Origin of the sequence: Streptomyces sp. NPDC058257 (assembly GCF_042881845.1) — a bacterium.
Taxonomy (GTDB): Bacteria; Actinomycetota; Actinomycetes; order Streptomycetales; family Streptomycetaceae; genus Streptomyces.
Genome location: NZ_JBHVXJ010000002.1, coordinates 166,302 through 219,644 on the forward strand (window position 1 = coordinate 166,302; position 53,343 = coordinate 219,644).

Here is a 53,343-nt window from a genome sequence, read left to right on the forward strand (position 1 = left end):
AACCACTCCACGGCCACCGCCAGCCTCAAGGCGTCCATGGAGAAGACGGTCGCCGGCCGCAAGGCCGCCGCCCAGGCCGACGTCCAGGTCCAGGAGGACGAGCGCGCCCACGTGGACGCCCAGAGCCTGTGCGACGCCCTGGACATGGTCCACAAGAACGCCGAGGCGCGCGCCAGCTTCTGCTCACGCGACCTCACCCGCCGGCAGAACTCCCGCGACACCGAGTCCCGCTCCCACCGATGGGGCGTGTGATGCCGCGCACCTACATCGGCATCGACCAGTCGTACTCCGGCTGCGCGATCGTCTCCTACTGCCCGGCCACCGGCTCCGCCGAAGAGCACACCTACGACTTCTCCCCGGCCAAGGCCGGCTCCGGACCGCAGCGCCTGGGCTACGTCCACAACATCCTGCGCGAGCACTTCATGCACCTGCGCCATGAGGGCACGGTGCGCCAGGTCTGTTTCGAGGGATACGCCTACGGCTCGAAGTTCCGCCGCGAGGAGCTGGGGGAGTTGGGCGGCGTCATGCGCCTGGCCCTCGTCCAGACCTTCCCGCCGCACCTGCTGCACGCCGTCGCCCCGACCACCGTGAAGAAGTACGTGACGGGCTCCGGCCGCGCGGACAAGGACAAGATGATGCTCGCCGTGTACATGCGCTGGAAGCACGAGTCCTCCAGCCACGACGCGGCCGACGCCTACGTCCTGGCCCGCATCGCGGCCGGCCTGGAGACCCAACAGCCCCTGGAGCTGAAGTTCCAGCAGGAAGTCATCGACTCCATCCTCAACCCCAAGCCCCCGCGCACAAAAAGGACGGCATAACCGAAAACAATTCCGCGCGCATACGCTCCCTGCATCGGCTCTAATGCAGGGAGCAATCATCGTGCAGACTCAGTCGGACGCGGTCTCCGAAAAGGAATTCCGCGTCAAGTCGACAACGCCGCCGCCTGAACTCGGTTCCGCCATCGCGCACGCCATCAAGGCCGGCAATCAAGTCGTGCTGAAGGCCGTGGGCGCCGGCGCAATCAACCAGTCGGTCAAGGCCATCCCCATCGCCCAATCCTTCGTCTCCTCCTTCGGCACGAGCCTCACCGAGGAGATCACCTTCTTCCGCAGCCAGTCCCCGGAAGGGGAACTCCTCGGAATCGCGATCCGCGTCATGGGCTCATGAAATATCACGCAAAAACTAGCGAGCCCTAAACTCCCCGGAGCAGGCCCTCTCGCTTCACAACTCAGACAGCACTCATGTTCAGCAATCTCTCCGGGCCACCCACGCGCCGCGCGGAGGAGAACATGAGCCACTGGACACCGCCCAACCGAGGCAAGACGAACGTCGTCACCAGCCTGAACACCGGCGAATTCCCCACCATGGGCGCCGAGTCGCACCAGGTCACCTGGGCCCGCCCCACCAACGGCACCTCCCGGCCCCGCACCGGCCTGTCCAAGGGCCAGGACCCGACGCTGAAGAACGCCGCACACCGCAGCCACCGCACCACCAGCGCGGCAGAGACCTACGGCCCCACCGGCGTCGTCACCGTCTCCCGCTCCTACCACGGGCCCGGCTGCCCCTGCTGCGCCACCACCAGCTCCCGGCAGGTCCGCTCCGCTTTCGGCGAGCAGGACAACTTCAGCTCCGGACGCTCCACCGGCTACCAGGGGGGCTGACCCATGTGGCCTCTGCTCGCACGGCTCGCCGCCTCCGGCCTCGCCCGAGGTGCCGCCTCCACCGCCTCCCGCTCGGCCGTCACCTCGGCCGCCGAGTCCGGAGCCATCCGCGCAGGCACAGCCGGTGCCGGAAACGGCGGCCGGGTGCTGTCGGCCATGCAGTTCGGAAATGCGGCGGCCAACGCCATGCCCAGCGGCAACGGCTCCCCGGCCCCAGCACCGGCGGTACCCGACCCGGCGGACGACCTCGGGTGGGCCCGCTCATGAGTACTGACGCCACCTCGCCCAGCAGCCCGCGCACCGCATCCCTGCCCCTGACCGGCTCGGCCGCCGACGGCTCCCTCGCCGTCGCCCCCGCCCAGCCCGACATGGACCAGCAGGCCGACAGCAGCTTCGCCTTCAACGCCGGCCTCGACCGGGCCCCGGCGCTCAACGAATTCACGCATGGAGCCAACTCCACCTGGAGGTGACATGGCTGACCTCAACTCGCGCCAGTTCCGCCAGCCCGCCTTTCGCGGGTTTGGCGACCAGGCCATGCGCTCCCACCGCGTCACCCCCACGCCGGCCTCCGACCCGGCGTCGGCACCGGCTGCGCGCCCCCAGGGGCAGCAGGCGTCTCTCTTCTCGGCCGACGAAGTCCGCAACCCGCAGGGACCGCCGGCTCCGACGTTCAACGCCTCCCAGTTCCGCATCTCGCGCCCGGCGCTGCCGGGGATGTCCACGCGCTCCATGGCCAGCCAGCGCGTCACCCCGCCGCCCGAGCCCGCCGAGTCCACGCAGGCTCCCGCGTCGAGCAACTGGACCCAGCCCGAACTCACCATGCTCGGGCCCACCCCCTCCAGCCCGTCCTCGCCCGGTGCGGCCGGCCCCAGCCCGACCCACTGGCCCGCGCCCACGGACAGCACCGCACCCGCCCCGGCCGCGCGCACGCGCCAGCCCGTGACGATCAATGGCGCCGCCTATGCCGCTGCCGGCCAGCGCTTCGGCCCGGAGCCCGTAGCCGACCAGAACATCTCGATGCCGGGCCGCCCGGCCCCGCCCCCGCCTGCAACGCCGGCCGCACCCCCGGCCACCCCCGCGACGGGGTCCTCCTCGGCTCCGGCCTGGGTCGGACGCACCGCACGCTACGGCGGCCTGGCCGTGGGGCTGGGCGCCAAGGCGTTCACGTCCATCAACAACATCGCCACCGACCCCAAGCGGTCCGGCAACCCGCTCTACAAGTCGACTGGAGGGTGGGCCAAGTCGTGAGCTACCCCCAGCGCGCAGGCGCCAACGCGAACCTGTCCTACAACCCGCCCTACCAGGGCGGACCCGTCTCCGGCGGCACCACGTACACCGGCGGCAGCGGCGGCTACCTGATGACCGGTGCCCGCGACATCCTCGACGCACGGCGCCTGATGGAGACCGGACACGTCCCGAGCGCGGAGTACCCCGACGGGTACCTCGGCACGATCGGCGCCGGCACCCGCCGCCAGGATCGGCTCCTGGAGAACATCGGCAACCGCGCCACCCAGCGCTCGTACCAGCGCGGTGTGCACAAGGGGGAGAGAATCGACCCCGCCGATTACTACTGGACCGACGACGTCAACCCGACCGCCGGCCTCGAAGCCCAGGCACGCGGCGAGAAGTGGACCCAGCGTGGGTCCTTCATCGGCTCGCCCCTGGTCAACGACGGCAAGAGCGAATCCCTGGTCGCCACCCAGGCCCGGTTCGCCACCGCGCAGCGCGTGTACACCCAGGAAGTCACCCCGCCGTTCACGGCCGTCAACGAGGCCCGGCGCGCTCAGTTGCAGCGCTTCAAGCCGGCCTGGAGGTGACGGAATGCGCTCCCAGGACTCCATGTATGCGCGCCGGCCGTGGTCGACGCTCCAGGAACAGCAGGTCACGAATTACCTGCGGGAGTGGACGGACCTGCCGCCGGATGCCGCCCGCAGGATCAAGCCGCCCATTCCGAACATCGGCAGGACGCCCCCGCGATTTGGATACCGGCAACACGTCCCCGGGATTTCCGACATCGCGCGCCTGGACGAGGTCTATCCCGGAAGCCGAGTCGACTACAGCCAGCGCCAGTCCGGATATTCCGCGACCTCGTACCCCGCTCTGGGAGTGATGTGAAATGCCCAAGGCCACCCGTACCACCGACCGCCGCCGCACCGGCCGGGGCGACAACGTCACCGGTGTCACCCACGGAAAGTCCAACCTCCAGGACCAGCGCACCAAGGGCGCGTACGGGCCCAAGGCGCCGTCTGCGTCCTCGGAGTTCAGCGCGGGCGTTTCCGTCGGCCGCACGATGGGCGCCGGTGTCACCTCGGGCTCCTCGAAGAAGCGTGCTGCTCCCGCTGTCCGAAAGCTCGGTGAGAAGTGATGCGCCTGCCCCGGATCAATCTCGCCTGGCTGCGCCGGCGCAAGGCCAAGGCGCAGCGCACCGCGACGAAGACGGTCAAGAAGGCCGTGAAGAAGAAGGGTGGTGACCCGAAGTGAGCTACGCGAACCCGCGCTCCCTCACCGGCGATCTCAACGAAGGCGTCACCGACGGCGCGTACAAGAAGGTCGTCACCGACCGGGGCGGCGTCGTCGAGGCCACCACCTACGCCGTGCGCAGCGACCTGGACGACCGCTGGTACGGCATCCACGAGGACCCGGTAAAGCACCGCCCGGACGGCGGCGCCGTGTCCACGCCGAACTTCGTGGCGACGCCCACACCCCACTACGTCGGGATCTGATGTGAAGCGTGAGTGCAGCGGGTATTACTACCCGCCGGCCGTGACCAAGAAGCTGCTGGGTGTCGGGCTCAGCGTCTTCACGGCCGGCGCCGCGCTGCAAAAGGCGCTCGGTTCCACGCCGTTCAGCGTCGTGGACGCGTCGACCGACAGTGCCGCGTACTGCATCGCGCTGGCGTACACGACGCTCGGCATTGTGCTCGGCGTGGCCTCGACGGTGTACTCCCTCAAGACCTCCAGCCTGCGTCTGATGGGCTACCTCGGCGCGTATCTCCTCGCGTTCGCGTCCGTGTCGCTCATCAATTCCCCGGCAACCGTGTGGATGCAGTTCGCCAACGTCGCCGCCTTTCTCGGGATTTCCGTGGCCTCTTTCTCCGCGTGGCTGAGGCATCTCCGGGAGCGGCCGTGACCATGAGCGATGTTGCAGCCCAGGCAGTCTCCATATTTGTCAGCGCAATTGGTCTCGTTATCTTCAGGCTGATTGCGAAATACCTGCCCGAAGACCCTCCACCTGTCCCGCGACGCACTCGGCGCAGCTCCGGCACTGAAAGCGACGAAGACAATGGCAACTAGTGCTCTTTCCCGCCCGGTCTCCTATTCCCCGCCCGTCATGGTCGGGCTGGGGATTTCGCTATACACGGTCGCGCTGGCGATCGGGCGGGGACTCGGCCGCGACGGGGCGTTCTCCGCCATACACACCGACGGCGCTTCGGAATTCATCGCCGTCTGCTACGTCGTCATCGGCGTCGCCCTGGGCGCCGGCTCCTGCGTCTACGTGTGGCTGAGACACGACCTGGCCCCGATGCGCTACATCGCCGCATACCTGCTGGCGTTCGCCTCCCTGGCGTGGTTCCGCGAGGAGCCCTCGATCGTCACGAACGTGGCGAACTGCCTGCGGTACCTGTCGATCTCCGTCGTGGCATCGGGTGCCTGGTTGTACCAGCTCCGAGGAGTGCGTCGCCGTGCATACCAGTGACCTCACCGCCCAGATCGTCTCCATCGTCATCAGCGCGCTCGGAATGACAGTCGCCTGGGCCATCGCCCGCCACCTCCCCGAACCGCCCGTGACGGACCCCGAGTCCGGCGACGAGACCAGAGAAAGGCCAGCCTGATGGCGAACGAAAAGTGGAACCTGGAGACCAACTCCGAGCTGACGTCCGAGTCCGGCAGCCCCGTCGCGCTCGTCGAGAAGCCGCTGAGTGCCGAGGAGCGGGTGGATGCCCGGCCGGCCGACTACGGCGACAAGATCGTCCCCCCGAAGCCGACCTGGTACAAGACGGCCGACGGCGAGGACACCGGCGCCGGCCGCGTCCAGCCGCGCGAAATCCAGATCTACTGGCACTCCAACATCGGCGAGATCACCGCGCACGCGAAGATGCCGCCGATGCCCCCGCTGCCCGACGCCGGCGGCTACAACCTCGGCAGCCGGGGCCTGGACCACATCTACATCGCCGGGCACCGCGTCACGGTCGTCGGCGAGGGCGACGTCATCGTCCCCGGCGGAGAAACCGACGCGCTGATCACCGGCTACTGGGACCGCACCGACCCCGCCCGCCCGCAGTGGACACGCATCGAGCCGGAGACCGAGTACACCGTCACGGTCGAGGCGTACAACCACGACAACGTCTACGGCCCGGCCTCCGACCCGCTGACCGTGACCACCCCCGCCGTCGGCTACGACCAGCAGCACACGACCCTGCCGCCCGGCCCCGTCAACGACGTCCAGTTCGACGGCCCCCTGCCGGTCATCACCAGCTCCGGCGGCGGCCCCGTCAAGCTGCGCTGGCAGAAGCAGCTCAACGTCACCAAGTACGAGGTGTGGGACAACTCCAGCCGCGAGACGGACGTCCCGATGGACGACGACCGCATCGGCCTCAACGTCGGCGACGTCAAACTCGGCGAGGTCAACCAGCCCACCGGCTCCGGCCCGGTCACGTTCACCACCCCGAACTACACCGTCCCCGAGCAGCGCCTGGCCCTCAAGGTCCGCGCGGTGCGCACCGACGCCAACGGCACCGCGATCGGCTCGTTCTCGCCCGTGCTGCGCAGCCAGATTCCCCCGGCCACCGCCTCCCCGGGCAAGGCCGGCACACCCGCGCTCACCGAGTCCCCGATCGTCGGTGGCCAGGTCAAGCTCACCCTCACCGCCCCGTCGATCGGCAGCGTGAACGGCGCCCCCAGCTACTACGCGGTCTACGACGGCACCCGCAAGGTCGCCACCGTGCCCGCCCCGCTCGGCACGGCCCCGCACGTCACGCTCTCCTACAAGGCCGGCACCGCGTACTCCTTCACCGTCGTCGCCGGCAACTCCCTCGGCGTCGGCCCCGCCTCCACCGCGCTGACCGGCACGGTGCCCACCCCCGCCGCGCCCACCGCGCCGGGCGGCCTCGCGCTCAACGGCGCCGTGTCCACCACCAGCGTCCCCGTGAAGTGGAACGCGATCACCATGGACCCGCCGGTCACCAAGTACACGCTCTACCAGGGCACCACCAACAAGGGCGACGTCGCCGCCCCCAACACCTCCGGCACGGTCACCGGCTACACCGCCGGCCAGAACTACTCGATCACCGTCACCGCCACCAACTCCGTTGGCGAGTCGGCGAAGTCGACGGCACTGACCGGCAAGACGAACGCCGCGCCCACCGCCCCCACCGCCGTGGCCGTGAACTCCGTGACCACCACCGGCATGAACGTCACCTGGACCGCGCCCACCGGCGCCCAGCCCGCCGTCACCTCCTACAAGGTGTACGACGGCTCCACCCTCAAGGCGACCATCCCGGCCGGCACCACCACCGCCGCCATCACCGGCTACACGGCCTCCACCGCCTACTCGATCACCGTCGCCGCCGTGAACACCGTCGGCGAGAGCGCCAAGTCGAGCCCGGCCGTGACCGGCACTACCCCCGCCTCGTAAGGAGAACCAAGACAGTGCCCACCCCCACCCTCGGCCGCACCGTCCACTTCCGGGCCAGCGCCGACGACGCCGCACAGATCAACAAGCGCCGCAAGGACGCCGTCCAATCCCGCATCGCCAGCCAGGAGAGCGGTGCCGTCGTACACGTCGGCAACGAAGTCGCTGAAGGCCAGGTGTTCCCGGGCGTCATGGTCCGCATCTGGCAGGCCGGCTCCGTCAACCTCCAGGTCCACCTCGACGGCACCGACGTCTTCTGGGCCACCAGCCGCTCCGAGGGCGACGCGCCCGGACAGTGGACGTGGCCGGAGGTGACAACCTGATGGCGCCCCCACTGTCCGCCACCGCGTTCGCCAACGCCCTGCGCGCCGAAGGCTGCACCGTCGTCACCGTCGGCTCCTGGACCACGCACAACCGCAACCACAAGGGCTCGTGGGGCCCCGTCCACGGCGTGATGGTCCACCACACCGTCACCTCCGGCACAGCCAGGACGGTGACCATCTGCAAGGACGGCTACCCCACCCTGCCCGGCCCCCTGTGCCACGGCGTGATCGGCAAGGACGGCGTCGTCTACCTCGTCGGCTACGGCCGCGCCAATCACGCCGGCGGCGGCGACCTGGACGTCCTCAACGCCGTCATCGCGGAGTCCTACGCCACGAACCCGCCGGCCACCAACAAGGGCGAGGGCGACTCGGGCGCCATCGACGGCAACGCGAGGTTCTACGGCTTCGAATGCGAGAACCTCGGCACCGGCAACGACCCCTGGCCCGCCAAGCAGATCGAGGCCATCGTCCGGGCCACCGCCGCCGTCTGCCGCGCCCACGAGTGGGGCGCCAAGAGCGTCATCGGACACCTCGAATGGTCGGATCAGAAGGTCGACCCCAAGGGCTTCACGATGGCCTCGATGCGCACCCGCATCGCCGAACGCCTCAAGCACGCCGCGAGCTGGTCACCCGGCACCACGACCACCTACACGGTCAAGAAGGGCGACACCCTCTCCTCGATCGCGCGCGCCAAGCTCGGCGACGCCGACCGCTACAAGGAGATCGCCACCCTCAACAAGGACAAGCTGCCCGATCCCAACAAGCTCCAGGTCGGCCAGGTACTCAAGCTCCCCAAGAAGTAGTCCAGTTCGGATAGCGCACTGTGCAGCGCTGGAAAAGAAAGCAGCCCCACCATGAGCGTCTACGACTGGGCCGTCTCCCTGTGGCGCACGGCCGTCCCCATCATCGTCGGCTGGGTCGCCGCACTCCTCGTACAGATCAACGTCGACATCGACGAAACGGCCCTCTCCAACGGCCTCGTGGCCGCCTTCGCCGCCGTCTACTACGGCCTCTTCCGCCTCCTGGAAACCAAGGCCAGCCCCGGGTTCGGCTGGTTCCTCGGCCTCGCCCGCCCGCCGACCTATCCGCAGAAGCCCGCCAAGAACCCCAACCCTGTGTACGGGACGCCGCCCGTATAGCGGATACCAGCCTCATTTTCTGAGGCTCTACGGTGACAGCGCCGGAACGCCTTCGGGATGGCCGGGGCCCTGTCCCCGTAGAAAGGACACCCGGTGTCCCGGCCGAAAATCCCCGACGTCTCCTGGCGCCAGTGCCGCATCGCCGCCGCACTCTTCCTCGCCGGTCTCCTTACGACCGCCGCCCTCACCCCCCAGGCAGACGCCGACGACGACCGCTCCACCCGCGAGCACACGGTGCTCACCCCCACGATGACGCCACTGCGCGACATCCTGAACGGCGATCCCGCCGGCCTCGCCGCCTCCCTGCACCTCCAGGCCCAGGCACAGGCCGAAGCCCACCGCCAGGCCGTCGCCGAAGCCGCAGCCAAGCGCCGCGCCCAGCAGGCCAAGGCCGCCGCACAGCACCGCGCCGAGCAGCGAGCCGCAGCCAAGCGCCGCGCCGCCGAACAGGCCGCCGCCAAGACCGAGCACACCGCGCCCGAGCGCAGCTCCCGCACACAGCGCCGCTCCTCGCCGCCCGCGCAGGCCGCGACCGTCTCGGGCGCACGCGCAGTGGCGCGCTCCCAGCTCTCTTCCGCCCAGTACCAGTGCCTGAGCAACCTGGTGAGCCGTGAGAGCGGCTGGAATCATCGGGCGTCCAACCCCTCGTCCGGCGCCTACGGCCTCTTCCAGGCCCTGCCCGGGTCGAAGATGGCATCTGCCGGCAGCGACTGGCAGTCCAACCCCCTCACGCAAATGCGGTGGGGGCTTTCTTACGTCAAGTCGCGCTACGGAACTCCGTGCGGAGCCTGGAATTTCTGGCAGAAAAATGGGTGGTATTAGCGTCAACGCATGACGCAGATCCGCCTACTCCTTTGCAAGGATTGCCACTCCACGGAAGTACTTCCGGAGTACAAGGGTGACCCGCGCGGAGACACGGTCCTCGAATACGCCGTAGCCAAGCATCAGTACCCCAACGGGGAAAGGCATTTCGGCCGGCTCTACCCGGTCGACGGCGTAGACGAGGACCGTTGGAATTCCGACTCCTCCGCCCGCGATGAAATCCTCAAGCGGGTCTGGCAGGAAGAGGGCGCCACCGGCATGGAGCCCTGGGTCTACCAGGCCGTCGACACCCTCAAGGCCGACGCCATGCAGTGCTGGCGCGGCCGGGGTCGGCCCGAGACCTGCTCCGACTTCCACAGCGACAAGAAGCGCCTCGTGCCGCCCACCGCCGGTGACCGCAAGTCCGAGGGCCTGCCCAAGTGGGACAAGCACAACCCCTCCCAGCAGCGCTACCTCTGCGACTACTGCCCCATCCGCAGCGTCAACGAGCAGAAGATGCGAGCCAGGCTCGGGCAGTACAAATGAGCCCCACCAACCGCCGCCACCCCCCGGGCGGCTGGGAGCGACGCTTCTTCGACAAGGTCGACAAGGGCACTGAGTTCGACGACTGCCACATATGGCTCGGCGCCAAGGATGAGTACGGCTACGGCAAATTCAGATTGCCCAACGGCCGCGTCAAGGGCAGCCACATCATCGCCTGGGAACTGGCCAATGAACGCACCGTCCCCCCGGGCTGGCACGTCGACCATCTCTGCCGCATTCGCGCCTGCTGCAACGCGGACCACCTGGAACCCGTACCGGCGGCCGAGAACGTAGAACGCGGCGAGTCTTTCTCCGCCAAGAACGCGCGGAAAACAAACTGCCCCAAGGGCCATGAATACAGCGAAGAAAATACTCGCTGGCATTCCGGACGCCGTGAGTGCATCACCTGCATTCGCGCCCGGGACAAGGAACGACGCCGCGCTAAGCGCGCAGCCCAGGCCGACCAGCACGACGGCGAATTCGACTACAGCACCTACTACTACGAGATCTGAACCGGAGACTTCCATGCCCGAGGACACCGCCCTGAACGTGCGCACCGCCTTCCTCGTCGTCCAGCACGACAACGGGGAATGGGAGGCCGTCAGCGACATCGACAAGCCCGTCAAGCCCGAACACGCCCCCAGCGTCATCGAGATGAAGTTCGGCTGCTCCGAGGTCGTCTCCGACATCGAAGCCTCCAAGCTCGCCGCCATCACCGCCCACCAGCTCATGGCCATGACGGCACAGATGCAGCAGGCCGCCCAGAACAAGTCCCTCGCCGACCAGCTCAAGCTCTGAAAGCCCGCCGTGCTCGCCGCCGTGATGGTCGTCGAAGGCGTCCTGCGCCTACCCGACAGCGAAGGCCATATCGACACCGGCTGGGGCCTCTACCAGTCCCTCGCCAAGAACTGCCGCCTCCACCTGCTCTCCCACACGTGGACCGAGCAGGACATCGCCATCTGGCTGCACAAGCGGCAGATCACCGGCCACCAGTCCTACCTCCACGCGCCCGAGCCCGGACCCGCCGGCCGCCTCGAAGCACTCCACCGCGTCCGCGCCTGGCGCATCGGCGCCCTCGTCATCGAGTCCGACCCCGCCTGCGCCACCGCCGAGCTGGCCGCCGGCTGGAACACCGCCCTGATCACCTCCGCACTCCAGGGCCCCCGGCCCCCGAGCACCGAACCGCAGGCCATCCGCCCCTGGGACGACCTCGCCGAGGACGTCGAGCGCCAGCACGACCTCCGCCTCACCCCCCACACACCGGAGCACCGATGATCATCCCCGCACACCTCGCCCCCCGCCGGTTCAAGCTCATCCGCACCGACGACGTCACCGGCGTCTCCGGCGAAGGCCACGTCGCCGACGGCATCGAGTGGCCCGACGGCACCTGCGCCCTGCGCTGGCGCACCCAGATCGCCACCCACGCCCTCTACGACGCCATCGAGCACGTCGAGCACATCCACGGCCACGACGGCGCCACGCGTGTGGAGTTCATCGACCCCCGCCAGGACTAGCCGATGGCTATGTCCCGCAAGCACTACCGCGCCATCGCCCGCGCCCTGCGCCAGGCCCGCGAGTACTACCCCGACGACACAAACGGCATCGACTACGTCATGCGCGAACTGGCCGGCATCTGCGCGGAAGACAACCACCACTTCAGGCGCCAGACGTTCTACGACGCCGCCACCTCGGAGACCCCCGCATGATCATGTACTTCGCGGGTGCGGAAATCCCTTCCCACCGCAACCTGCTCGCCGCCGAAGACGTCCCGCACGTCGGCATGTCCTACATGGGGCTCCGCAGGCGCGTGAAGTTCAGCAAGCCGTGGTCCATCGCCGAGCACTACACCCCCCAGCAGTCGGTGTTCCTGGACAGTGGCTGCCACACGCTCAACCGCGCCGGCGTCGAGGTCACCCCCGAGGAAATCCAGGACATCGCCGACCACTACGACACCTTCGTGGAACAGAACCTGGACCGCGTCCAGGCATACGTCGAATTCGACGCCCTCCCCATGGGCCGCGACTGGATCGAGCAGCGCCGCCAGCACCTCGACCCGGAACGGTCGATCGTCGTTTGGCACGAGGAATGGGGCCTGGACGTCCTCAAGCGCATGGCCGACACCTACCCCTACATCGCGGTGGGACAGGGCACCTGCGGCGACCGGGACATCATCCCCACCCTCCGCTCCATGAGCCGCACCATCCGCCTGCACGGCATGGGCTTCTCCAGCCCCCCGCTCATGCTCGCCGCCGACTGGCACTCCGTCTCCTCCACCACATGGCTATCGGCCGCCCAGCACGGCGAATCGTTCATCTGGACCGGCACCGAGATGAAGCGCTACCCCGCCCGGTACAAGGCCCAGGCCCGCAAGCGTCACAGGACGTTGATCGCAGGTGCCGGATTCGACACCGACCTCATCGACGCCGACGACGCCACCGAGAACCTTCGCCTCAGCCTGTGGTCCTGGCGCCGACAGATCGACCACATTTCGCAGCGCCACGGCAAGGGAGTAACTGACACCGCCCTACCCCCCACACCCGAAGCCGGGGAAAGCAGTGCCCCCGCAGTTACGGCGACCTCTTCAGAAGAGCAGCACGAAGGGGCAACTCAACCCTCCGCCGGACGGGGCACGAAACTGCTCCCCGGCATCGAGACCGAGGCATTCGTCCACCGCTACACCGACCCCGACACCGGGGAACGCCAGAGCCGCACCGAGCACCGCATCAACGCCGTCGACCCCCGCGTCCGCGTGTGCGACGGGTGCTTCCTGGCCAACAAATGTCCCGAGTACCAGCCCGGGGAATCCTGCGCGTACGAGATGCCCGTGCGCGTGCGCACCAAGGAGCAGTACCTCGCGTTGCTCGACTCGATGATCAGCATGCAGGCCATGAGGGTCTTCTCGATGCGCATGTCAGAGGAGGTAGAAGGCGGGTACGCCGATCCGAACCTCTCCTCCGAGATGGACCGCCTCGCCAAGTTCGTGAAGTTGAAGAGCGACATCGAAGAAGCAGGGTTCAGCTTCTCGATGAAGATGCAGACGAAGGACAACGCGGAGGTGGGCCTGATCAGCCGTCTCTTCGGCCCGAAGTCGGACGGGCCCCCCGCGCTGTCCCCCGCCGGGACAGTGTCAACCGAGAGCGCCCTGTCCCAGATGGGAATCATGGACGCCGAGATCGTGGAAGAACCTCAGCCGAGGTCGGAGTAACTCGGTCTTCCCCCTCTGACAGGGGAAACTCCTCCTCGTAGAAGGGCCGCAGGAACAACACGTCCTGCGGGTCCGGCAGCCGGTCCAAGAACTCGTGCAGCTCCCGCGCCGCGTCCCTAGGGTGGTGCTCAACCGCGTAGTGGAACGACTGGCTGTCCACGTACCTGGCAAACGCTGCCGCCTGCCGAGCCAGCGCCTGCCAGTCGTACTTCTCGCTGACGTCGCGTAGCCGCTGTTGAACGTCCTTGTGCGCAATATCCACGCCCGCTCCCTCACTCATTGCCGCGTGCCCCTCACTGTCCCCCAGCGCCAGCGCGAGCGTCAGCGAAACGGCAGCGCTTGTCAGAGCCTCGCCCAACCCGTCCTTCGCGGCCACGTTCAGCACGAATGCCTGCTCGGCTTCGGACAGCGCGTCCCAGGGGCACGGCAAGCACGCCAGCACCTCGTGAGGAACCTGCAATTCGGCCATGCTGAGCCTCCTCCCTCGGCCACACCCTGCCATGGTGCGTACGCAGTTGCGTGCGCACGTGCAGGATCTCGCGCAAAAAAATAGGGCCCTGCGTCCCACGACGCAGAGCCCCGCCCCTCAGCCGCTACGGCTTCCCGATCACCTCGTCCACCGGCTTCAGGCCCGCCAGATCCTGCATCTCCTGGTCCACCGGCTCGCCGAGCTGCACCATCCCCTCGATCAGGAGCGAGAACGCCTCCGCGTCCACGCCGTGCAGCGCCCGAAGGCTGTCGGGCATCTCGCCCTCACACGCCTCCTCCAGCCGCTCCCACGCCTGCGCGAGTTGCTTCTGCACGTCCTCTTTCGTCCGCATGATGACCATCCGCTGCTCGTGCCTCATCCCCGCTCTCCTTCCGCTCCGAGCCCGTCGCGCAGGATCTCCTCCAGCGCACCGAACTCCTCGAAATCGACTTCGAGGTTGACGCGTCCCAGGACGCCCACCTCCGGGTGCTCTTTCGCCCAGACGCGAACGCCGCCCGAAAGCCCGCCCGGGACGGTGACTCGCTCGTGGAGTCGCGCCAGCAATGCCGCCAACGACGGGTAGGTCTTCGCGAAGAGAGCACGCTCCTCCGCCTCTTGTGCCGCCTGTTTGGCTCGACGGTCCTCGGCCTCGCGCTCCTTCTTCGCGGCCTTCGCCTTCTCCGCGTCAAGAGCGCCGTCCATGCGCGCCTTCAACCGCTCCGGCGTCATCACGAACCGGATCTTCGCCATGGTCGGCCCCGGCTCACGGAACTCGGTCACACGGAAGGTGCCCCGCTTGACCTCACCCGTCACCCACACATCTGGCGGACTCTGCGTACCGTCCGGCCAGGGGAGCAACAGCCGCCGGCCGGCATGACCGACCTCGACGAGAAGCCCCGCCGCGATGGTCTCCCTCAGGTACCGGAGAGCAGTCGTCTCCGTCACCTCCAGGTGATCTACCAGCCGCCGGCTCGTAGTGCCGACCGACAGCAACGCAGCCTGCGGCGCCGCTGCCTCCATTTCGCGAACCGCCGCGACAACCGCCTCGTGCCGCCCGTTCAAGCTCTGCTCCATTCGGATTGTCTATCACTCGATTCCAGCCGCCCGGGAACTTTCAGGTCCCTTACTCCTTCGGGCACCCCTCGTGCGGCGTCAGACATGCGTGGACGCCCAGGTGCGTGATCCCGCCCTCCTGGCGCGCGCCCAGCGCTATCGCGGCGGCCAGCGCCGACAAGACGCCCGTGGGCTTCTGGCCCTCCTTCTGGTGCTGGAAGACGTCGGCCTTGTGCGCGATCACGTCCTCCGACTTCTCCGCGACCTCTCTCAGCCGCGCCTCGGACGCACCGGCCAGCTCCGCGCTCCAGAACGGCACCAGACCCAGCAGGCCCAGGCGCACGTTGTCCCAGAAGTAGTCGTCGTCGACCACGGGGTCAGGCACACACGTGACGTACACGCGCACTGCCGCCTTCTTCAGCTCGTCACTCACAAGTTCCTCCTCGTTGATTTCGGGCATGCAAAAGCCCCCCGCTCCCGAAGGACCGAGGGGCTCAGCAAGACTGCGGGGAACTACTCCCAGAGCACGTGCGTCGGCGCCTCAGGATTCGCGACCGCCAGACACAGGTATTTGCCGTACTCATCCACCACCACCTGACCGGACTCGTCGTACATCAGCCCGTGGTGGCACTGCCGACACATGCCGGCCGACGCACCAGGAACTCCGGTCTGTACAACTGGGATGGGGAAGAGGCCGGCCGCGTCCTCCTCATCCAGCGGACGCCAGCCGTTCGCGTACAGCTCCGAGACCATCACCAAGACCTGCGCATCAAATTCCCCGGCCTCAGCGTCGTCCAGCTCGATGCGGACACCTTCGCTCTCCACCTCGACCACGGTGAAGCCGCTCGTGTAGCCCGCCTCCGCCAGAACACGCACGCACTGGCGCTCCAGCTCGGTGCCGGCCGCAGTCAGCGCCTCCGGCTGCTCAGCGCCGACGACGTCGCGGCCGGCACGCGTGATGAAGGAACTGATGGGGCCGTGCCGGTGCCCCGGTCCAACTCGGTGACCGCAGGCATCGCGCCCGATAGCCAGACCGGCATCCCGCAGAGAGTTGGTCGTGGCGACGCCCGTTTCGGACGGGAAACGGCCCAACCGGTCCGCCGCAGCGGCCCGCAAGCCCCGCATCTTCGCGGCCGAGAGACGAGGGCCGGCGCCCTGCTTAGCCACGGCAGTCCTGCCTCACGGACTCCAGGTACCGGTCCTCGATCTGGAACGGCATCTCGCCGGACATCACCCACAGCGAGTCCGGGCGAACCGACTGCGCGTGGTCCTCGGCGTTCTTCGGGTTCGGGCGTACGTCCCCGACTGCCCACACCGCGAAGATATCCCCGTTCCAGGCCCCGATCCGGTTCACCGCTTCCTCGATCTTCACGGAAACCTTGACCTCGTCGGTGACCACCAGGTCGTCACCGCCGGCCTCCTTGTTCACCTTCGCCACGACATAGAAATCGTCAGCCATAACGTCTCTCCCCACCTTGTCTCGACGGTCACTCGTTGTCCCAGCGCCGTCATCGTGATTGTCCCGCAGCACCTCCGGCTGCGAGCCATAACGCCCCACGCCTCAGTGCTGCGCCCTTGCCTCAGCGTTAGCGGCCTCGTGCGCCTTGAACTCCGGGTCGGTCTCGTAGTCGTAGTCGGTGAGGACCAACCACCCGATCTCCATTCCGTTGTCCCAGGTGTACATGTCATAGATCAGCTCGTACGCGACGCCCTTCGCCTCCAGAAATGCGAGACCCAGCATGAGGTTCACGCGCTCAGTCCCGAAGGTGTACTCGCGCTTCCACTGCCGGCCGGGCAGAGCGCCAGGGGTGGACTCGTTCTTGTACCGGTCCCGCAGTTCCTCGTCCGAGAACCGCGTGACAGCGTCACTCCAATACGAACCGTTCTGCCTCAGGTACATGAAGTCGACGGCCGTGACCTTCAACCTGATTTCCACCTAGCTACTCCCTAGAACCGTGAGTCTTTGTTCTGCGCCACGTCGGCACAGCCCTCCACCCAGTCACTGCGCACCACGTTCTGCTTACCGGAAGCCTGGACCCAGGAGCGGAAAAGGTCGTCGCAGCTTGCCCTTATCGCATCGCGGCTACGGGTGTCCGTCGGCATGTAGGCGCCTCCGAAAGCCTCCTTGTACCCGAGCGTGTAGCTGCGCTTGTCGAGACCGCCGTCTTCGCCTCCGCCCCCAATTACTTGAGCCGCGACTATCGCGCCGATCGCGACAGCTAGGCCGATGGCAATTCCGATGATGATCTGGCGGGACCGGTGGTTCATGTGCCCTCCTCGTTGTCGCAGATTAGTGGCCCCCACTGACAGCGGGGCGAGTTCGGCTGACTGGTTTCGCCTGCCCGAGCACTCGCGCGTCAACTGCGCGATCCGGTGCAGGAGTTGCGTGAACTTCGTACGTCCTAGCCGGGCCACTCCGGCTTGCTGACGGCTAAGATCTCGGTGCGTACGCAACTACGTACGCAACCGTCGGTCAGGGGAGGGCCCATGCGGCGCGAGAGCGCGGACGAGATGTTTCTTCGAAGGCAGGAAGAGATCCTGCGGGACTACAACGTCTCGACCGCGAGCGTGACCGCTACCGGGGTGGAGGTCCGCCTCACGCCGCGCCTCGCGGAGTACGTCCTGGGGCTCCTGGAGGGCCGCACGGACGAGGACGCGGACGCCCTGCGGGAGCTGATCCAGGGGCCTGGGAGTGACGCCGAGGAGGGCTCTCCTGAGCCCCCTGCGGCACCTCAGCCGGGCGACGAACTGGCCGCCAGACGGGCAACGAAGGAAGAACCCGCAGGTCAGAGCAGGGATGTCACGACATACGAGTATTGGTATTCTTCGTCAACACCGAGTACATCCAGTTCTTCCTCACCGACGTGCACGTCGGTGTCGCCGGTGACACCGCCCTGGTGACCTGCACCGAGAACATCCTCAGCGGCGGCCCGCCCCCGGAGGGCGGCGGCGAACTCGGGCCGCTCGTCGGCCAGCTCGTCGTCGCCACCAATGTGTTCCGCCGCACAGTCGACGGATGGAAGCTCTGGTCACACCACGCCTCACCCGTACTCGCCGAAACCGACGACGAAGAGGGCGAGGAGTCACCCTCCTGAGTGGGTAGGGGCGGTTCCAAGAGCCCCCGCGGGCAAGGACTGCCAGTGCGCGCAGGTAGATTCGATCGAGGCTGGTGTGCCGACCGCACTCGGTGCAGGCCTGCCGATACCGACGATTGCAGGAGTGATTCGCGTGGATCGTGTCGCGCTGCGCGGCCTGAAGGCCCGTGGGCACCACGGTGTCTTTCCGCGGGAACGCGAAGAGGGCCAGACCTTCATCGTGGACCTGGTTCTTGGCCTGGACACCCGTGCGGCCGCCGCCGACGACGACCTGGCGAAGACCGTGCACTACGGCGTCGTGGCGGAGGAGGTCGTGGCCGCCGTCGAGGGTGATCCCGTCGACCTCATCGAGACGCTCGCCGAGCGCATCGCCCAGACGTGTCTCAAGCACGACGGAGTCCTGGAGGTCGAGGTGTGCGTCCACAAACCGGACGCCCCGATCACCGTCCCCTTCGACGATGTGACCGTCACCATCACCCGGAGCCGAGTATGACCGCGTTTTCCACGCAAGGGCAGAGCGACCCGACCGTCCAGCCGGTGCCCACCGCCGTGGTGGAACAGGTCGACGCCGCCGACACCACCCTCTCCAACCCCAAACGAGCCGTGATCTCCCTCGGCAGCAATCTCGGCAACCGCCTGGAGACGCTGCAGGGCGCGATCGACGCCCTGGAGGACACCCCAGGCCTGCGCGTCAAGGCGGTCTCTCCGGTGTACGAGACGGAGCCCTGGGGCGTCGATCCGGACACCCAGCCGTCGTACTTCAACGCGGTCGTCGTGGTGAAGACCACCCTGCCGCCCTCCTCGCTCCTGGAGCGGGCCCACGCGATCGAGGAAGCCTTCCATCGCGTACGGGACGAGCGCTGGGCCGCCCGCACGATCGACGTCGACATCGTGTCGTACGCCGACATCGTCTCGGACGACCCGATCCTCACGCTCCCCCACCCGCGTGCGCACGAGCGCGCCTTCGTCCTCGCTCCCTGGCACGATGTGGAGCCCGAGGCGCAGCTCGCAGGACGCGGCGCGGTAGCCGACCTGCTCGCGAAGGTCACCCGCGACGGCGTCACGCCCCGTGTCGACCTGGAACTCAGGCTGCCCGAATAGTCGTTAGGGTCTATCGGACCCGCACGACGAGAAGCGGGTCCGTACGACGACGAACGCGACGAGGGGTCATCCGTGGAGCACCTGCGCATCAGGACACTGGCCGGCCTCTTCGTGGTGGCCGGAGTGCTGTCCTGGGCGGGCGCCAGGCTGTGGGACTCCGTCGGCACACTGCCGCGGGTCCCGCTGGCCGCGCCCATCGTGCTCGCGGTGATCGCCGCGGTACTGCTCGCCACGGCACTCTCGCTGCGCTCCCGGCTGCGCGCGCAGCGCGAGCGGCGCCCCGGGGCGAAGGGCGTCGAGCCGATGATGGCCGCACGCGCCGTCGTCTTCGGCCAGGCGAGCGCCCTGGTCGCCGCCCTGGTCGCCGGGATGTACGGCGGCACGGGCGCCTTCCTCCTGGAGTACCTGGACGTCCCGGCCCGCCGCGACCAGGCAATCTACGCCGGCCTCTCGCTCGTGGCGGGCATCGCGGTGATAGCGGCGGCCTTCTTCCTCGAGCGGGTCTGCAGCCTCCCGGAGGACGACGACGAGAACGGCGGGACGGCCACAGCCGCCTGAAGCGACCCGGCGGGAAACGCCCTGAAGGGGCGCGGGGAGCCGCTCGACCAGCCACCACGCCCCCGCCCGCAGACGGCCCCGCACGTCCCGCGGAGCGAGCGCCTGGCGCGCCCGACTAGCGCGCCACGACTAGCGCGCCATGATGAGGCTCATCGCCTCATTGCGCGTCGCGGGGTCACGGAGCTGACCCCGCACCGCCGACGTGATCGTCTTGGCGCCCGGCTTCCGCACCCCGCGCATGGTCATGCACATGTGCTCGCACTCGACGACCACGATGACGCCGCGCGGCTCCAGGATCTCCATCAGGGAGTCCGCGACCTGCGTGGTCAGCCGCTCCTGGACCTGCGGACGGCGCGCGTACACGTCCACGAGACGGGCGAGCTTGGACAGGCCGGTGATCTTCCCGTCGGACGACGGGATGTAGCCGACGTGCGCGACGCCGTGGAACGGGACCAGGTGGTGTTCACATGAGCTCTGCACCTCGATGTCCTTCACCAGGACCATCTCGTCGTGGCCGAGGTCGAACGTCGTCGTCAGGACATCCTCGGCCTTGAGCCACAGGCCACCGAAGATCTCCTTGTACGCCCGCGCCACGCGCCCCGGGGTCTCCCGCAGGCCCTCGCGGTTCGGGTCCTCGCCGACCGCGATCAGCAGCTCGCGCACGGCATTCTCGGCTCGCTTCTCGTCGAACTCGCCGATCGTGCCCTCGCCGTCCAGCGTCACGGGGTCGGTCATGTGTGCCTCGTTCCTAGCGTTCCACGCGTCAATGCGTCAGTAGTACGAAAAACTGCGCCCCCCAGGCTAGAACCAAGGGGGGCGCAGCTTCCATTCCGGGCCTGCTGAGACGCCGGGGATCAGCTCTCGGAGCGATCCTCCTTGGTCACATCGACGGGCGTATCCGTCGGGCCCGCTGTCACCGCGGGAGTGGCGCCGTTCGCACCGTTCGTCAGTGACAGCTCCCGGGGGGAGAGCACCGGCGGGCGGGTCGAGGGCGTGCGCCGCGAGGAACCGGTCCACGCCGGGCGGGCCGGGCGCTTCACGATGCCGGAGAAGACCTCGGCGATCTGCTCCTTGTTGAGGGTTTCCTTCTCGAGGAGCTGGAGGACCAGGTTGTCGAGAACGTCGCGGTTCTCGACGAGGATCTCCCAGGCCTCGTTGTGCGCGGTCTCGATGAGCTTCTTGACCTCTTCGTCGACCAGCGCCGCGACCTCTTCGGAGTAGTCGCGCGGGTGACCCATCTCGCGGCCGAGGAACGGCTCGGAGTTGTCGCCACCGAACTTGATCGCGCCGAGCCGCTCGGTCATGCCGTACTGCGTGACCATGGCCCGTGCGGTCGCGGTGGCCTTCTCGATGTCGTTCGCCGCGCCTGTCGTCGGGTCGTGGAAGACGAGCTCCTCCGCCGCGCGCCCGCCCAGCATGTACGCGAGCTGGTCGAGCATTTCGTTGCGCGTCGTCGAGTACTTGTCCTCGTCCGGCAGGACCATCGTGTAACCGAGGGCCCGGCCGCGCGACAGGATCGTGATCTTGTGCACCGGGTCCGAGTTCGGAGACGCCGCCGCGACCAGGGCGTGTCCGCCCTCGTGGTACGCGGTGATCTTCTTCTCCTTGTCGGACATGATCCGAGTCCGCTTCTGCGGACCGGCCACGACACGGTCGATCGCCTCGTCGAGCGCGTGGTTGTCGACCAGCTTCTTGTCGCCGCGCGCCGTCAGGAGCGCCGCTTCGTTCAGCACGTTCGCCAGGTCGGCACCCGTGAAGCCCGGCGTACGCCGTGCCACCGCGGCGAGGTCGACGTCCGTGGCGACCGGCTTGCCCTTCTGGTGAACCTTGAGGATCTCCAGACGGCCCAGCATGTCCGGACGGTCGACCGCGATCTGGCGGTCGAAACGGCCGGGGCGAAGGAGCGCCGGGTCGAGGATGTCGGGGCGGTTCGTGGCGGCGATCAGAATGACGCCGCCCTTCACGTCGAAGCCGTCCATCTCGACGAGCAGCTGATTCAGCGTCTGCTCGCGCTCGTCGTGACCGCCACCCATACCGGCACCGCGGTGCCGGCCGACGGCGTCGATCTCGTCGACGAAGACGATCGCCGGGGCGTTCGCCTTGGCCTGCTCGAAGAGGTCACGCACACGCGAGGCGCCGACACCGACGAACATCTCGACGAAGTCGGAACCGGAGATCGAGTAGAAGGGGACGCCGGCCTCACCCGCGACAGCGCGCGCGAGGAGCGTCTTACCCGTACCGGGCGGGCCGTACAGGAGCACGCCCTTGGGGATCTTGGCTCCGACGGCCTGGAACTTCGCCGGCTCCTGGAGGAACTCCTTGATCTCGTGGAGTTCCTCGACGGCCTCGTCCGATCCGGCCACATCCGAGAACGTCGTCTTCGGAGTGTCCTTGGTGATCAGCTTGGCCTTGGACTTCCCGAACTGCATGACCCGGGAGCCGCCGCCCTGCATCTGATTCATCAGGAACAGGAATACGACGACGATGAGTACGAAGGGGAGCAGGGAAAGCAGGATGCCGACGAACGGGTTCTGCTTCGACGGCGAGACGGTGTAACCGTCCGGGATCTTCTTGTCCTGGTACTTGTCCTGCAAGGTCTTGGCGATGGCAACACCCTGGTTGCCGATGTAGCTCGCCTGGATCTTGCTGCTGTCCTTGACCTTCTGGCCGTCCTTGAGCTCGACCTTGATGGTCGACTCGTCACCGGTGGTGAGCTTGGCTGATTCGACCTTGTCGTCGTTGATCGCCTGCACAACCTGGCCGGTGTCCACTGTTTTGTAGCCGCCGGACGAACCGACGACCTGCATCAACACGACCACGGCAAGGACGGCCAGCACGATCCACATGACTGGCCCACGGAAGTATCGCTTCACGTCCATCCATACGGAGCGATGACGCCCCGTCCCTCCTGCCATAGTGAGTTTGATAAAGACTGTTCTTCGGACGGTACCCCAGCATTGCCACCCGAAGCCGCACGGGAGGGCTGACAAACCCGTCTTCGCATGCTCCAACGCCGGGAAACGGGTGAGGGTTCCCGGCCGCCTCCGTGGAGTTGGCCGGGGAGCCTTCGGGGAGCAGGGTGTCAGCCGCCGTAGACGTGCGGAGCGAGCGTGCCGACGAACGGCAGATTGCGGTACTTCTCCGCGTAGTCCAGGCCGTACCCGATGACGAACTCGTTCGGGATGTCGAAGCCGACCCACTCCACGTCGATCGCGACCTTGGCCGCCTCCGGCTTGCGCAGCAGCGTGCACACCTTCAGCGACGCGGGCTCGCGCGAGCCGAGGTTGGAGAGCAGCCAGGACAGCGTCAGACCGGAGTCGATGATGTCCTCGACGATCAGGACGTGCCTGCCCTTGATGTCGGTGTCCAGGTCCTTGAGGATCCGCACGACACCGGAGGACTGGGTGCCCGCGCCGTACGACGACACGGCCATCCAGTCCATGGTGAGCGGGGTGGACAGCGCACGCGCCAGGTCCGCCATGACCATCACTGCGCCCTTGAGCACTCCGACGATCAGCAGGTCCTTGCCCGCGTACTCCGCGTCGATCTTCGCGGCCAGCTCAGCCAGCTTGGCGTCGATCTCTTCCTTGGTGATGAGCACCGACTGAAGGTCGGTGCCCATGTCTTTCGCGTCCACCCGCATCACTTTCGGTCGTCCGTCCCACCGGCTGCGCGGGGACCAGGGGCCCCTCGGTCAACAGCCTTGCCGGATGACCAGTCTGCCACCCTGGCGCTGGGCGACGACTTTGCCCGGGAGATTGATGGCTCCCTGGCCGCGCCAGCCCGTGATCAGCCGGTCGACCTCTTCCAGATGCCGGGCGAACAGCGCACCGGCCGGGGCGCCCGCGTCGATGGCGGCGCGGCGCACGATGCGGCGGCGCACGGCGGGCGGCAGGGCGTAGAGCTTGGCGCACTCCAGGAGGCCCGCGGCATCGCGCACGGAGGCTTCCGCCTGTGCGGCCCAGTGGTCCAGGGCGTCGGCGTCGTCCCGGGACAACTGGGCCGTACGGGCGAGTGCCTCCACGACGCCTTTGCCAAGCGCCTTCTCCAGGGCGGGCAGACCTTCGTGCCGCAGCCGCGAGCGTGTGTAGGCGGGGTCGGTGTTGTGCGGGTCGTCCCAGACGGGCAGCGACTGGACCATGCAGGCCTTGCGGGCCGTCTGTCGGTCGATGTGCAGGAAGGGGCGGCGGTAGCGGCGGTCGGCACCCGGTCCGCCGGACACCGCCGCCATCCCGGACAGCGAACGGATGCCGGACCCGCGGGCGAGGCCGAGCAGGACGGTCTCCGCCTGGTCGTCACGGGTGTGGCCCAGCAGGATCGCCGCGGCGCCGTGGCGTTCGGCGACGGCGTCGAGCGCGCCGTACCTCGCGTCGCGGGCCGCGGCCTCGGGGCCGCCGTCCCGGCCGACGTCGACGGCGACGGACTCGATCGGTTCGAGGCCGAGGGCGGTGAGCCGCGAGACGACCTCGGCGGCGCGCAGATCGGACCCGTCCTGCAGTCCGTGGTCGACGGTGACGCCGCCGGCGCGGATGCCGAGCTTGGGGGCCTCGAAGGCGAGGGCGGAGGCGAGCGCCATGGAGTCGGCGCCGCCGGAGCACGCGACAAGGACGAGTGGCGCCGGGGCCTGCTCGCATGGAGGGTGGGCGTGAGCGGGGCGTGCGGGAACGTGCTCGGGGGTGCGCTGCGCTTCGGGGCGCCTTGGATCGGCGCGATGGGCTTCGGTGCGCTGTACGTCGGTCAGTACGTCGTGGAGTACGCGGCGGACCGCCAGGCGTATCGCCGCGACCGCAGGATGGGGACCCATGTCCGGTTCCCTTCATGAAGTTCGGGGGTGAGCCTCGGACCTGTCACTCAGGACCACATTCGGGAGATCAGGCCTCAGGCAGATCCCATGAGGTTAGTCACTCAGAGTGTGTCGATGGTGACAGAGCCGAGCCGTTCCCCGAGCATTGCACGCCTACCCATGGCTCACGGTCCCTCGGACGGGTGATTGCGGAGGCGTTCTCCTGCCATCGGCCGCAACTCGCTCCCTTGCCGCCCTCACTCTCCCTTACGGTGCACCCGCGCGACCCAATCCGCCGGTTTGGCGATCTCCGACTTGGTGGGCAGCGTGTTCGGCGAGGTCCACACCCGGTTGAAGCCGTCCATTCCGACCTCGCCCACGACCGCTCGTACGAAACGCTCGCCGTCGCGGTATTGGCGCAATTTCGCGTCGAGGCCGAGCAGCTTGCGCAGGGCCTGGTCGAGGCGGCTCGCGCCGCGCGCCCTGCGCTGTTGGAACTTCTCCCGGATCTCCCCGACGGAGGGCACCACGTCGGGGCCGACTCCGTCCATCACGAAGTCCGCGTGCCCTTCGAGCAGCGACATGACGGCTGTCAGGCGGGCGAGGATCTCGCGCTGGGCGGGGGTCTGCACGAGCTCCACGATGGAGCGGCCCCCGTCGTCGTCCTCGCCCTCGGGGCGACCGCCGACGAGCGACTGGGCCGTCTCCCTGATGCGCTCGATGACCGTCATCGGGTCGACTTCGGTCTCCGAGAGGAATGACTGGATCTCACCTTCGAGGTGGTCCCGCAGCCAGGGCACGGCCGAGAACTGCGTGCGGTGCGTCTCCTCGTGCAGGCAGACCCAGAGCCTGAAGTCATGGGGGTCCACGTCGAGTTCGCGCTCGACGTGCACGATGTTCGGTGCCACGAGGAGGAGCCTGCCGCCGCCGCTCTGCCCTGCCGGGAGGTCGCGGGCGGCGGGGGCGAAGGTCTCGTACTGCCCGAGGACGCGTGAGGCGAGGAAGGAGAGCAGCATCCCCAGCTCGACGCCCGTCACCTTGCCGCCGACCGCACCGAGCACGGCGCCGCCGGGGCCGCTACGCCGGTCCTGCATCTTGTCCAGGAGCGGCTTGAGGATCTCCCGGAAACCGGCGACGTTCGCCCGGATCCACCCGGCACGGTCGACGACGAGCACCGGGGTGTCGTGGGTGTCCTCCGTGCCCATCCGGGTGAAGGCCCGGACGTGCTCCTCCGAGGACTTCGCGTGCTTCCGGAGCTCGGCGACGATGGCCCGCGCCTCGTCCCGGCTCACTTCTGGACCCGGCCGGACGAGCCGGGTCGCGGTCGCCACCGCGAGATTCCAGTCGACCATCTCCGCACCACCGATGCTCGTCATGCGTCAACGGTACGTGGTCGGCTCCGCCCGCGGAGGGGGTTGAGCCCCGAGATTGCCCTACTCCAGCCCCGTAGGGGTCAGCGGGACTCGACGGAGAGGCGCCGGGTCCGGTGGGACTCGGCCCAAAGGCACCACGGCCCCCATGGCGGCCCAGTGGGACTCACCGGCGTTTCACCCGCCCTCACCGGCACCCGCACTTCGCCACCGCCGACGCCATATGGTCGAGTGCCGCCTGGGCCGCCATGGGGTCCGTGGTGCCTGTCGTCATGAAAGCGAAGACCAGGAGGCGGCCGTCCGTGTCGACGACCGTGCCCGCGAGGGTGTTCACGCCCGTCAAGGTGCCGGTCTTGGCGCGTACGACGCCGGTGCCCGGTGAGCCCTTGGGGTAGCGGTCGACCAGCGTGCCCGTGAAGCCGGCCACGGGCAGGCCCGTCACCACCGAGCGCAGTTCGGGGTGGGCGGGGTCCGCGGCGCGGGCCAGGAGCGCGGCGAGCAGCTCGGCGGAGCTGCGGTCCGCCCGGTCCAGGCCGCTTCCGTCGTGGAACTTCGTTCCGTCCAGCGGAAGTTGGGCCTTCTTGAGCTGGGCACCGATCGCCTTGCCCGCGCCGTCGAAGCTCACCGGCTCCTTGGCTGCGAGCGCCGTCTGGCGGGCAAGTGCCTCGGCGATGTCGTTGTCGCTGTGCGTCAGCATCCGCTCGACGAGGGCGGACAGCGGCGGGGACTCGACCTTGGCGAGGGACTCGGCGCGATCGGTCGCCCTGGACGGGCCGGGGGCCTTCTTCTCGTCGCCCTCGTTCTCCTTGCCGCCCTCGTTCTTCTTGCCGCCCTCGTTCTCCTTGTCCTTCTTATCCTTCTTGCTCTTCTTGTCCTTCGCGGTCGTCTCGATGCCCTCGTCCGCCAGGAAGCCCGCGAACTTCTCCGCCGCGTCGGCCGCCGGGTCCCCCGCGCGCGGGGCTGGCCCGCTGGAGGAGTCGTCGAGGCGGCCCTCGTCGGCCATCAGGGCGCTGACCAGGGTGAGGTTCTCGTTCGGGCCGATGGGGTGCTGCTGCTCCCCCGAGTACAGCGAGGTGTCGTACGACAGGTTCACCCTGTCGGCGCCGCGGTCCTTCAGGGCGCGCGCGGTGTCCTGGGCCAGGTCGCGCAGGCTCGCGGCGCTCCCCGAGTAGGGGCCGTCCTCGCGGGCGGTGAGCGTGGGGTCGCCGCCTCCCACCAGTACGACGTCCTTCGAGTCCGGCTCGATCACCGTCTTCGTGGTGATGCGGTGGTCGGCCCCGGCCGAGGTCAGCGCCGCGACCGCCGTAGCGATCTTGGTGGTGGACGCGGGCGTCAGAGCGTCGCCGCCACCCTTGCCGTAGACCTGCCGCCCGGTACCCGCGTCGATGACGACCGCCGAGCGCTCGGGACCGAGCGCCTTGTCCTTCAGGAGCGGATCGAGGACGCCCGCGAGCGCCTTGGCGTCCGGGGCGGGCGCGGAGCCACCGTGCGCGGAACCCGCGGGTGCGCCGAGCCCCCTGAGCACGGAGGGAGCGCTCGGGGCGGCCCCGGGCGCCCGTCCGGACGTACGACCGCCGTGATCTGCGCCACCCCCGGCCTCCTGGGAAGCCGCCCGGTCACGCTCGGCCGTACGCTGACCGGAAGAGTCCCAGGGTCCTGCCGTGGCCACCGCACCTGCCGCGACCGCGAGTCCGACGGTGGCGGCACCCGCCGTGAGCTGCCAGGTCTTGAGCTTCGAAGGAGTCTTGAGAGCGGCAGGGATCTTGGGGGCCGAAGGCTTGGGAAGCTGCCCCGCTAGCCCCCGAACCTGCTGCCAGGTCTTCTGCCAAGGCTTGAGCTCGGGCACCACAACCAGCCCCTTTCGCGATCACACATCTGCGTGAGGGACACTTAACCACCCGAAGTATGTGCTGATCATGGAGGAGCCACCCGTGGAGTTCGACGTCACCATCGAGATTCCGAAGGGTTCGCGGAACAAGTACGAGGTGGACCACGAGACCGGCCGGATCCGCTTGGACCGTCGCCTCTTCACGTCGACCAGCTACCCCGCCGACTACGGATTCGTCGAGAACACCCTCGGCGAGGACGGTGACCCGCTGGACGCCCTCGTCATCCTGGACGAGCCGACCTTCCCGGGCTGCCTCATCAAGTGCCGCGCGATCGGCATGTTCCGGATGACCGACGAGGCGGGCGGCGACGACAAGCTGCTCTGCGTCCCGGCGTCCGACCCGCGCGTGGAGCACCTGCGCGACATCCACCACGTCTCCGAGTTCGACCGCCTGGAGATCCAGCACTTCTTCGAGGTCTACAAGGACCTGGAGCCCGGCAAGTCCGTCGAGGGCGCCGACTGGGTCGGCCGCGCGGACGCCGAGGCCGAGATCGAGAAGTCGTACAAGCGCGCGGAGGCGCAGGGGCACTGAGTGCCCATCCCCTGACCTCTGAATTCCTCTGACGGGCCGCGTGATCTTCACGGAGACCACGCGGCCCGTTCGCGTATCTGTGCGCATACTGTTCGTACTGGAGGTGCACAAGGTACGTATGTGGGAGCGAGGCAGTGAAAGTGGCTGATCAGGAGGCCGAGGACCGAAAGCCACAGTCGGACGAGGCACGGAGTGCGTTCACTCAGCCCACCGGCGTACAGGCGCAGCCACAGGCACCCGAGGACGAGTCGCAGACGACCTCCGAGTTCGCGATCCCGACGGGTCTGCCGAACCTCACGTCGCCCAGCCTCTCCTCGACCACCCAGGAGACCGAGAAGTCGGCGTTCACCACGCCGAACACCTACAGCTCCCGCAACGCCCCGCCCGCCTTCACTCCCCCGCAGGGCATACCTCTGGTGAAGCTCACCAAGGAGACGCCCTGGCAGGACCAGATGCGCACGATGCTGCGCATGCCGGTGGCCGAGCGGCCCACTCCTGAGGCCTCGCAGAAGCACGAGGACGAGACCGGCCCCGCCGTTCCGCGCGTGCTCGACCTCACCCTGCGTATCGGCGAGCTGCTGCTCGCGGGCGGTGAGGGCGCCGAGGACGTGGAGGCGGCGATGTTCGCCGTCTGCCGCAGTTACGGCCTCGACCGCTGCGAGCCGACCGTGACGTTCACGCTGCTCTCGATCTCGCACCAGCCGTCCCTGGTGGACGACCCGGTCACGGCGTCCAGGACGGTACGCCGTCGGGGCACCGACTACACGCGTCTGGCTGCCGTCTTCCAGCTGGTGGACGACATCAGCGACACGGACACCGAGGTCTCCCTGGAGGAGGCGTACCGCCGTCTGGCGGCAATCCGCCGTAACCGCCACCCCTACCCCGGATGGGCGCTCACGGCGGCCGGCGGGCTGCTCGCGGGCTCGGCTTCCGTGCTCGTCGGCGGTGGCGCGCTCGTCTTCGTGATCGCGGCGGTCGGCGCGATGCTCGGCGACCGTCTCGCCTGGCTGTGCGCGGGCCGCGGGCTTCCGGAGTTCTACCAGTTCGTGGGGGCCGCGATGCCGCCCGCCGCGATGGGCGTCACGCTCAGCCTCGTGCACTCCCAGGAGGTCAACGCGTCCGCGGTGATCACGGGTGGCCTCTTCGCGCTGATCCCCGGAAGAGCCCTGGTCGCGGGCGTCCAGGACGGCCTGACCGGCTACTACATCACGGCGGCCGCCCGCCTCCTGGAGGTCTGCTACCTCGTCGTGGGCATCGTCTGCGGCGTGCTGCTCGTGCTGTCGCTCGGCGTGATGCTGGACGCGACGAGTCTGCAGCCGGAGACGACGTTCGTGGAGGTCGACTCGCGCCCGGTGATCCAGATCCTGGCGTCGATGGCGCTGAGTCTCGCCTTCGCGATACTGCTCCAGCAGGAACGTCACACCGTGCTGATCGTGACCCTCAACGGCGGTATCGCCTGGATCATGTTCGGCGCACTCGCGCAGACGTCGCTCGAACTCTCGCCGGTCGCGTCGACGGCCATCGCCGCCGGGCTCGTGGGCCTGTTCGGTCAGCTCTTCTCGCGCTACCGCTTCGCCTCTTCACTGCCGTACGTCACCGCCGCCATCGGCCCGCTGCTGCCCGGTAGCGCGACGTACTTCGGGCTGCTCGCCCTCGCCCAGAACGACATGACCACGGGCATCAACTCGCTCACCAAGGCGGCGGCGACGGCACTGGCCATCGCGATCGGCGTGAACCTGGGCAGCGAGGTCTCGCGCCTGATCCTCAAGGTGCCTGGCGCGACCACCGCGGCGAACCGCCGTGCGGCCAAGCGGACCCGAGGGTTCTGACCCCGGGTCCCACCAGTCCCACCAGCCGTCCGCCCTATCGCTTGGCGTGTCGACCGCGCGCCCCGGGGGCAGCCCCCGGGCCATCGCCCTCGGCCGCCGCGGCCTTCTTGGACTTGCCGCGCGCCCGCAGGAACTCGATCGCGATCGGCACCACCGAGATCAGGACGATCAGGATGAGGATCGCCTCGATGTTCTTGTGCACGAAGTCGATGTTGCCCAGCCATGCGCCGAGCATCGTCACGCCCGCGCCCCACAGGACGCCGCCGATGACGTTGAACGTGATGAACGAGCGGTACCGCATGCCGCTGACGCCCGCGATGATCGGCGTGAACGTCCGCACGATGGGCACGAAGCGGGCAAGGACCAGGGACTTCGGGCCGTGCTTCTCGAAGAACTCGTGCGCCTTGACCACGTTCTCCTGCTTGAACAGCTTGGAGTCCGGGCGGTTGAAGAGCGAGGGGCCGACCTTCTTGCCGAAGAGGTAGCCCGCCTGGTCGCCGAGGATCGCGGCGATGCAGATGAGGAGCACACAGAGCCAGAGCGGGAAGTCCAGCTGCTTCGTCGTGATCAGCAGACCCGTCGTGAACAGCAGTGAGTCGCCCGGCAGGAAGAAGCCGATGAGCAGGCCGGACTCGGCGAAGACGATCGCGAGCAGACCCCAGACCCCGAACGTGTTCAGAAGGTAATCCGGGTCCAGCCAGCTTGGTCCGAGCGCAAGCGTCGTCACGGTTCCGGGCTCCTGAGGGTGAGAGGGCGATGCGGCGGGGACGGCCGCCCAAAGCTATCAACGCGAGGTGACGTGCCCAGGTTCCACCGCCCCTCCCAGAGTGCGCTGTGCGGGATCTGGGACAAAGCTGTGTGCCAGGGGTATCGAAGATTTCGGCGGCGGCACCGATCCGCAATCCGACGTACTGGTCGTGACGACGAACGACGTACCGGGATACCGCGTACAACAGGTTATCGGTGAAGTCCTCGCCCTCACCGTGCTTCCCCAGGCTCTCGGCTCCGCTTCAGCAGGGGAGACCCCGATCGCCACTTGGGCGGCCAGATCGGTGCGGGCCTGAAGTCCATGACCGGCGGCGAGTTGATGGGCCTCACGAAGACGCTGGTGGAGACCCGCGACCAGGCCATGGGAGTCCATGGACTCCCATGGCCTCCATGGAGCGCCTCAGTGAGCAGGCACGCGCGCGTGGCGCCGACGCGGTCCTGATGATGCGCCTCGACGTCACCGAGGCCGCGGACGTGGGGACAGAGGTGTGCGCGTACGGGACTGCGGTGGTGATCGTCCGGGAGAGCTGACGTAAGGGGCTTGCGCCACAGCGGAAGCCCCTTACACGGTCACTCGTGCCGTGCGGCGTTGGCTCGGATCGCGTCCCTCAGGTGCTCGGCGAGACCCGGCCGCATGGAGTCGTAGAACTCCTTGAACCGTTCGTCGGACACATACATCTCGCCGAGGCTCTGGTGGAAATCGAAGGTGCACTCGTAGAACCACTTGGTGATGTGCTGCCGGTGTTCCTCGGCCATGGCCATGGCCCGCTCGCCCGTCGTGGCCTCGCCGGCCTCCATGAGGGCGCCGTAGCGCTCCGACCAGTCGGCGACCTCGGCCTGCATGCGTTTCCAGTCGTCCTTGGTGTAGCGGGCGGCCCGCCGCTGCGACTCGGCGTACGAGGCCGTGCCGCCCCAGCGCTCCTCCGCCTCCTGCGCGTGCTCCTCGGGGTCCTTGTCCCCGAAGACCTCGAACTTCTCCTCGGGTGTGAGGTTGATGCCCATCTTCTTCGCCTCCATGGCGGTCTCGACGGCGGCGGCCATCTCCTGGAGCCTGGCGATACGGGCGCTCAGCAGCTCGTGCTGACGGCGCAGGTGCGCGCGCGGGTCCGTGTCCGGGTCGTCCAGGAGGGCCGCGACCTCGTCGAGGCGGAAGCCGAGCTCCCGGTAGAACAGGGTCTGCTGCAGCCGGTCCAGGTCTGCGTCGCTGTAGCGCCGGTGGCCCGCGTGGCTGCGCTCGCTGGGCACGAGCAGGCCGATCTCGTCGTAGTGGTGCAGCGTGCGCACCGTCACTCCGGCGAAACCGGCGACCTGCCCCACGGAGTAGCTCATGGCTCCCGCCTCCCTGTCTCGGTACGCGATTCAGCCTGATTCCTCACGCCGCGTGAGGTGCAAGTGCAGATCCCGGCAGTCGGCCATATTCTCGCCATCAGGCACGGAGTACGCCTCTGCCAGGCACGGAGTACGCCTCTGCGAGAACAGGGACGAACGACGAACAGGGACAGAAAACCTCAGCCACGAGGAGACCGCCCATGCCCCGCCAACACCCGGGTCCAGAGCAGCCCACCAAGCGCACCCTCTCGGTGAACCCCTTCTACGGGGAGGCCAACCCGGTCAGCGGCATGACCGAGGCGCCCCCGAAGCACCGCCTCCCCGACGGGCCGCTGCCGCCCACGACGGCGTACCAGCTGGTGCACGACGAGCTGATGCTGGACGGCAACTCACGCCTCAACCTCGCGACCTTCGTCACGACGTGGATGGAGCCGCAGGCCGGTGTCCTCATGGGCGAGTGCCGGGACAAGAACATGATCGACAAGGACGAGTACCCGCACACCGCCGAGCTGGAGCGGCGCTGCGTGGCCATGCTCGCCGACCTGTGGCACGCGCCGGACCCGATGGGCGCCGTCGGCTGTTCGACGACCGGGTCGAGCGAGGCGTGCATGCTCGCCGGGATGGCGCTCAAGCGCCGTTGGGCCAAGGCCAAGCGGAACATCGACCGCTATCCGTCGCCCACCGCGCGCCCCAACCTCGTCATGGGCGTCAACGTCCAGGTCTGCTGGGAGAAGTTCTGCAATTTCTGGGAGGTCGAGGCGCGCCAGGTGCCCATGGAGGGCGACCGGTTCCACCTCGATCCGGCGGCCGCCGCCGAACTCTGCGACGAGAACACGATCGGTGTCGTGGCGGTGCTCGGCTCCACCTTCGACGGGTCCTACGAGCCGGTGGCCGAGCTCTGCGCGGCCCTCGACGACCTCCAGGAGCACACAGGGCTCGACATCCCCGTACACGTCGACGGCGCGTCCGGCGCGATGGTGGCGCCGTTCCTCGACGAGGACCTGGAGTGGGACTTCCGCCTTCCGAGGGTGGCCTCGATCAACACGTCGGGCCACAAGTACGGCCTGGTCTATCCGGGCGTCGGCTGGGCGCTGTGGCGGGACGCGGAGGCGCTGCCGCAGGAGCTGGTCTTCCGGGTGAACTACCTCGGCGGTGACATGCCGACGTTCGCGCTGAACTTCTCCCGGCCCGGCGCGCAGGTCGTGGCGCAGTACTACACGTTCCTGCGCCTGGGCCGGGAGGGCTACCGCGCCGTCCAGGAGGCGGCACGGAACGTCGCCCGCGGCCTCGCGGAACGCATCGAGGCGCTCGGTGACTTCCGGCTGCTCACCCGGGGCGACGAGCTGCCGGTGTTCGCCTTCACGACGCTGGAGGACGTGAAGGCCTACGACGTCTTCGACGTGTCCCGGCGGCTGCGCGAGCGGGGCTGGCTCGTGCCGGCGTACACCTTCCCGGCCCATCGCGAGGATCTGGCGGTCCTCCGTGTGGTCTGCCGCAACGGCTTCACGGCGGACCTCGCCGCGCTCTTCCTGGCGGACCTGAGCAGCCTGCTGCCCGAACTGCGGAACCAGCCGCACCCGATGACCCGGGACAAGGACGCGGCGACGGGGTTCCACCACTAGATCCGCTCGATCTGCTCGATCCCTCCCACTGGACCCAACTGGCCCCAACCAGCCACAGCCACCAGCCACCCCCATAGGCAAACTTGACCAGAGGGCGCATCGGCGCATCGGCGGTCGTATCAGCGGTCGTCCCCCGCGTGCGGCTCCCCGGTCGCGTACGGGTTCTCCTCCCCCTCGACGAGGACGCCCACGAACGGATCACCCTCCCCCGCGAACGTGTACGCCCCGCCCTCGATCCGCCGGATCAGGCCGTGCGCCCACTCCACGCCCCCGTCGGCCGTGTGCACCCAGTAGTTCATGATCTCGCCGATGTGCCCGAGCTGCTCCGGGCCGTCCTCGGGGATGTAGTGCTCCGTGACGGACCCGCGCCATTCCTCGATGCTCCGCACCCGCTGCTTCAGCAGATCGACCACCTCGTCACGGGGCAGCTCGACGATGAACCCGATCGCCGCCGTGAGCATGTCAGGGCGCTGGTCGTACGAGACCAGGTTGGACCGGAGCAGGGTCAGGAACTCCTCGGTGCCCGCCTCCGTGATCTCGTACTCCGTGCGCGGCGGTCCGCCCGCCGTCGACGGGGCGGTCTCGTGCGCGAGCAGCAGACCTTGCTTGGCCATCTGTTTCAGCGCGTGGTAGATCGAGCCGGGCTTCGCGTTGGACCACTCATGGGCGCCCCAGTACTCCAGGTCGTTGCGCACCTGATAGCCGTGGGCCCGTCCGTGCTGGCGGACGGCGCCGAGGACAAGGAGTCGGATCGCCGACATAAAAAGCCACCTCCTTCTAATCAACTTTGATTAGAGTAGCGGTATGGCCGAGACAATGATCCCCTTGTTCCCCTGCCACGCACTCGACGAGACCCTCGATTTCTACAGAGCCGTGGGCTTCGATGTGACCTTCCGCCAGAAGGCGCCCAATCCGTACGCCGTGGTCCGGCGCGGAGACATGGAGCTGCATTTCTTCCAGCTCAAGGGATACGACCCGCAGGCCTCCTACAGCACCTGTTACGTCGTGACCGACGACGTGGACACCCTCCACGAGGCCTTCCGCGCCGGGCTCAAGCAGACGCTCGGGCGGATACCGACCCGCGGCCTGCCCCGGATCGGCGCCGTGAAGGACATGAGTTACGGGGTGCGGCAGTTCCTGATGACGGATCCGGCGGGCAACTGCGTCCGCGTCGGGCAGCCCATCGCCGACTCCTTCGAGCACGCGCCGGTGCCGAGGGAGAGGTACGCGCGCGCCCTGCACCAGGCCACCCTCCTCGGCGAGTCCAAGCAGGACCACGCCGCCGCCGTCCGCATCATCGACCGCGCGCTCGCGACGGACGGCACCCCCACCCCCGTACAGCTCCGGGAGCTGCACGCCCTGCGGGCGGAGATGGCCGCGCACCTCGGAGCGGAGGAGCAGGGGCAGGAGCAGGAGAGTCTCTAGCCCCAGCTGTCGCCGCGCTCCAGTGCCACCAGTTCGAAGGCGGTCTTGCCGTCGAGGGACTCGCGGATGATGTCGGCGTGGCCCGAGTGCCTGGACACCTCGCTGATCAGGCGGAGCAGCACCCACCGCATCGACACGTCCTCCTTCGGGAACCACGGCTGATCGGGGAGCGCGAAGGTCTCGTCGAGAGTGGGCAAGGAGCGGATGAACTCCTCGGTACGGGCTGCCACTTGACCCCAGTACCCGAGGACCGACTCGACCGACTCGCCGTCGACGAGACGGAAGCACTCGTCCCAGTTCGCCTCGGTGCGCTCGACCGCGGGGTCGACGCCCTTCGCCCGTGAGATCCAGCTCTCCTCGACCTCCGCGACATGCTTGAGCAGCCCGGAGAGCGAGAGCTCGCTGGCGCTCGGCCTGGTCGCCGCCTGCTCGTCGGTCAGGCCGATCAGGGCCCGCCTGATGCCGCCGCGCTCGGCGTCCAGGAAGGCGAGCAGCGCGCCGCGCTCGTCGCCGGGGGCCTCTGCGTTGACGTGGGTGACCATAGGGTCCGCCTCTCCGAGCCTGTGGAGCCTGCCGGGCTTTCCGGCCTTTCGACACCCCTGACGTTACGGACCCTTGCGGTCAGCTTCTGTCCGCAAGGGTCCGGCCCAGAACGGGGGATCCGGGAGGCTCAGAACGGGAACTGGGAGCGTCCGTGCTGCACCGAGATCCACTTCTGCGTGGTGAACGCCTCCACCGTCGACTCGCCGTTGAGACGCCCGGTGCCCGAGCGCTTCTCGCCGCCGAAGGGCACGATCGGCTCGTCGTGCACGGTGCCGTCGTTCACGTGGAACATGCCGCTGTTGATCCGCCGCGCGAACCGCACACCGCGCTCGACGTCGGCGGTGTGGACGGCGCCGCTGAGCCCGTACGGGGTGTCGTTGGCGATGCGTACGGCTTCTTCCTCGCCGTCGAAGGGCACGAGCAGCGCCACCGGGCCGAAGATCTCCTGGCGCAGGGCCGGGGAGTCGGCGGGCAGGTCCGTCAGGACGGTGGGCGCCACGAGGTTGCCCTTGGTCCGGCCGTGCAGGAGGGCCTTGGCGCCCGCGGCCACCGTCTGATCGACGATCTTCGTCACCGCGTCCGCCTGCGAGGAGTTGATCAGCGGGCCGATGTGGGTGGCCGGGTCCGCCGGGTCGCCGACCTTCAAGGACGCGACCTTGGCAACGAACTTCTCGGTGAACTCCGCCTCCAGCGACCGGTCCACGAGGATGCGGTTGGCGGCCATGCAGACCTGCCCCTGGTGCACGAAGCGGCTGAAGACCGCCGCGTCCACGGCGTAGTCGATGTCCGCGTCGTCCAGGACGACCAGGGCGCTGTTGCCGCCGAGCTCCAGGATCGACCGCTTGAAGTGCGAGGCACAGACCATCGCGACATGGCGGCCCACGCGGTCGGAGCCGGTGAAGGAGATGACGCTCGGCACCGGATGCTCGATGAACGCGTCACCGATCTCGGCGATGTCGGTGACGACCACGTTCAGGACGCCGGCCGGAAGACCCGCGTCCTCGAACACCTTCGCAAGGAGGCCGCCGCCCGTCACCGGCGCGTTCTGGTGCGGCTTGAGCACCACCGCGTTGCCGAGAGCGAGCGCGGGGGCGACCGTCTTGATGGAGAGGAGAAGCGGGAAGTTGAAGGGGCTGATGACACCGACCACGCCCACCGGCTCGCGGAAGAGACGATTCTCCTTGTCCGCGCCGGGCGACGGCAGGATGCGGCCCTCGGGCAGCAGCGCGAAGTTGACCGCCTCGCGCAGGAATTCCTTGGTCAGGTGGATCTCGAAGGCGGCCTTGACCCGGGTGCCGCCCAGCTCGGCGACGATGGCCTCGGCTATCTCCTCCTCACGGTCCTCGATGATGCGCAGGGCACGCTCGAAGACCGTACGCCGGGCGTAAGGGCTGGTCCTGCCCCACTCCTTCTGCGCGCGGTCGGCCGCTCGGTAGGCCTGGTCCACCTCGTCGGCCGTCGCGACGGTGATCGACGCCAGCTTCTCCCCGTTGTACGGATTGAAGTTGATGATGTCCCAGGAGCCGGTACCGGCCTTCCACTCACCGTCGATGTACTGGTGAGCCAGGTCAGTGAAGAAGGACATGAGACCCCTTGCCGCCGTCTGTTCGGACATCAGAATGCCCGTCATCGTACTGACGCCTCAGATGAGTTGGAGCAGACCACGGAGAAGGTCGCGACTATCGGCCGGATTCGGGCTGTCGCTCTGAAGCTGACCCACCACCCGCTCGTACTGGCCGACTTCCTCCGCCTTGTCGAGGTACAGGGCTCCCGTCAGCTGTTCCACGTATACGACGTCCGAGAGGTCCGATTCCGGGAAGCGCAGCATGGTGAACGCTCCGCTCTCACCCGAGTGCCCACCGAAACTGAACGGCATGATCTGAAGAGTGACATTCGGCCGCTCCGAGATGTCGATCAGATGCTGGATCTGACCGCGCATCACTTCTCGGTCCCCGTAAGGGCGTCGGAGCGCCGCTTCGTCCAGTACGCAGTGGAAGCCGGGCGCACGCTCGGAGATGAGCAGCTTCTGGCGTTCGAGGCGCAGGGCGACACGGCGCTCGATGTCGGCCTTGCCGGCGTCCTTCATGCCGCGCGAGACGACCGCGTGCGCATAGGCCTCGGTCTGCAACAGGCCGTTGACGAACTGGACTTCGTAGACGCGGATGAGCGATGCGGCGCCTTCGAGCCCCACGTATGTTTGGAACCAGCCAGGCAGGACATCCGAATAACTGTGCCACCAGCCGGTGAGGTTGGCCTCTCTGGCGAGCGAGAGCAGGGCGACCCGCTCGGCATCGTCGGTGACGCCGTACAGCGTCAACAGGTCCTCTACGTCCCTGGACTTGAAGCTCACCCGTCCCAACTCCATGCGGCTGATCTTCGATTCGGATGCGCGGATCGAGTAGCCGGCCGCTTCACGGGTGATACCGCGCGATTCCCTCAGGCGCCTGAGTTGCGAGCCAAGGAGCATGCGCCGTACGACCGAGCCGCTCGACTCCCCTGCGGTCACTTCGCTCAACCCTCCCCATCACTTGGAAGCCAGCAGTCTGCCATTAAACGCTTCAGGCCGTACTCGTTCGGTTACAGAAACGGAAAGACTTCGGAAGTCCTCCACAAGAAGTCGTAGGAAGAAATGGGCGAGAAGTAGCACGGGAACTAGCAAGTCCGGCGCGTGCACGTGCATCTGCCCTTGCATCTGCTGTACGCATTCGGAACCATGGACCGCGCGACGTTGCTGTACCACCGTCGGACCGAGTTGTACCCGCATCACTGCCGTACCCGCGTCGCTGCTGCATCCGCGTCGCTGCTGTACCCGCATCACTGCCGTACCCGCATCACTGCCGTACCCGCATCACTGCTGACCGCATCACTGCTGCATCGCACCACCGCTCCATCGCTATGTACCGCGAAACCGGGGAGTGCCTCGCATGGGGACGAATGGATCGACCATGCTCGAGCCGTTACGGCAGGGGCTTCCCCCACTCGACCCCTCAGCGGTCTCCAGCGCGGCCTCCTGCTCCCTGCCCGCCCGCTATGAAGCGGTCAGCAGCGCACGGCAGTTCACCCGCAAGACGCTGTGTCAGTGGGAACTGGAAGAGCGCTTCGACGACATCGCCCTCGTCGTCTCCGAACTGGTCACCAACGCCTTGCGGCACGCCCTGCCTTCGGATATCCCTCGCGACCAACGGCCGCCGGTGCGGCTGCACTTGATGTGCTGGGCCTCACGTCTGGTGTGCGCGGTGCGCGACCCCAGTGACGACAGTCCGGTCGCGCGCGAGACGGACGACGACTTCTCCGCCGAGTCGGGCCGCGGCCTGTTCCTGGTCGACTCGTTCAGCGACAGCTGGGGCTGGCACCCGCTCGCGGGCGCGCTGCGGGGCAAGGTCGTGTGGGCGTTGTTCCAGCTGGCTTAGCGGGGCCGGGCCAACTGCCGTGGGGCGCTGACCAACCACAATGGGCCCGGGCCAACTGCCCTGGTGCGCTGACCAACCACAATGGGCGCTGACCAACCACGATGGGCGCTGACCACCTGCCGTGGGGCGCTAACCACCTATCAGGTGGTCGAAATCCCCGTCTTTCATCCCGAGCAGCATCGCCTCTATCTCGGCGCGCGTGTAGACGAGCGCCGGACCGTCGGGGAACCGCGAGTTGCGTACGGCGACGTCGCCGCCCGGCAGTTTCGCGAACTCCACGCAGGCACCCTGCGAGTTGCTGTGCCTGCTCTTCTGCCAGACCACCCCGTGTAGCTCCGTGGCGGCCATGCCGTTAAACACGTGGTGCACAGTCGCTCCCCGGTGGTGCAGTACCTGATGTGGTGGCCTTAGATGCAGTGGTCAACTGTCTCGGATCATAGCTGTGTTCACATGCCGATGCATGGGCAGATGCACGTGCACGCCGGGTGTTCCCTTGATTACAGCTCTGTCAGCATTCCTGTCAGCATTCCCGTCAGCACCTGCCCACGTCCCCGCATGACATGCGAACACGTCCCCGCATGACATGCGAACACGTCGCCGCATGACATGCGAACGCGTCGCCGAGCGGGCACTCCGGGCCGGAGCTTCGCGAGCCAAGTAGGCGCATCAAGTTCGCGTACTTAGTTCGCGCACTTACGCCTTGCACTTAGCTCGCGTACTAAGAAAAGACGCACACCGCGCCCTTTGTGTTCCAACGTTCAGGTAATGGACCGGATGAATCTCGGCCTGCGGCCCGTTCAACAAAAAGCAGGACGCTCCCTGTGAGGTGAACAGGGAGCGTCCTGCTGGTCTGGGCTGGGCTGGCCTGGCCTGGTTCGGGACGGCACGCTTCAGCGAGCCGAGCCGTACGGCAGCAACGCCATCTCCCTCGCATTCTTGATCGCGCGAGCAAGGAGTCGCTGCTGCTGGGCGCTGACCCGAGTGACCCGCCGGGAGCGGATCTTCCCCCGGTCCGAGATGAACTTTCGGAGCAACTCCGTGTCCTTGTAGTCGATGTACGTGACTTTCGCCGGCCCCAGCGGATTGGGCCGCGGCTTCTGGACGCGTGGGGACGGCTTGCGGGGGGACATTCAGACCTCCAGGAGGGTGTCGAAGGCAGGGGGCAGGTGTTTCCAGGCGTCGCGCCCCGCGGCGTACTCCTCGTCGGTCAGGAGGCAGGATTCGAGGACCTCTTGGAGGCCCTCGCGGTCCAGGCCCGGCGAGGTGAAGACCAGGTGCTGGCAGCAGTCGCCGTGCTCCGGATGCCAGTCGAGGGCCGCCGCCGCACGCCGCACCGGCGGCACCATCTCCCACGCCGCGTCCGGCAGCGAGGCCAGCCACGGCCCCGCGCTCTCCACGCAGAGCGCACCGCCGGCCGCGTCCCAGCCGAGGAGCGTGTCCGGGTGGTCGGCCAGCCAGAACCGGCCGCGGCTGCGGGCCGCCGCGCAGGTCAGGTCCTCCAGGGCCTGGTAGAGCCGCTCCGGGTGGAAGGGCCGTTCCCGGTGCCATACGAGGGTGGCGACCCCCGCTTCATCCGCGTCGGTCGGCAGCAGCGCGCAGGAGGGATGCTGGGCGGCGGCGGCCGCCTCGACGTCGAATCCGGCGAGCGCGGCGCCCGCCAGGTCCCCATGACCGCTGATCGGGACCTGACGGGCGGTCGGGTGGAGCTGGGCGAGGAGTGCGCGATCCTCGTCGTCGGCTTCGGGAGAGTCCGCGACGGCGAGCACGGGCGCGTACTCCAGCTGGCGCGCCCAGGTGTCGGCGACCGTGCGCTGATCCGTGGCGGCCGCGGCCAGCCCGGCCTCAGCGAGGTCGTCGCCGTTGCCGAGGCAGGGCAGCAGGAGGGCCGGGTCGACGGCCGTGATCACGCCGCTCAGCCGCAGCCCTTCGCCCACGTGCGCCGTGATCACCTCGGCCATCGCCTTGGGCTCGACGGAGTCCCACAGCTCGACGACCGCGAGCCGCGTGAGACCGGAGTCCGCGAGCCGTTCGAGCTCGGGCACCAGGTCCTCGCGCAGGGCACAGCACGCACAGTCGTTGACCAGCGGCGCCTCTCCGGTGGAGAGCACCCCGGTGGCGTCGCGCACCGTACGTACGACTGTGCCGTGCTGCACAGCTGTCGCCAGGTCGTGATGGAGCGCCACGCTCCCCGGAACGGTGGTGAGGAGCCGCGCGACGGCCTCCTTGCGGGCGTCGGAGTGCAGCCCGCCGACGATCGCGATGTCCATCGGCCCCCTCGATCCCCTCGGTTCCATCGGTTCCATCGGTTCCATCGAGCTCACCGCGCGCCGTATCGGCGTTCGAAGCGCTCCACGCGGCCCGCGGTGTCCAGGACCTTGGCCGTGCCCGTGTAGAAGGGGTGGCTCGCGGAGGAGACCTCGACGTCGATGACGGGGTAGGTGCGCCCGTCGTCCCACTCGACCGTCTTCTCGCTGGTCGCGGTGGACCGGGTGAGGAAGGCGAAACCGGCGGACTTGTCGCGGAAGACGACGGGGCCGTACGGCGGGTGGATGTCCTTGCGCATCGAGGTCAGCGCTCCTCTCGGAAATCGACGTGCCGCCCGACGACCGGGTCGTACTTGCGCAGCGTCACGCGTTCGGGGTCGTTACGGCGGTTCTTGCGGGTCACGTACGTGTAGCCGGTGCCGGCTGTGGACCGGAGCTTGATGACGGGGCGGAGTTCGTTGCGAGCCATGCCACTAGTGTATGAAAATGAATCCCGTTTTCAAAACGGTTCCACAGGGGATCTCGTCCCCACGACCGAGAGGTGCGTCACCTTGTCCGCCCACTGCCAGCTGACCGGCGCCACGCCGGGCTTCGGCAACCAGATCTCCCATTCGCACCGGCGCACGTCACGCCGGTTCGACGTCAATGTCCAGCGCAAGCGCTACTGGCTGCCGAGCGAGGGCCGCCACGTACGGCTGCGGCTCAGCGCCAAGGGCATCAAGACCGTCGACTCCATCGGCATCGAGGCCGCCGTCGCCAGGATCCGTGCGCGTGGAGTGAGGGTCTGATGGCCAAGAAGAGCAAGATCGCGAAGAACGAGAAGCGGCGCGAGATCGTCGCGCGGTACGCCGCGCGGCGGGCCGAGCTGAAGGAGATCCTCCGCAGGCCCGGCACCGGTGAGGCCGAACGGCGCGCCGCCCAGGCCGAGTTGGCGCGACAGCCACGGGACGCGAGCGCGACCCGCGTACGCAACCGGGACAGCGTCGACGGCCGCCCGCGCGGTTACGTGGGCAAGTTCGGCCTCTCCAGGGTGAAACTGCGTGACCAAGCGCACGCCGGATTCCTCCCCGGAGTGCGCAAGTCGTCCTGGTAGCTTGGCGCGCGATTCACCGACCTGATCCGACTGCCGTGATGCGACTGCCGCAGAGCGTCGTGTAGGGGGACTTCAGTGCGCATGCACGTCCGGAACGTACGTATCGGTGCCGCGGCCGCGGCCGCGGGTCTTGTCGCCGCGCTCGTCCTGACCGGTTGCAGCAGTGACGGCGGCGATGGTGGGGACGGCGGCGACGCGGGCAAGGACAAGGGCTCGGCGGCGACCTCCGCCGGGGCCGACGGGAGCGACGGGGCCGACGGGAGCGGCGGATCCGATGCGCCGGACGAGGGCGGCGCCAAGGGCGGCGGCTCCGAGGGCAGTTGGGTCGCCACCGCGGACGGGAATCCGCTCGCGCTGGTCATCGCAGGAAAGCAGGCGACGCTGCTCGGCGAGAACGTCCTGTGCAGTGGGACCGCCGGCGGCGAGACGCTCGACCTCAAGTGCGCCAAGGGCGAATCGGATCGCACCGATGGCACGATCGAGTCGGTCGACAAGACGTCGATGACGGTCTCCTGGCAGGGTGCGGGCAAGGACCAGTTCAGGAGGACCGAGGGCGGGAAGCTGCCGGAGGGGCTGCCCACGGCGGGGCTTCCGCAGTCCTGAGGCGCGGTGCCTGAGGTGCTGAACGACTAGCGGGCCGTGGGACCTTGTCCGGGGTCCTGCGGTCCGCTGTCTGTTGGTGCGTCCGCGCCCGGGGTGGCTTGTGTACCTGTTTCCGAACCGTCCACCAGCATGGGCGGCGGCGCGGTGTCGAGGGCGTCCGACAGTTCCTGGAGGGTCGCGAGGAGGAGGGACGCTCCTCTGCGTACGACCCGGTCGGGGACACCGTCGCCGTCCCACGCGTCGAGTGCCTCGCGTACGGCTTCCCACTTCGGGACCCGGCGTTCGCGTATCGCCTTCGCGCCGTCCTCCGTCGACTTGCGCAGGGCTTCCGCGAGGTGGTCGGCGGCGGGGACGGGGGTCGCGTCGCGGTCCGGGAGGTGGGCCTCCATCAGCATCGCCACGCGGCCGAGTTGAGCGAGGACCTCCTCGGCGTCGGCGGCAGCGGCGCGGGAGAGGCCGCGGTGGCGTACCGGTTCGTGCTTGGCGCGGGCCACGGCTTCCTGCCAGGCGATACGGGCGTCGCGGGCGGCGAGGAGCGCCGCGCGGACATCCGGGCAGGAGCTTCCGGTGGGGTCGGCGTAACGGCTGACGACGGCTGCGGCGTAACGGCCGTCCGCCACCAGCCAGTCGGCCAGGCGGTTGCGCAGGCGCGGGGTCTCCCACGCCGGGTACACGGCGTACGCGATCATCGCGAGGACACCGCCGAGGAGCGTGAGTACGACGCGCTCCGGCACGGTCTGCGTCCACTGTTCGCCGCCCATCCCGAGCAGGAACACGACGTACGCGGCCACGCAGGCCTGCGCCGCGACCTGCCCCGTGCGCATCAGCAGATACATCATTCCGGCGCAGAGCACGGCGAGCGCCGCGGAGAGCTCGGTACCGGGGCTCGCCAGCTGCACCAGGCCCGTGGCCAGGGCGACGCCCACGAGGGTGCCGCCGAAACGGGCCACCGCGCGGGAGTACGTCTGCGAGAAGTCGGGGCGCATGATCATGACGGAGGCCATGGGGGCCCAGTAGCCGTGGCCGAGGGGAAGCCAGGTGCCCAGGAGGTAACCGGCGGCGGCCACCGCGGTGACGCGGATCGCGTGGCGGGTGACGGGGGATTCGTGGCGGCGGCGAAGTTCGGCCTTCATGGCGCGGAGGGCTGCGGGGAGCAGGGCGGGGAAGGTGGGGCGGAGGAGGGGGGTTGGGGTTGGGGTTGGGGTTGGGGCTGAGTTGAGGTTTGGGGCTGGGGCTGGGGTTGCTCCCGTTGTTTCTGTGGTCTTTGTGCTGTCGGCTGTTCCTGTGGTCTTTGTGCTGTGGGCCGTGGCGGTGAGGGCCGCGGCCTTGTCTGGGGGCTTGCCTGCTGTTTCGACCACGTCGCGCAGTAGTGCGGCCAGGCGTTTCGCCGCTCTCTGTGCCGGGCCCGTGAGGATCGCTCCGGTGTCCGGGGTCTGGAGGGTGGCCACGGCCGCGGGTGGGATCTTCACCGGTTCGCCCTGCCGGATCGCCCTGGCCGCCGCGTCCAGGATCGTGCCCGCCGCGGCCAGGATCTCGCGTACGCGATCGCGCTCGGGGCCCTCTTCCGGTACGCCCACCGCCGGGTCGGCCAGGGAGGCGAGTACCGGGCGGATGCGTTCGGCGACGCCGCGGGCGCCGTGGAGTTCGGCGGGGCGGCTACGGGCCTGACGCGGGGTGACGGTCGCCGCGTCGCGGGCCGCCATCAGGGGTTCCGGGTCGAAGTCGGCGTGGGGGTCGTGGCGCAGGCGGCGGGCGTAGTCGGCCTCGGCCGCGAGCGCGTCGGCGAGGGCGTCTCGGTGGGCGCCCCATCTGCGTACGGGGAACAGGACGACGAGGGCGGCCTGGACCGCGCCGCCCACCACCATCATCGCGGCGTGGCCGGCGGCGGCGGCCAGGGAGCCGGGGAGGGTGACCGTGACCAGCATGATCGCGACGTTGGACGAGGCGATGATGCCGACGGTCGGGCCCGCGGCCCAGCTCAGCCCCGAGAGGAAGGTCCAGAGGGAGAGGAGGGCGAGGAAGAGGAGGGTGTGGGAGCCGGTGAGGTAGCCGAGGAAGGTGGAGACGGCGAGGCTCGTGCCGGAGGCCAGGGCCAGTTCCGGGCGGGGCCGCCAGCTGCGCTGAAAGGTGGCGATGGCGGCCTGGAAGGCCCCGAAGGCCGAGCTGGCGGCTACGGCTGGGCCGAAGAGGGTGAGGCTCACGCCGATGATGACGGCGAGGCCGACCGCACCTCGGAGGGCGATGAGGGGTTCGAGGCGCTTCCGCTCGACGGTCAACCCCGAGCGGGTGGTCTCCTTCAGCGCTCGAAACCAGGTCACCCTGTGATGATACGGGGCATATCGGGCTTGGTTGTCGCTGTGTGGGTGCGTAGGGGGAGCTTGCGCCTGACTACTCGCCCTGCTCGCCCCCCCCTGCTCGCCCCCCCTGCTTGCCCTGCTCGCCCTGCTCGCCCTCCAGTCGATCCGGGTATCGGGCGGGCGGGCGGCAGGTGGACGGCGGCGGACGGCAGCAGGCAGCGCCCGCACCCCCTAGGCCAGGCGCCGCCGCCCCGTCCCCACCTGCGCCTCATCCGCCGCCGCGGTCCCATGGGCCCAGCCCTCATGGTCGGTGACGCCCCGCACCCGCGTGGTGGTCGTCTCCGGAAACATCCGCTCGGCGTGGGACGTGACGGCCACATCCCGAGCGGCGAGGACGGGCAACAGCTCCCCCGCGTCCGGGGACCCCACGGCGACATCCTCCGCCGCCGCGGCGAGACGTGCCCCGAGACGATTCGCATACGCCAGCAGGAACGCCTGCCGAAACGTCTTCGTACGCTTCCGGCCCCCCGCCCGCTGCCCGGCCTCCGCCTTCGTCATCGCGGCCGTCCCCTGCACGAGGAGCGAGGTGTGGAGAAGCTCGACCACCTCCAGGTCGGGTTCGAAGCCGACGACGGTCGAGAAGCCGTATGCCTCGTTCCACACCGCGCGGCAGCGATTCGCGGTGGCCACCGCGTCCAGGAGGATCGCCTTCGCCGTCTCGTACGGGGCGTCCACGCCGATACGGCAGGCACCCGGAGTGTCCTTGGCACGGGTACGGGACGCGAGCAGCGCCTCGTCGATGGTGTGCCTGGCCATCAGCTCCTGCGCCTTGGCGGTGAGCGCCTCCGCCTCATCGGGAAAACCGGTGGCCTCGGCCTTCGCCAGGAGGGCACGGATGCGGGTGAGGATGCGGGGCTCTTCGTGGCCGGGTGGCGGGGGCGCGTGGAGCGGACTGCCGGGGGCGGGACCCACCGGCTCGATCGCGGGAAGGCGCAGCAGAAGACGGTAGAGGGCGAGGACAGCGGTGGCCCGGGAGAAGCGATCCGACTTCAGTCCGTCCACGGGGGCGAGCTCGGCCAGCTGCGCCTGCCAACGGGGCGGCAGCGTGTCCCCGTACCGCCCGGTCTGCGTCGTGATCACCTCGGCGGCCAACCGCACCAGGAGAACCCGGTCGACTCCGTGGGCGGTGTCGTCCTGGGCGCGGCCGACCATGCGTATGACGTCCGCGGGCTGCCAGCCCCGCTCCCACGCGCGGCCCACCAGCTCCTCGCCCCTGCGCCACAGCTCCGCGTCGGCCTCCGGGGCCGCCGCGAGGAAGGACGCACCGGTGTCGAGCCCCTCGTCGCCGTCCGCGTACAACGCTGCCGCGAACGCCTTGTCGATCACCTCGGTCACCGGATCCATACGTCAAGGGTATGGCTGGCCCTACCCCCAGGACGCCGTCCAGTGGTCGTGCCCCGTAGGGCCGCAGACCAGTCGCGAAGTGCTGCAGCTCCTGAGGGAGTTGGTCGACGCCGAAGGGCAGACCACGGTGATGGTCACGCATGATCCCGTGGCGGCGTCGTGCGCGGACCGGGTGGTGTTCCTGGTGGACGGGCGGGTGGCCGACGAGGTGCTCGCGCCGGATGCCGGGGAGGTGGCCCGGCGGATGGCGGGTCTGGAGCCGGGTCCCGTGACCGCGGGCGCCGATTCGATGATCGCGGGTGGCCGATGATGTTCCTCGCCTCCCTCCGTACCCGCTGGGCCGGTCTGCTCGGCGCGTTCGTCGCTGTCGCGCTCGGCGTGGCGCTGACCGCCGCGATGGGGCTCGGGCTCGCCTCGACATTCAGCGCGCCGGAGCGGGAACCCGTGCGGTTCGCCGACTCCACCGTGGTCGTTATGGGACGGAACACCCTGACTGTCCCGGTAGAGCGCGACCCGAACACAGGCCATGTGACCAAGCCGCTTACTCATCCACACCCTGTGGATATCGAACTTCTGCGCGAGCTACGACGCCTCGGTCCTGTCCGGCTGGACGGCGCGAAGTGGGACGGGGCGAAGAGGGACGGGGTGGGCGTGGACGCTTCGGCCGATGAGGTGCGGGAAGTCGTCGGTGCGCGGGCCCGTGTCCTCACCGGGGGCGATCGGAGGCTGGCCGATGAAGCGGAAGACGGACGCTGAGGCCCCCTTCCACAGCAGGGCCCTCCCCATCCACAGGAGGCCCGTCCCTTCCACGACAGGACCCTCCCCTCACCCACCCCGGCTGCTCCATTCGCCCCTGCTGGTACGGATCGCCCGCCCATCCCCCGCCCATTCCCCGTCCACCCCACTCCACTCACCCCACTCCACCCCCGCAAAGCCCTCCGCGGAATTGTCAGTGGCGACTGCGAGACTCACTCACATGACAGAAAGGTGGGCCCTCGCCCCCACCGAGACCGGCGGCGCCACCCTCGCCCCCCTCGGAGGAGACGGCCTGCCCTCAGGACCGACCCTGCACGAGCCGGACCTCGCCAGAGCCGTGCGCGAGAGACCCGACACGAGCCGCTGGGTCTGGCGATCCACCGCCGAGATCTACCCCGCGCTGCTCACGGCGGGCGTCCGCGTGGAGCGGTGCTACGACATCGAGGACGCCGAGCTCCTCCTCCTCGGTCACGAGGGTCGCCTGGGCGAACCCCGCTCGGCCGCGGCCGCCTGGGCCCGGCTGCACAACGCCCCCGTACCGAACGACCCTCCCCCCAGAGCGGCAGCTCCCGGCGCCCAGGATTCCCTCTTCGAGCCCTCCCCCGTGACGTCCCTGCCCTTCGACGCCCTCCTGGAGGTGTATGCGGCGCAGCAGCGAAGACACGAGGCCGCCGAGCACCCCGGCAGGATGCGGCTGCTCACGGCGGCCGAGTCGGCCGGGATGCTGGTGGCCGCCGAGATGAACGTGGCGGGCCTCCCCTGGCGCGCCGATGTCCACCACGCCCTGCTCACCGAGCTGCTCGGCGAGCGGTATGCGGGCGGCGGCAGGAACGCGGGAGCGGCCGAGCCCCGCCGCCTCGCCGAACTCGCCGACGAGATCTCCACCGCCTTCGGCCGCCGCGTCCGCCCCGACCTGCCGAACGACGTCATCAAGGCCTTCGCGCAGGTGGGCATCAGGATCAAATCCACCCGGCGCTGGGAGCTTGAGGAGATCGACCACCCTGCCGTGCGCCCCCTCATCGAGTACAAGAAGCTGTATCGGATCTGGACGGCGCACGGCTGGAGCTGGCTACACGACTGGGTGCGCGACGGCCGCTTCCGGCCCGAGTACACCCCGGGCGGCACCGTCAGCGGCCGCTGGACGACGAACGGGGGCGGCGCGCTACAGATCCCCAAGATCATCCGGCGTGCGGTGGTAGCCGACCCCGGCTGGCGGCTCGTCGTCGCCGACGCCGACCAGATGGAGCCGCGCGTCCTCGCCGCGATCTCCCGCGACCGGGGCCTGATGGAGGTGGCGGGGAGCCACGAGGATCTCTACACGCGTCTGTCGGACCGCGCGTTCTCCGGCGACCGCGACCACGCCAAGATCGCACTCCTCGGCGCCGTGTACGGGCAGACTTCGGGCGACGGCCTGAAGAACCTGGCAGCGCTGCGCCGCAGATTCCCCGCCGCCGTCGCGTACGTCGACGACGCGGCGAAAGCGGGCGAGGAGGGCAGGCTCGTACGGACGTGGCTGGGTCGGACGAGCCCCCCGGCAGCCGGAGCGGGGGACTTCGACGAGGCGGGCATCCCGCAGGACGACCCGGCCGATCTCCCGTCCCAGGACGGCGAGTTCACTCCGGGGTACGCCTCCTCCAACACGCGGGCCCGCGGCCGCTTCACCCGTAACTTCGTCGTGCAGGGCAGCGCGGCCGACTGGGCCCTGCTGATGCTGGCCGCGCTGCGTCAGTCCATCGCCACGGCCGGTCTCCGCGCCGAGCTGGTCTTCTTCCAGCACGACGAGGTCATCGTGCACTGCCCGCAGGAGGAGGCGGAGACGGTCACGGCGGCGATCCGCGCGGCGGGAGACCTGGCGGGGCGCATCACGTTCGGCGAGACGCCGGTGCGTTTCCCGTTCACCGTCGCCGTGGTGGAGTGCTACGCGGACGCGAAGTAGCCCTCGCACAGGCCACGCGGACGCGAAGTAGCCCTAGCCCTCGCGCAGACCACCACCTCCTTCAACCCGCCAGCAGGCCCTTCAGCTCATCGACCACTTCGCTGCTGTCCGTGCCGTCCAGCGCCGCGAGGGCCGACCTCCACTGCGCATGCGCCTCCTCGGTCCGCCCCTCCGCGTACAGCAGGAGGCCACGCTGGTGACGGGCCAGGCCCGCCATGTGGGCGTCGGCCCGCTGCTCCGCGCGCTCAAGAAGGTCGGCGCACTCGCGCTCCGCGTCCCGTGAGCGGGACACCTCGCGCAGGGCGCGGACCATGCCGAGCCGCACCTTCGACTCGTTGTGCCAGTCCTCGGCCTCGCCGTGGATGCGCAAGCTCTCCTCGAAGTGCGTGAGCGCGATGTCCGGTTCGTCGAGGAGAAGGTGGGCATGGCCGATGTCGCAGTGCGCCTCCTGCCGGACTCCGGCGTGCGCGAGGGACTCGCCGATCTCCAGGCTCCGCTCGTGGTAGTCGATGGCGGTGCGCGCGTCGGTGTGCTCGTAGATGTTGCCGAGGTGGCTGAGGGCGAACGCCTCGCTCAAGGGGTCGCCCAGGGCTTTGGCCAGTTCGAGGCTCTGCCACAGCGCCTCGACGGACTCCTCGTAGCGGCCGAGGGCTTCGAGCAGGAGGCTTCGGTTGAGGACGGCACGGTGGACGAACGACGTGAGGTCGAGCTCGCGCCACAGGCCCAGGGCCTCGTCGATGAGGGCGAGCGCCGCGCCACTGCGCCCCGACACATAGCTGAGGCCCGCGAGGTCGGTGAGGGCCTGCGCCTCGGCCGCGGTGTCGTTCCAGCGGCGGGCGGCGGTCACCGCGAGGCGGTTCAGGAGGTCCGCCTCGGCGAGCCGGCCACGGCGCTTGAGGTACGAGAAGAAGCAGCGGACCAGTACGGGCAGGAGTACGGATTCGCGGCCATGCCGGTCGGCGAGCGCGATGACGTTGGAGAGCTCCGTGTCGCCCCAGGCGAAGGCGTCATCGCTGGACATCGGCGGTACGGCCGGGATCGGGGACACGTCGTCCGGGATCGGGGACACGTCGTCCGGGGCCGGGGAGGCGTCGGCGGGAGCGAGGGCGGGGGAGGGGGAGGGGGAACCGCCACCCCAGGCCGGAGAGCCACCGACGGGATCCGGGGAACACCCACCCCAGGTCTGCCTGGGCGGCAGCCGGTCGTCGACTCCCATCAGCCGGTCGTCCCGATCCAGCCCCTCCGGCATGATCGCCATCACCGTCTGCCGAGCCGACTCCGCGTACCACTGGAGCGCCGATTCCACGGCGTCCGCCGCCCTCGCCCCGTCCTGGTGAGCCGCCTCACGCGCGAAGTCACGTACGAGATCGTGCGGGGCGTAGCGCCCGTAGGCCGTCTCGTCCAGGAGCGCGACGTCGACGAGCCGGTCGAGCGCGGCCCCCGCACGCCACTCCTCCACGCCCAACAGCCGGGCGATGAGCGGGACTCCGTACGCCGGAAGGTCCAGCGCGCCGATCGCAGCGAGGGCGGCGGCCGCGTCCCGGTCGGACTCGCGCTCCGCCGTACGCAGCGACTCCAGAGCGACTGCCAGCGAGCGCCGCACGCTCAAGTCGTCGTGCTCCAGGTGGCGCAGGCGTCCGCCGCTCACGGTGAGGAGTTCGGCGAGGGCGTCCGGGGTGAGCGCGCGGCGGGCGGCGAGGCGGGCCGCGATGATCCGCAGGGCCAGCGGGAGGCGCCCCGCGAGTTCGACCAACGGGTGCCCCGCGTCGAGCCCCGCGCGCCCGGAGACAGCGCGCAGCAGGGCGATGCTGTCGCCCTCGGAGAGCGGCTCCAGCGGGAAACGTCCCGCCCCGTCGAGCGCGGTGAGCGGAGAACGGCTGGTGACGATGACCGTACAGCCGGGCCCCGCGGGCAGCAGCGGGCGCACCTGCGCGGCGGTCGCCGCGTCGTCGAGGACCAGCAGAGTGCGGGTGGGCGCGAGCAGCGAGCGGAGCAACGCGGCTGCGGCGTCCGGGTGTTCGGGGCTCTGGCTCGACTCGACCCCGAGGTCCCGGAGCAGGGCGGCGAGGGCCTGGGCGGGTGTGAGGGGCGTCATCCCCGGGGTGGCTCCGCGCAGATTGATGTAGAGCTGCCCGTCGGGGAAGTACTCACGCAGCCGGTGCGCGACGTGCAGGGCGAGCGCGCTCTTCCCCACGCCCGCCATACCGGACAGGACGGCGAGGGGCGGCCCGGCGCCGGGCACCCGCTCGTACGCGTCGCCGTCACCGTCACCCACATCGCCGCCGTCACCGTCGACCTGACCCGTGAGGAGCCGCGCCAGGGAGCGCACGACTTCTTCGCGGCCCGTGAAATGGGGTGGGGAGGGCGGGAGTTGAGCGGGACGGGTTGAGGAGGAAGCAGATGCGGGTGCGGATGCAGGTGCGGACGTGGATGCGGACGTGGATGCGGAAGCTGCTCGGTCGGAGTGGGTGAGAGAGGGCGACGCCTGTTCCGCCGAGGAGCCGGAGGCCAGACCAGCCCCCTCACCCCCCGCACCGAAGTCCACCGAGGCGGCCGCATCGAGCTCACCCGAACCGACCCCGGCCACCCTGTGCCCGCCGGAACCGACCCCGCCCACTCCATGCCCGCCGGAACCGACCCCGGCCACCCCGTGCCCGCCCGAACCAACCCCGGCCACCCTGTGCCCGCCCGAACCGACCCCGCCCACTCCATGCCCGCCCGAACCGACCCCAGCCGCATCAAATCGATCCGAGCCGAGCCCGGCGGCGGTATCGGGACCGGCCGCCGAGTCGAGTCCCCCCAAAGCCACCCCCGCGGGCTCCTGCAACACCTCTCGATGCGCCTCCCGCACGGAAGAACCCGGCTCCACGCCCAGCTCCTCCACCAGCCGACGCCGCAGCTCGCGGTGGACGGCGAGCGCCTCCGCCTGGCGGCCCGTGCGGTGCAGCACCAGCATCAGCTGTCGGTGGAAGGCCTCACGCAAGGGATACTCGGCGACCAGTTCCGCCAGCTCCGGCACGAGCCCTCCGCCACCGGCGCCGGTCGCCAGTTCCGCGTCGTACAGCAACTCAAGGGCGAGGAGCCGCGCCTCCTCAAGGCGCGGTACGAGGGCGTGGCCCCCCGCGTCAGCGGGCAGTCCGCCCAGCGGAGTGCCGCGCCACAGGGCGAGCGCGGCAGAGGCGGACTCCACACAGACGCCCCAGTCGCGTTCCGCGTGCGCGACCCGCGCCTGTGCGACCAACTGCTCGAAGACCCGCACGTCGAGTTCGCCGTCGGCCACCCGCAGCCGATACCCCGGAGGCACAGCCCGCAGCCGTTCCGGATCGTCGAGGAGCCGACGAAGGCGGGTCACGTGATTCTGCAGCGAGGCGTGCGCGGACGCGGGCGGGGTACCGCCCCACAGCGCGTCCTTGAGGGCGTCGACGGAGACCACCCGGCGCGGTTCGAGCAGCAGCGCCGCCAGCAGGGCCCGCCCCTTGGCGCTCTGTACGGGCTGCGGCTCGCCCTCGGCGTCGTACACCGCAGGCGCGCCCAGGAGTCCGAACCGCAACCCGTCGCACCGCACGTCCACGCCATCTCCCGCCAACCGTTGGCGTCATGTTAGCGATCGGTTGGCGGCCTCTGATGGGATGAATCCATCGGGCCCGGCCCCGCCGGTACTCGCGCTCAGCGCGTAACTCGGGGGAGTGTCACCGTTGCGGCCGGGCCCGCTCAGCTTCCGCGATGCACTCTCAACTTCCCGACGGGGTGGGGAAGTTGAGAGGCTCGCGGAATCATGGCCACAGCGCGCGAGACACCGTACGCAGGCGGGAAGCGCCGCCCCACGGGCCCCGGCCACATGCGTCGGCCTCCGAATTCCGGCACGAGGTGCTCACCGATCACGCACGATCTGCCCACGATTGGTACGCACCG

The 53,343-nt window shown here is 69.1% G+C and carries 67 protein-coding genes and 3 pseudogenes (1 of these 70 cut by a window edge); 42 read left to right on the forward strand and 28 right to left on the reverse strand.

Annotated features, from left to right (window positions below; translation table 11 throughout):
- The 26 genes from ACFVXC_RS05985 to ACFVXC_RS06110 form a co-directional block, all read left to right on the forward strand.
- A protein-coding gene (locus ACFVXC_RS05985; RefSeq protein WP_389901908.1) for a hypothetical protein crosses the window boundary here: on the forward strand, positions 1 to 252 show its 3' portion. The gene continues 219 nt to the left of window position 1, outside the view; only the last 252 of its 471 coding nucleotides appear in the window; its start codon lies off the left edge, out of view; the stop codon is at positions 250 to 252.
- Positions 252 to 818, forward strand: coding sequence for a crossover junction endodeoxyribonuclease RuvC (locus ACFVXC_RS05990; RefSeq protein WP_389901910.1), 567 nt, complete (start codon positions 252 to 254; stop codon positions 816 to 818). The genes ACFVXC_RS05985 and ACFVXC_RS05990 overlap by 1 nt, the downstream gene beginning before the upstream one ends.
- A gap of 61 nt (positions 819 to 879) precedes the next feature.
- Positions 880 to 1,167, forward strand: a complete 288-nt coding sequence (locus ACFVXC_RS05995; protein ID WP_389901912.1) for a stage V sporulation protein S — start codon at positions 880 to 882, stop codon at positions 1,165 to 1,167.
- Positions 1,168 to 1,241: 74 nt separating this feature from the next.
- On the forward strand, positions 1,242 to 1,661 hold the full coding sequence (locus ACFVXC_RS06000; protein WP_389901913.1) for a hypothetical protein: 420 nt from the start codon (positions 1,242 to 1,244) through the stop codon (positions 1,659 to 1,661).
- Positions 1,662 to 1,664: 3 nt separating this feature from the next.
- Positions 1,665 to 1,928, forward strand: a complete 264-nt coding sequence (locus ACFVXC_RS06005; protein ID WP_389901916.1) for a hypothetical protein — start codon at positions 1,665 to 1,667, stop codon at positions 1,926 to 1,928.
- A complete protein-coding gene (locus tag ACFVXC_RS06010; RefSeq protein WP_389901918.1) occupies positions 1,925 to 2,131 on the forward strand; it encodes a hypothetical protein in 207 nt (68 codons plus the stop codon). The genes ACFVXC_RS06005 and ACFVXC_RS06010 overlap by 4 nt, the downstream gene beginning before the upstream one ends.
- Position 2,132: 1 nt before the next feature.
- Positions 2,133 to 2,909, forward strand: coding sequence for a hypothetical protein (locus ACFVXC_RS06015; protein ID WP_389901920.1), 777 nt, complete (start codon positions 2,133 to 2,135; stop codon positions 2,907 to 2,909).
- Positions 2,906 to 3,478, forward strand: coding sequence for a hypothetical protein (locus ACFVXC_RS06020; protein WP_389901922.1), 573 nt, complete (start codon positions 2,906 to 2,908; stop codon positions 3,476 to 3,478). Before ACFVXC_RS06015 ends, ACFVXC_RS06020 begins: the two co-directional genes overlap by 4 nt.
- Positions 3,479 to 3,482: 4 nt before the next feature.
- The gene (locus ACFVXC_RS06025; protein ID WP_389901925.1) at positions 3,483 to 3,776 is read left to right on the forward strand and encodes a hypothetical protein; all 294 of its coding nucleotides are present in this window, start codon (positions 3,483 to 3,485) and stop codon (positions 3,774 to 3,776) included.
- A 1-nt stretch (position 3,777) separates the two neighbouring features.
- Positions 3,778 to 4,026, forward strand: a complete 249-nt coding sequence (locus ACFVXC_RS06030) for a hypothetical protein (protein ID WP_389901927.1) — start codon at positions 3,778 to 3,780, stop codon at positions 4,024 to 4,026.
- A 112-nt stretch (positions 4,027 to 4,138) separates the two neighbouring features.
- On the forward strand, positions 4,139 to 4,384 hold the full coding sequence (locus ACFVXC_RS06035; RefSeq protein ID WP_389901928.1) for a hypothetical protein: 246 nt from the start codon (positions 4,139 to 4,141) through the stop codon (positions 4,382 to 4,384).
- Positions 4,385 to 4,424: 40 nt separating this feature from the next.
- A complete protein-coding gene (locus ACFVXC_RS06040) occupies positions 4,425 to 4,790 on the forward strand; it encodes a hypothetical protein (protein WP_389901930.1) in 366 nt (121 codons plus the stop codon).
- A gap of 201 nt (positions 4,791 to 4,991) precedes the next feature.
- Positions 4,992 to 5,357, forward strand: coding sequence for a hypothetical protein (locus tag ACFVXC_RS06045; RefSeq protein ID WP_389901932.1), 366 nt, complete (start codon positions 4,992 to 4,994; stop codon positions 5,355 to 5,357).
- Positions 5,344 to 5,493 carry a hypothetical protein gene (locus ACFVXC_RS06050; RefSeq protein WP_389901933.1) on the forward strand — a complete coding sequence of 50 codons (150 nt, stop codon included), beginning with the start codon at positions 5,344 to 5,346 and terminating at the stop codon, positions 5,491 to 5,493. Before ACFVXC_RS06045 ends, ACFVXC_RS06050 begins: the two co-directional genes overlap by 14 nt.
- Entirely contained in the window at positions 5,493 to 7,295 is a 1,803-nt protein-coding gene (locus ACFVXC_RS06055; protein ID WP_389901934.1) for a fibronectin type III domain-containing protein, read from the forward strand. Before ACFVXC_RS06050 ends, ACFVXC_RS06055 begins: the two co-directional genes overlap by 1 nt.
- 14 nt (positions 7,296 to 7,309) lie before the next feature.
- Entirely contained in the window at positions 7,310 to 7,615 is a 306-nt protein-coding gene (locus ACFVXC_RS06060) for a hypothetical protein (protein WP_389901937.1), read from the forward strand.
- A complete protein-coding gene (locus ACFVXC_RS06065) occupies positions 7,615 to 8,418 on the forward strand; it encodes an N-acetylmuramoyl-L-alanine amidase (RefSeq protein WP_389901938.1) in 804 nt (267 codons plus the stop codon). Before ACFVXC_RS06060 ends, ACFVXC_RS06065 begins: the two co-directional genes overlap by 1 nt.
- Positions 8,419 to 8,469: 51 nt before the next feature.
- Complete coding sequence (locus tag ACFVXC_RS06070; RefSeq protein ID WP_389901941.1) at positions 8,470 to 8,754, forward strand: hypothetical protein; 285 nt, start codon at positions 8,470 to 8,472, stop codon at positions 8,752 to 8,754.
- A gap of 93 nt (positions 8,755 to 8,847) precedes the next feature.
- Positions 8,848 to 9,576: a lytic transglycosylase domain-containing protein gene (locus ACFVXC_RS06075; RefSeq protein ID WP_389901943.1), complete on the forward strand. Its 729-nt coding sequence runs from the start codon at positions 8,848 to 8,850 to the stop codon at positions 9,574 to 9,576.
- Positions 9,577 to 9,585: 9 nt separating this feature from the next.
- Entirely contained in the window at positions 9,586 to 10,101 is a 516-nt protein-coding gene (locus ACFVXC_RS06080; RefSeq protein ID WP_389901945.1) for a hypothetical protein, read from the forward strand.
- Positions 10,098 to 10,610, forward strand: coding sequence for an HNH endonuclease signature motif containing protein (locus ACFVXC_RS06085; protein WP_389901946.1), 513 nt, complete (start codon positions 10,098 to 10,100; stop codon positions 10,608 to 10,610). The genes ACFVXC_RS06080 and ACFVXC_RS06085 overlap by 4 nt, the downstream gene beginning before the upstream one ends.
- Before the next feature lie 13 nt (positions 10,611 to 10,623).
- On the forward strand, positions 10,624 to 10,896 hold the full coding sequence (locus tag ACFVXC_RS06090; RefSeq protein WP_389901948.1) for a hypothetical protein: 273 nt from the start codon (positions 10,624 to 10,626) through the stop codon (positions 10,894 to 10,896).
- Positions 10,897 to 10,905: 9 nt separating this feature from the next.
- A complete protein-coding gene (locus tag ACFVXC_RS06095; protein WP_389901950.1) occupies positions 10,906 to 11,373 on the forward strand; it encodes a hypothetical protein in 468 nt (155 codons plus the stop codon).
- Complete coding sequence (locus ACFVXC_RS06100) at positions 11,370 to 11,612, forward strand: hypothetical protein (RefSeq protein WP_389901951.1); 243 nt, start codon at positions 11,370 to 11,372, stop codon at positions 11,610 to 11,612. Before ACFVXC_RS06095 ends, ACFVXC_RS06100 begins: the two co-directional genes overlap by 4 nt.
- 3 nt (positions 11,613 to 11,615) lie before the next feature.
- Positions 11,616 to 11,804 carry a hypothetical protein gene (locus ACFVXC_RS06105; RefSeq protein WP_389901953.1) on the forward strand — a complete coding sequence of 63 codons (189 nt, stop codon included), beginning with the start codon at positions 11,616 to 11,618 and terminating at the stop codon, positions 11,802 to 11,804.
- Positions 11,801 to 13,303, forward strand: a complete 1,503-nt coding sequence (locus ACFVXC_RS06110; RefSeq protein ID WP_389901954.1) for a hypothetical protein — start codon at positions 11,801 to 11,803, stop codon at positions 13,301 to 13,303. Before ACFVXC_RS06105 ends, ACFVXC_RS06110 begins: the two co-directional genes overlap by 4 nt.
- Here ACFVXC_RS06110 and ACFVXC_RS06115 read toward each other — a convergent pair.
- The 8 genes from ACFVXC_RS06115 to ACFVXC_RS06150 form a co-directional block, all read right to left on the reverse strand.
- Complete coding sequence (locus ACFVXC_RS06115) at positions 13,257 to 13,772, reverse strand: hypothetical protein (RefSeq protein WP_389901956.1); 516 nt, start codon at positions 13,770 to 13,772, stop codon at positions 13,257 to 13,259. The genes ACFVXC_RS06110 and ACFVXC_RS06115 overlap by 47 nt on opposite strands.
- A gap of 124 nt (positions 13,773 to 13,896) precedes the next feature.
- Positions 13,897 to 14,151 carry a hypothetical protein gene (locus ACFVXC_RS06120; RefSeq protein ID WP_389901958.1) on the reverse strand — a complete coding sequence of 85 codons (255 nt, stop codon included), beginning with the start codon at positions 14,149 to 14,151 and terminating at the stop codon, positions 13,897 to 13,899.
- Entirely contained in the window at positions 14,148 to 14,717 is a 570-nt protein-coding gene (locus ACFVXC_RS06125; RefSeq protein ID WP_389901960.1) for a hypothetical protein, read from the reverse strand. The genes ACFVXC_RS06120 and ACFVXC_RS06125 overlap by 4 nt, the downstream gene beginning before the upstream one ends.
- A 178-nt stretch (positions 14,718 to 14,895) precedes the next feature.
- Entirely contained in the window at positions 14,896 to 15,258 is a 363-nt protein-coding gene (locus ACFVXC_RS06130) for a hypothetical protein (protein ID WP_389901962.1), read from the reverse strand.
- A gap of 80 nt (positions 15,259 to 15,338) precedes the next feature.
- On the reverse strand, positions 15,339 to 15,992 hold the full coding sequence (locus ACFVXC_RS06135; protein WP_389901963.1) for a hypothetical protein: 654 nt from the start codon (positions 15,990 to 15,992) through the stop codon (positions 15,339 to 15,341).
- The gene (locus tag ACFVXC_RS06140) at positions 15,985 to 16,284 is read right to left on the reverse strand and encodes a hypothetical protein (protein ID WP_389901966.1); all 300 of its coding nucleotides are present in this window, start codon (positions 16,282 to 16,284) and stop codon (positions 15,985 to 15,987) included. Before ACFVXC_RS06140 ends, ACFVXC_RS06135 begins: the two co-directional genes overlap by 8 nt.
- Before the next feature lie 102 nt (positions 16,285 to 16,386).
- Positions 16,387 to 16,761 (reverse strand): hypothetical protein, encoded by a 375-nt coding sequence (locus ACFVXC_RS06145; protein ID WP_389901967.1) that lies wholly within the window; start codon positions 16,759 to 16,761, stop codon positions 16,387 to 16,389.
- A gap of 11 nt (positions 16,762 to 16,772) precedes the next feature.
- Positions 16,773 to 17,093, reverse strand: a complete 321-nt coding sequence (locus ACFVXC_RS06150) for a hypothetical protein (RefSeq protein WP_389901969.1) — start codon at positions 17,091 to 17,093, stop codon at positions 16,773 to 16,775.
- Between the two features lie 563 nt (positions 17,094 to 17,656).
- Between ACFVXC_RS06150 and ACFVXC_RS06155 the strand changes: the two are divergent.
- From ACFVXC_RS06155 to ACFVXC_RS06170, 4 genes and pseudogenes are all read left to right on the forward strand, one after another.
- Positions 17,657 to 17,920, forward strand: a pseudogene (locus ACFVXC_RS06155) (nuclear transport factor 2 family protein); the annotation flags it as partial.
- A 133-nt stretch (positions 17,921 to 18,053) separates the two neighbouring features.
- Positions 18,054 to 18,413 carry a dihydroneopterin aldolase gene (folB, locus tag ACFVXC_RS06160; RefSeq protein WP_383267804.1) on the forward strand — a complete coding sequence of 120 codons (360 nt, stop codon included), beginning with the start codon at positions 18,054 to 18,056 and terminating at the stop codon, positions 18,411 to 18,413.
- Positions 18,410 to 19,021 carry a 2-amino-4-hydroxy-6-hydroxymethyldihydropteridine diphosphokinase gene (gene folK / locus ACFVXC_RS06165; RefSeq protein ID WP_389901970.1) on the forward strand — a complete coding sequence of 204 codons (612 nt, stop codon included), beginning with the start codon at positions 18,410 to 18,412 and terminating at the stop codon, positions 19,019 to 19,021. The genes folB and folK overlap by 4 nt, the downstream gene beginning before the upstream one ends.
- A 72-nt stretch (positions 19,022 to 19,093) precedes the next feature.
- A complete protein-coding gene (locus ACFVXC_RS06170) occupies positions 19,094 to 19,579 on the forward strand; it encodes a DUF3180 domain-containing protein (protein WP_389901973.1) in 486 nt (161 codons plus the stop codon).
- 129 nt (positions 19,580 to 19,708) lie between these two features.
- Here the strand turns inward: ACFVXC_RS06170 and folE are convergent, their stop codons facing one another.
- The 6 genes from folE to dacB all read right to left on the reverse strand — a co-directional run bounded on the left by folE (position 19,709) and on the right by dacB (position 27,578).
- Positions 19,709 to 20,314 carry a GTP cyclohydrolase I FolE gene (folE, locus tag ACFVXC_RS06175; protein WP_389901975.1) on the reverse strand — a complete coding sequence of 202 codons (606 nt, stop codon included), beginning with the start codon at positions 20,312 to 20,314 and terminating at the stop codon, positions 19,709 to 19,711.
- Between the two features lie 119 nt (positions 20,315 to 20,433).
- Positions 20,434 to 22,458 carry an ATP-dependent zinc metalloprotease FtsH gene (ftsH, locus tag ACFVXC_RS06180; RefSeq protein ID WP_389901977.1) on the reverse strand — a complete coding sequence of 675 codons (2,025 nt, stop codon included), beginning with the start codon at positions 22,456 to 22,458 and terminating at the stop codon, positions 20,434 to 20,436.
- Positions 22,459 to 22,661: 203 nt separating this feature from the next.
- Complete coding sequence (hpt, locus tag ACFVXC_RS06185; protein ID WP_389901979.1) at positions 22,662 to 23,222, reverse strand: hypoxanthine phosphoribosyltransferase; 561 nt, start codon at positions 23,220 to 23,222, stop codon at positions 22,662 to 22,664.
- A 51-nt stretch (positions 23,223 to 23,273) separates the two neighbouring features.
- On the reverse strand, positions 23,274 to 24,383 hold the full coding sequence (tilS, locus tag ACFVXC_RS06190) for a tRNA lysidine(34) synthetase TilS (RefSeq protein ID WP_389901980.1): 1,110 nt from the start codon (positions 24,381 to 24,383) through the stop codon (positions 23,274 to 23,276).
- A gap of 236 nt (positions 24,384 to 24,619) precedes the next feature.
- Positions 24,620 to 25,738, reverse strand: a complete 1,119-nt coding sequence (locus ACFVXC_RS06195; protein ID WP_389901982.1) for a zinc-dependent metalloprotease — start codon at positions 25,736 to 25,738, stop codon at positions 24,620 to 24,622.
- A gap of 181 nt (positions 25,739 to 25,919) precedes the next feature.
- Entirely contained in the window at positions 25,920 to 27,578 is a 1,659-nt protein-coding gene (gene dacB, locus ACFVXC_RS06200) for a D-alanyl-D-alanine carboxypeptidase/D-alanyl-D-alanine-endopeptidase (RefSeq protein WP_389901984.1), read from the reverse strand.
- 85 nt (positions 27,579 to 27,663) lie between these two features.
- On the opposite strand from dacB, the gene ACFVXC_RS06205 reads away from it, so the two are divergent.
- Both ACFVXC_RS06205 and ACFVXC_RS06210 read left to right on the forward strand, forming a co-directional pair.
- Entirely contained in the window at positions 27,664 to 28,152 is a 489-nt protein-coding gene (locus ACFVXC_RS06205) for an inorganic diphosphatase (protein ID WP_135330561.1), read from the forward strand.
- 140 nt (positions 28,153 to 28,292) lie between these two features.
- Positions 28,293 to 29,981, forward strand: coding sequence for a threonine/serine exporter family protein (locus tag ACFVXC_RS06210; protein ID WP_389901987.1), 1,689 nt, complete (start codon positions 28,293 to 28,295; stop codon positions 29,979 to 29,981).
- Positions 29,982 to 30,015: 34 nt separating this feature from the next.
- Here ACFVXC_RS06210 and ACFVXC_RS06215 read toward each other — a convergent pair whose 3' ends face one another.
- The gene (locus ACFVXC_RS06215) at positions 30,016 to 30,708 is read right to left on the reverse strand and encodes a DedA family protein (protein WP_389901990.1); all 693 of its coding nucleotides are present in this window, start codon (positions 30,706 to 30,708) and stop codon (positions 30,016 to 30,018) included.
- A 127-nt stretch (positions 30,709 to 30,835) separates the two neighbouring features.
- Between ACFVXC_RS06215 and ACFVXC_RS06220 the strand changes: the two are divergent.
- Positions 30,836 to 31,280: pseudogene (locus ACFVXC_RS06220) on the forward strand (YbjQ family protein).
- Positions 31,281 to 31,319: 39 nt separating this feature from the next.
- Here the strand turns inward: ACFVXC_RS06220 and ACFVXC_RS06225 are convergent.
- Positions 31,320 to 32,078: a MerR family transcriptional regulator gene (locus ACFVXC_RS06225; RefSeq protein ID WP_389901993.1), complete on the reverse strand. Its 759-nt coding sequence runs from the start codon at positions 32,076 to 32,078 to the stop codon at positions 31,320 to 31,322.
- 200 nt (positions 32,079 to 32,278) lie between these two features.
- Between ACFVXC_RS06225 and ACFVXC_RS06230 the strand changes: the two genes are divergently transcribed.
- Complete coding sequence (locus ACFVXC_RS06230) at positions 32,279 to 33,700, forward strand: glutamate decarboxylase (protein WP_389901996.1); 1,422 nt, start codon at positions 32,279 to 32,281, stop codon at positions 33,698 to 33,700.
- 119 nt (positions 33,701 to 33,819) lie between these two features.
- Here the strand turns inward: ACFVXC_RS06230 and ACFVXC_RS06235 are convergent, their stop codons facing one another.
- On the reverse strand, positions 33,820 to 34,461 hold the full coding sequence (locus ACFVXC_RS06235) for a PadR family transcriptional regulator (RefSeq protein ID WP_389901997.1): 642 nt from the start codon (positions 34,459 to 34,461) through the stop codon (positions 33,820 to 33,822).
- A 43-nt stretch (positions 34,462 to 34,504) separates the two neighbouring features.
- On the opposite strand from ACFVXC_RS06235, the gene ACFVXC_RS06240 reads away from it, so the two are divergent.
- Positions 34,505 to 35,125, forward strand: coding sequence for a bleomycin resistance protein (locus ACFVXC_RS06240; protein WP_389902000.1), 621 nt, complete (start codon positions 34,505 to 34,507; stop codon positions 35,123 to 35,125).
- Here the strand turns inward: ACFVXC_RS06240 and ACFVXC_RS06245 are convergent.
- From ACFVXC_RS06245 to ACFVXC_RS06255, 3 genes are all read right to left on the reverse strand, one after another.
- Positions 35,122 to 35,667 carry a DinB family protein gene (locus ACFVXC_RS06245; protein ID WP_389902002.1) on the reverse strand — a complete coding sequence of 182 codons (546 nt, stop codon included), beginning with the start codon at positions 35,665 to 35,667 and terminating at the stop codon, positions 35,122 to 35,124. The two genes, ACFVXC_RS06240 and ACFVXC_RS06245, sit on opposite strands and share 4 nt — an antisense overlap.
- 128 nt (positions 35,668 to 35,795) lie before the next feature.
- Positions 35,796 to 37,253 carry an aldehyde dehydrogenase family protein gene (locus tag ACFVXC_RS06250; protein ID WP_389902005.1) on the reverse strand — a complete coding sequence of 486 codons (1,458 nt, stop codon included), beginning with the start codon at positions 37,251 to 37,253 and terminating at the stop codon, positions 35,796 to 35,798.
- A gap of 57 nt (positions 37,254 to 37,310) precedes the next feature.
- On the reverse strand, positions 37,311 to 38,174 hold the full coding sequence (locus ACFVXC_RS06255) for a helix-turn-helix domain-containing protein (RefSeq protein ID WP_389902008.1): 864 nt from the start codon (positions 38,172 to 38,174) through the stop codon (positions 37,311 to 37,313).
- 418 nt (positions 38,175 to 38,592) lie between these two features.
- Here ACFVXC_RS06255 and ACFVXC_RS06260 point away from each other — a divergent pair, with 418 nt between their 5' ends.
- Positions 38,593 to 39,078 carry an ATP-binding protein gene (locus ACFVXC_RS06260; protein WP_389902010.1) on the forward strand — a complete coding sequence of 162 codons (486 nt, stop codon included), beginning with the start codon at positions 38,593 to 38,595 and terminating at the stop codon, positions 39,076 to 39,078.
- A 129-nt stretch (positions 39,079 to 39,207) separates the two neighbouring features.
- Here the strand turns inward: ACFVXC_RS06260 and ACFVXC_RS06265 are convergent, their stop codons facing one another.
- The 5 genes from ACFVXC_RS06265 to rpmG all read right to left on the reverse strand — a co-directional run bounded on the left by ACFVXC_RS06265 (position 39,208) and on the right by rpmG (position 41,811).
- Entirely contained in the window at positions 39,208 to 39,447 is a 240-nt protein-coding gene (locus ACFVXC_RS06265; RefSeq protein ID WP_383323480.1) for a DUF397 domain-containing protein, read from the reverse strand.
- A 521-nt stretch (positions 39,448 to 39,968) separates the two neighbouring features.
- A complete protein-coding gene (rpsR, locus tag ACFVXC_RS06270; RefSeq protein WP_389902013.1) occupies positions 39,969 to 40,208 on the reverse strand; it encodes a 30S ribosomal protein S18 in 240 nt (79 codons plus the stop codon).
- On the reverse strand, positions 40,209 to 41,345 hold the full coding sequence (locus ACFVXC_RS06275) for a CobW family GTP-binding protein (RefSeq protein WP_389902016.1): 1,137 nt from the start codon (positions 41,343 to 41,345) through the stop codon (positions 40,209 to 40,211).
- A 50-nt stretch (positions 41,346 to 41,395) separates the two neighbouring features.
- Complete coding sequence (locus tag ACFVXC_RS06280; RefSeq protein WP_383267867.1) at positions 41,396 to 41,641, reverse strand: type B 50S ribosomal protein L31; 246 nt, start codon at positions 41,639 to 41,641, stop codon at positions 41,396 to 41,398.
- Positions 41,642 to 41,646: 5 nt separating this feature from the next.
- Positions 41,647 to 41,811: a 50S ribosomal protein L33 gene (gene rpmG / locus ACFVXC_RS06285; protein WP_389902018.1), complete on the reverse strand. Its 165-nt coding sequence runs from the start codon at positions 41,809 to 41,811 to the stop codon at positions 41,647 to 41,649.
- Positions 41,812 to 41,893: 82 nt separating this feature from the next.
- On the opposite strand from rpmG, the gene rpmB reads away from it, so the two are divergent.
- From rpmB to ACFVXC_RS06300, 3 genes are all read left to right on the forward strand, one after another.
- A complete protein-coding gene (gene rpmB / locus ACFVXC_RS06290) occupies positions 41,894 to 42,130 on the forward strand; it encodes a 50S ribosomal protein L28 (RefSeq protein WP_389902020.1) in 237 nt (78 codons plus the stop codon).
- A complete protein-coding gene (gene rpsN, locus ACFVXC_RS06295; protein ID WP_389902023.1) occupies positions 42,130 to 42,435 on the forward strand; it encodes a 30S ribosomal protein S14 in 306 nt (101 codons plus the stop codon). The genes rpmB and rpsN overlap by 1 nt, the downstream gene beginning before the upstream one ends.
- 81 nt (positions 42,436 to 42,516) lie before the next feature.
- A complete protein-coding gene (locus ACFVXC_RS06300) occupies positions 42,517 to 43,038 on the forward strand; it encodes a hypothetical protein (RefSeq protein WP_389902024.1) in 522 nt (173 codons plus the stop codon).
- Between the two features lie 26 nt (positions 43,039 to 43,064).
- Here the strand turns inward: ACFVXC_RS06300 and ACFVXC_RS06305 are convergent, their stop codons facing one another.
- Complete coding sequence (locus ACFVXC_RS06305; protein ID WP_389902027.1) at positions 43,065 to 45,356, reverse strand: FUSC family protein; 2,292 nt, start codon at positions 45,354 to 45,356, stop codon at positions 43,065 to 43,067.
- 210 nt (positions 45,357 to 45,566) lie between these two features.
- A complete protein-coding gene (locus ACFVXC_RS06310; protein WP_389902985.1) occupies positions 45,567 to 46,730 on the reverse strand; it encodes a DUF2786 domain-containing protein in 1,164 nt (387 codons plus the stop codon).
- 76 nt (positions 46,731 to 46,806) lie between these two features.
- Between ACFVXC_RS06310 and ACFVXC_RS06315 the strand changes: the two are divergent.
- From ACFVXC_RS06315 to ACFVXC_RS06325, 3 genes and pseudogenes are all read left to right on the forward strand, one after another.
- Positions 46,807 to 47,049 (forward strand): annotated as a pseudogene (locus tag ACFVXC_RS06315) (ABC transporter ATP-binding protein); the annotation flags it as partial.
- On the forward strand, positions 47,046 to 47,495 hold the full coding sequence (locus tag ACFVXC_RS06320; RefSeq protein ID WP_389902029.1) for a hypothetical protein: 450 nt from the start codon (positions 47,046 to 47,048) through the stop codon (positions 47,493 to 47,495). The pseudogene ACFVXC_RS06315 and the gene ACFVXC_RS06320, both read left to right, overlap by 4 nt.
- 220 nt (positions 47,496 to 47,715) lie before the next feature.
- Positions 47,716 to 49,431, forward strand: a complete 1,716-nt coding sequence (locus ACFVXC_RS06325) for a bifunctional 3'-5' exonuclease/DNA polymerase (protein ID WP_389902032.1) — start codon at positions 47,716 to 47,718, stop codon at positions 49,429 to 49,431.
- A gap of 61 nt (positions 49,432 to 49,492) precedes the next feature.
- Here ACFVXC_RS06325 and ACFVXC_RS06330 read toward each other — a convergent pair whose 3' ends face one another.
- Positions 49,493 to 53,002 carry a BTAD domain-containing putative transcriptional regulator gene (locus ACFVXC_RS06330; protein WP_389902034.1) on the reverse strand — a complete coding sequence of 1,170 codons (3,510 nt, stop codon included), beginning with the start codon at positions 53,000 to 53,002 and terminating at the stop codon, positions 49,493 to 49,495.
- Between the last annotated feature and the right edge of the window lie 341 nt (positions 53,003 to 53,343).

Excerpts from the sequence above, each read along its gene's own strand:
- ACFVXC_RS05990 (WP_389901910.1), top strand. The coding sequence starts at position 252 with ATGCCGCGCACCTACATCGGCATCGACCAGTCGTACTCCGGCTGCGCG.
- ACFVXC_RS06000 (WP_389901913.1), top strand. The coding sequence starts at position 1,242 with ATGTTCAGCAATCTCTCCGGGCCACCCACGCGCCGCGCGGAGGAGAAC.
- ACFVXC_RS06005 (WP_389901916.1), top strand. The coding sequence starts at position 1,665 with ATGTGGCCTCTGCTCGCACGGCTCGCCGCCTCCGGCCTCGCCCGAGGT.
- ACFVXC_RS06010 (WP_389901918.1), top strand. The coding sequence starts at position 1,925 with ATGAGTACTGACGCCACCTCGCCCAGCAGCCCGCGCACCGCATCCCTG.
- ACFVXC_RS06015 (WP_389901920.1), top strand. The coding sequence starts at position 2,133 with ATGGCTGACCTCAACTCGCGCCAGTTCCGCCAGCCCGCCTTTCGCGGG.
- ACFVXC_RS06025 (WP_389901925.1), top strand. The coding sequence starts at position 3,483 with ATGCGCTCCCAGGACTCCATGTATGCGCGCCGGCCGTGGTCGACGCTC.
- ACFVXC_RS06030 (WP_389901927.1), top strand. The coding sequence starts at position 3,778 with ATGCCCAAGGCCACCCGTACCACCGACCGCCGCCGCACCGGCCGGGGC.
- ACFVXC_RS06045 (WP_389901932.1), top strand. The coding sequence starts at position 4,992 with ATGGTCGGGCTGGGGATTTCGCTATACACGGTCGCGCTGGCGATCGGG.
- ACFVXC_RS06055 (WP_389901934.1), top strand. The coding sequence starts at position 5,493 with ATGGCGAACGAAAAGTGGAACCTGGAGACCAACTCCGAGCTGACGTCC.
- ACFVXC_RS06065 (WP_389901938.1), top strand. The coding sequence starts at position 7,615 with ATGGCGCCCCCACTGTCCGCCACCGCGTTCGCCAACGCCCTGCGCGCC.
- ACFVXC_RS06070 (WP_389901941.1), top strand. The coding sequence starts at position 8,470 with ATGAGCGTCTACGACTGGGCCGTCTCCCTGTGGCGCACGGCCGTCCCC.
- ACFVXC_RS06080 (WP_389901945.1), top strand. The coding sequence starts at position 9,586 with ATGACGCAGATCCGCCTACTCCTTTGCAAGGATTGCCACTCCACGGAA.
- ACFVXC_RS06085 (WP_389901946.1), top strand. The coding sequence starts at position 10,098 with ATGAGCCCCACCAACCGCCGCCACCCCCCGGGCGGCTGGGAGCGACGC.
- ACFVXC_RS06090 (WP_389901948.1), top strand. The coding sequence starts at position 10,624 with ATGCCCGAGGACACCGCCCTGAACGTGCGCACCGCCTTCCTCGTCGTC.
- ACFVXC_RS06100 (WP_389901951.1), top strand. The coding sequence starts at position 11,370 with ATGATCATCCCCGCACACCTCGCCCCCCGCCGGTTCAAGCTCATCCGC.
- ACFVXC_RS06105 (WP_389901953.1), top strand. The coding sequence starts at position 11,616 with ATGGCTATGTCCCGCAAGCACTACCGCGCCATCGCCCGCGCCCTGCGC.
- ACFVXC_RS06110 (WP_389901954.1), top strand. The coding sequence starts at position 11,801 with ATGATCATGTACTTCGCGGGTGCGGAAATCCCTTCCCACCGCAACCTG.
- ACFVXC_RS06115 (WP_389901956.1), bottom strand. The coding sequence starts at position 13,772 with ATGGCCGAATTGCAGGTTCCTCACGAGGTGCTGGCGTGCTTGCCGTGC.
- ACFVXC_RS06120 (WP_389901958.1), bottom strand. The coding sequence starts at position 14,151 with ATGAGGCACGAGCAGCGGATGGTCATCATGCGGACGAAAGAGGACGTG.
- ACFVXC_RS06140 (WP_389901966.1), bottom strand. The coding sequence starts at position 16,284 with ATGGCTGACGATTTCTATGTCGTGGCGAAGGTGAACAAGGAGGCCGGC.
- ACFVXC_RS06150 (WP_389901969.1), bottom strand. The coding sequence starts at position 17,093 with ATGAACCACCGGTCCCGCCAGATCATCATCGGAATTGCCATCGGCCTA.
- folK (WP_389901970.1), top strand. The coding sequence starts at position 18,410 with ATGACCGCGTTTTCCACGCAAGGGCAGAGCGACCCGACCGTCCAGCCG.
- folE (WP_389901975.1), bottom strand. The coding sequence starts at position 20,314 with ATGACCGACCCCGTGACGCTGGACGGCGAGGGCACGATCGGCGAGTTC.
- ftsH (WP_389901977.1), bottom strand. The coding sequence starts at position 22,458 with ATGGACGTGAAGCGATACTTCCGTGGGCCAGTCATGTGGATCGTGCTG.
- hpt (WP_389901979.1), bottom strand. The coding sequence starts at position 23,222 with ATGCGGGTGGACGCGAAAGACATGGGCACCGACCTTCAGTCGGTGCTC.
- tilS (WP_389901980.1), bottom strand. The coding sequence starts at position 24,383 with ATGGGTCCCCATCCTGCGGTCGCGGCGATACGCCTGGCGGTCCGCCGC.
- ACFVXC_RS06195 (WP_389901982.1), bottom strand. The coding sequence starts at position 25,738 with ATGACGAGCATCGGTGGTGCGGAGATGGTCGACTGGAATCTCGCGGTG.
- ACFVXC_RS06225 (WP_389901993.1), bottom strand. The coding sequence starts at position 32,078 with ATGAGCTACTCCGTGGGGCAGGTCGCCGGTTTCGCCGGAGTGACGGTG.
- ACFVXC_RS06230 (WP_389901996.1), top strand. The coding sequence starts at position 32,279 with ATGCCCCGCCAACACCCGGGTCCAGAGCAGCCCACCAAGCGCACCCTC.
- ACFVXC_RS06235 (WP_389901997.1), bottom strand. The coding sequence starts at position 34,461 with ATGTCGGCGATCCGACTCCTTGTCCTCGGCGCCGTCCGCCAGCACGGA.
- ACFVXC_RS06240 (WP_389902000.1), top strand. The coding sequence starts at position 34,505 with ATGGCCGAGACAATGATCCCCTTGTTCCCCTGCCACGCACTCGACGAG.
- ACFVXC_RS06245 (WP_389902002.1), bottom strand. The coding sequence starts at position 35,667 with ATGGTCACCCACGTCAACGCAGAGGCCCCCGGCGACGAGCGCGGCGCG.
- ACFVXC_RS06250 (WP_389902005.1), bottom strand. The coding sequence starts at position 37,253 with ATGTCCTTCTTCACTGACCTGGCTCACCAGTACATCGACGGTGAGTGG.
- ACFVXC_RS06260 (WP_389902010.1), top strand. The coding sequence starts at position 38,593 with ATGGGGACGAATGGATCGACCATGCTCGAGCCGTTACGGCAGGGGCTT.
- rpsR (WP_389902013.1), bottom strand. The coding sequence starts at position 40,208 with ATGTCCCCCCGCAAGCCGTCCCCACGCGTCCAGAAGCCGCGGCCCAAT.
- ACFVXC_RS06275 (WP_389902016.1), bottom strand. The coding sequence starts at position 41,345 with ATGGACATCGCGATCGTCGGCGGGCTGCACTCCGACGCCCGCAAGGAG.
- ACFVXC_RS06280 (WP_383267867.1), bottom strand. The coding sequence starts at position 41,641 with ATGCGCAAGGACATCCACCCGCCGTACGGCCCCGTCGTCTTCCGCGAC.
- rpmG (WP_389902018.1), bottom strand. The coding sequence starts at position 41,811 with ATGGCTCGCAACGAACTCCGCCCCGTCATCAAGCTCCGGTCCACAGCC.
- rpsN (WP_389902023.1), top strand. The coding sequence starts at position 42,130 with ATGGCCAAGAAGAGCAAGATCGCGAAGAACGAGAAGCGGCGCGAGATC.
- ACFVXC_RS06300 (WP_389902024.1), top strand. The coding sequence starts at position 42,517 with ATGCACGTCCGGAACGTACGTATCGGTGCCGCGGCCGCGGCCGCGGGT.
- ACFVXC_RS06320 (WP_389902029.1), top strand. The coding sequence starts at position 47,046 with ATGATGTTCCTCGCCTCCCTCCGTACCCGCTGGGCCGGTCTGCTCGGC.
- ACFVXC_RS06325 (WP_389902032.1), top strand. The coding sequence starts at position 47,716 with ATGACAGAAAGGTGGGCCCTCGCCCCCACCGAGACCGGCGGCGCCACC.